A 57671-nucleotide genomic window follows, 5' to 3' on the forward strand; every position below is an offset into this window, starting at 1 on the left:
CTCGAGTGTCTAGGCGCTGGAGCTAGACAGATAATCGCCAAAATTTTATACTTTCGTTGCTCTTAAAAAAGAACTGAACAGCGCTGTTCAGTTCTTTTTAATAGGAGGCTAATTTCATCATTTCCCGGGAAATATCGACATTATTCCACTTCAAAAGAAAACTTCGTACGTTTTTTATATTCCGAGTTAGCTTCTAAAATTACGCCTGGAAAACCATCATGATGCAGGGAAGCTGGAGAACCTTGTGTTTCGAAACAAACACCAAGATATTTCCTTGAATCACTTTCACGTAATTCCAGATCTGTATGTAAACCGTTTCCTGTATACATCACCATTCCTGGTTGATCCGTTTCAATTGTTAGCATTCTACCCGAATCCCCATCTTTAACAACGACATGTCCTTCACTGTCAAAAACAAAATAATGATCATAGCCATTACCGGCAATCCCATGCTGCCCGGAGTCGTTTTTAAAGCCATCAGAAAGAACACGGCCATCACGAAAGTCAAAAGATGTATCAAAAACATCTGCTAGTTGACCAGTCGGAATAAGCTGTTCATCAAGCTCAACATACTTCGCACTATCCATGGTAACGTGATGGTTATGGACGGTATTCTTTAAATCCCCACTTAAATTAAAATAAGAATGATTCGTTAGAGCTATAGGTGTAGTCTGATCTGTAGTCGCATCGTAATCAATCATAAACTCATTATTATTATTCAGTGTATAGGTAACGGCAATATCCACATTACCTGGATATCCGCCATCACCGTCCGCACTAAAATGGGTGAGCTTTAACCCAATAGAATCTGGAGTTTGAAAAGGATCAACCTGCCAAATAACGTGATGAAAACTTCCATGAAGATGGTTATCTCCATCATTTGCTTCAAGGGAATACGTCTGCCTATCGAGTTCAAACGAAGCACCTTGAATTCTTCCTGCAACCCGTCCAATTAATGCCCCGAAAAAGGTTGGATTTATCTCATAATCAGCATAGTTTTTATACCCCAGGACGACATTTTCCACTTTGCCATCATGATCTGGTACCATAATCTTCGTAATAATTCCACCGTAATCGAGCACACTTACAGACATCCCGCGATTGTTTACCAGTGTATATTCCTGCCATTTATCCAAAATAGCGTTAGTTTCCATGTTCATGATCATCGCCACCTATTTGTTTAATGCATCAATAAATCGTTCAAATGCCATTTTCTCCTTGAAGACTCCGGCATCCTCAAGTACTCTCGCAAACTTCTTGCCTAATTCTTTTTGTAACACAACCTCAGCCTCTGCACCATCTGATAATAAACCATATTCCTTCATCAGTTCTGCTGCCCATTCCTGGTGGTAAGCAGCTACATCACTCGATTCACCAAGCAAAAACTTCTGGATTTCGCCAAGTTCACCTTTCAATCTTGCTGGTAAAACAGCGAGTCCCATAACTTCAATTAATCCGATATTTTCCTTTTTTATGTGATGGACATCAGCATGTGGATGAAAAATACCTAGCGGATGTACGTCGGATGTACGATTATTGCGTAACACAAGGTCAAGCTCATAAGCACCATCTCGTATTCTAGCAATTGGCGTTACTGTATTGTGTGGCGTATCACCTGAAAATGCTTTTACATCCGCAAGCTCATCCGAATAACCTTTCCACGTTTGTAAAATATGGTCAGCTGACTCAAGTAACACATCCTTATCAGCACTCTTAAGTCGAATTACTGATAATGGCCATTTCAAAATCGAGGCAGAAATACCCGCATATCCATTCAATTCAAATGAAACGGCATCACTAGCATTCGTCATCGCAAATTCATAGCGACCTGCCTGGTAATGGTCATGACTTAAAATGGACCCACCAACAATTGGTAAATCTGCATTGGAGCCAATAAAATAATGCGGGAATTTTTCGGTAAACGTAAGCAATCGTTCAAATGCCTGTTTATCAATCTTCATGTTGCGATGTTCTTCTGCAAGTAAAATACTGTGTTCGTTATAGTAAACGTATGGTGAATATTGCAGATACCAGTTTTCTTCGAGCAATGGAACACGAATGACGCGGTGATTGGCACGCGCTGGATAACCCGTTCTGCCCGCATACCCTTCATTTTCTACACATAAAAGACATTTAGGATAGTCTACTTTTTGTTTCATTTCACGTTCCCGTTTAATTTGCTCGGGGTCTTTTTCCGGTTTGGATAAGTTAATCGTAATGTCGAGTTCGCCATATTTGCTATTAGCCTTAAAATGGATGTTCCTGCTAATTCGATTGGTTTGGATGTAATTACTGTTTTTGCTTAAATTATAAAAGTAATCAGTCGCAGCTTCAGGTGAATCCGCATATTTTTCATTAAAAACAGCATTCACTGCAGAAGGGCGTTCCACAAAGCAATTCATAATATCTGCTGCAAGGATTTCTTTATCATCAAAGACATTCTCAATTATGTTATTCTCAACCGCATAAGCAATTACTTTTTCGAGTAAATTGGGTATAGAATCATCTGTTGCCGCATCAACCTTCTCAGGAAAAGATTCTAACTGAAGGAGATCGATGACTCTGTTTCTCGCATAGATTGTATCCCCGGGTTCAATTAGCTCGACGTCAATTGCCTTTTCAATCAGTCCTGAAACATGCTGAAAAATCATCGGTCATCGACTCCTTCTCCATAGCCATTTGGACGAGTAGTGTGCCAATTCCAGGCATCCTGCATGATCGTTGTAATGGAAGTTCGTGATGGCTCCCAGCCCAATACCCGCTTAGCTTTTTCAGAGCTAGCAATTAAAACACCAGGATCACCAGCGCGCCTTTCGCCAGATTCCACAGGGATTTCTTTTCCCGTAACGGTTCGTGCTGTTTCAATCATTTCTTTAACGGAAAAGCCTTGATTGCTTCCAAGGTTGAAAACGTCGCTCGTCCCGCTATTTTTTAAATAATCCAATGCTAGAAGATGTGCTTTAATAAGATCTTCCACATGAACATAGTCACGGATACACGTGCCGTCAGCCGTGTCATAATCTTCACCGAAAACGGAAATGTGCGAACGCTGTCCAATTGCTGCCTGTAAAATAATCGGAACAAGATGCGTTTCTGGACGATGGTCCTCACCAATTTCGGCAGATTCCCTAGCACCGGCTACATTGAAATAACGCAAGGAAACATACTTGATTCCGTGTGCCTGCTCGGTCCATTTCATTAGTTTTTCCATTGTCAGCTTTGTTTCCCCGTATGTGCTGGTTGGATTTGTTGGCATTGTCTCGGTAATCGGTACAGATTCAGGTTCACCATACGTTGCCGCTGTTGAAGAGAAGACGATGTTTGTCACATTGTTTTCGACCATCGCTTTCAGCAAAACCTGTGTGCCGTATACATTATTATCAAAGTATTTAAGTGGATCTTCCATTGACTCACCAACAAGCGAATTTGCTGCAAAATGAACGACTGCCTCAATCGATTCTCTTTTAAACACCTCACGCATGAAATCAATGGTACGAATATCCCCCTGGTAAAATGTAACATCAGGATGGACCGCGTCCCTGTGACCGGTCTCCAAATTATCAACAACTACCACTTCTTCGCCTCGATCAATTAACTGGTAAACTGCATGGGAGCCAATATAACCTGCTCCACCTAAAACTAATATGCTCATTTATAGCACTCCTTCCATAATTTCTTTCGCGCCATCGCCAATCATTGCAGTATAAAATGTTGCATCATAGCCGATTGCCTCCCGATAGATTGTGTTCACATTTTTCTTGAAAGGTTCTACCTGATCACGCTCAACAATTGCAATCGCGCATCCGCCAAATCCAGCTCCAGTCATACGCGCACCCATTACACCATCCTGATCCCAGGCTGCTTGAACAATCGTATCAAGTTCAACGCCTGTAACCTCATAATCATGCCGAAGTGACTGGTGCGATTCATTCATTAATTTTCCAAAACCTATCAAATTATCCTGACGCAGTTTCTCAAGTGCTTCCAGTGTTCGAACATTCTCATAGACAGCATGCTTTGCTCGCTTCACATTAATTTCATCTTTAATTAAATGTTTATGCTGGCCAAATTGTTCTTTTGATAATTCTCCAAGACTCGTAATCGGGAGCTCTGTCTGCAAATCAGCAAGTGCTTGCTCACATTGTTTGCGTCGCTCATTGTATTTGGAGCCAGCTAATGTTCGCTGCTTATTCGTATTAATAATCATAATGACATGATTCTTTAACACGATCGGTGCATATTCATGCTCCAATGTTTGGCAGTTTAATAGAATCGCATGGTCTTTCTTTCCCATGCCTATCGAAAATTGATCCATAATTCCACTGTTTACACCAATGTATTCGTTCTCTACCTGCTGACCAAGTTTTATCATCTTGATACGATCAATTTTTAAATGAAACAGTCCTTCCAATAGTACCCCAGTTGCCATTTCGATGGAAGCAGAAGAGGAGAGGCCAGCACCGTTTGGTATGTTGCCGTAAAATAAAATGTCTGCACCCGATTCAATAGCATGGCCTGACTCCAGAATGTAAGTAATCATTCCTTTCGGGTAGTTTGCCCAACTTTGAGCCTCATTATAGGAAAGGTCGGCTAGATCACATTCGATGATTCCAGTTTCTTGAAAATTCATCGAGTAAAAACGTAACTTTTGATCGGTGCGCTTTCTTCCGACTGCATATGTTCCAAAAGATATCGAAGCGGGGAAGACATGACCGCCGTTATAATCAGTGTGTTCGCCAATGAGATTGATTCGGCCTGGGGCGAAAAAGATAAGTGGCCTATGTTCTGTATGGAAGATGTTTTGGAACTCCTGTAATAAATTTGGTGTTTTAGTCATTGTTACCTCCTGAGTAAAATTTATTATTTTATTGCAATCACAAATGTGTTACCATTAAAATTAGATAATTAATTTAATTAATTAAGTCTAGTTTACTAATTTTCAACAACTTTGTAAACGCATTCTTTCCATTTATTTTAAAAGAAGAAAGGTTGAACGATATGAAAGGTAAAAAAATTAATAAAAAGATGATTTTTTTCTTTGGAGCATTAGGAGGACTCCTGTACGGCTATGACATGGGCGTAATTTCAGGAGCATTGTTGTTTATTAAAGATGATATTCCTTTAACCAGCTTTACGGAAGGATTGGTCGTTAGTTCGATGTTAGTAGGGGCAATTTTTGGAGCCGGTTTCAGTGGGCCACTTTCGGATAAATTTGGCCGGCGTAAATTAGTATTTATTATCGCAATCGTATTTGTAATTGGGTCACTTATATTAGCGCTAGCTCCTAATTTAGCGACACTTTTAATTGGCCGTTTAATCATTGGTTTAGCAGTCGGGGGCTCTACCGCGATTGTACCTGTTTACTTAGCAGAAATGGCGCCCACAGAATCACGTGGATCGCTTGGTTCGTTAAACCAATTAATGATTACGATTGGTATTCTTTCTTCTTATCTAGTGAACTATGCTTTCGCAGGGATTGAAGGATGGCGCTGGATGGTTGGACTTGCTGTTGTTCCATCATTGATTTTAATGATCGGTGTTATATACATGCCAGAAAGTCCAAGATGGCTACTTAAACATAAAAGTGAAGAGGCAGCCCGCCGTGTCCTCGGATTAACACGAAAGCCAGAACAAGTGGATACTGAAATTCACGACATGATTGAAATTAATCGTATTTCTGAAAGCACTTGGAAAGTCTTATCATCTTCTTGGCTACGTCCAACACTCATAATCGGCTGTATGTTTGCATTATTTCAACAGATCATTGGTATTAACGCCATTATCTATTATGCACCAACCATTTTTAATGAGGCTGGGTTAGGTGATGCAACTGCCATTCTTGGAACTGTAGGAATTGGCGCGGTGAATGTGATCGTTACGATTTTTGCACTGATGATAATAGATAAAATTGATCGTAAAAAATTGTTGATCATTGGAAATATTGGAATGGTCGCATCATTAATTATGTTGGCCGGGCTGATAGGTACATTAGGGCTAGATTCAAACTTCGGGGCATGGATTATTGTTGCTTGTCTGACTTTATTCATTGTCTTCTTCGCGTTCACGTGGGGGCCAGTACTATGGGTTATGCTTCCTGAGTTATTCCCAATGCGTGCACGTGGTGCCGCAACAGGAATTGCCGCGCTTGCCTTGTCCATCGGTAGTTTGTTAGTCGCACAATTCTTTCCAATGTTGTCAAGCGCACTCGGAATTGGACAGGTATTCTTGATATTTGCCGCAATCGGAATCGGCGCGTTAATCTTTGTTATTAAATTCTTACCGGAGACACGCGGCCGCAGTCTAGAGGAAATTGAAGCAGAATTAAGAGAGCGTACATCAGCCAAGGATGTAAAAGAGGCGTAGTTTATTGGAAGGAGCTTGACAGTTGTCGAGCTCCTTTTTTTGGTTGGAATGCGAGTTGATCGACAGCGGTAGAAAGTTGATCGTGAGGACGCGAGAGTCGAGCGACAGCGGTAGAAAGTTGATCGCCAGGGCGCGAAAGTCGATCGTCAGGGCGCGAAAGTTGAGCCACTGCGGCAGAGAGTTGATCGACAGCGGTAGAAAGTCGATCGCCAGCCCGCGAAAGTTGATCGACAGCGGCAGAAAGTTGATCGTGAGGGCGCGAGAGTTGAGCGACAGCGGTAGAAAGTCGATCGCCAGCCCGCGAAAGTCGATCCACAGCCGCAGTTATGTATAGGGGAGAACCATAAAAACGGAAATATTTTGTCCAACACTGGTCCTCAGGTATAATTATATATAATTCAGTAAATAGAGGAGGCACATTAATGACTAACGTACATTGGGGAATTCTAAGTACAGCCGGAATTGCGCAAAAGCAACTAATTCCAGCATTACAGCGGGCATCAAATGCAGTAGTAACGGCAATTGCAAGCAGTAGTGGGGTGGAAAAGGCAAAAACTGTTGCTGATAAATTTTCCATCGAAAAAACCCATGAAAACTATGAAAAGTTATTAGATGATCCGGAAATTGATGCTGTTTATATCCCGTTACCAAATCATTTGCATAGGGAGTGGGTCATTGCAGCAGCCAAAAAAGGGAAGCATATTCTTTGTGAAAAGCCAGCAGCGGTCAATACGGCTGAATTTGAAGAAATGAAATCGGCATGTGAGGAACACCAAGTAATTTTCATGGAAGCATTTATGTATCATTTCCATCCGCAACATGACCGTGTAAAACAAATCATTGATTCAGGTGAAATTGGTGACGTTTCCTATATGCGAGCCGCGCATTCCTTTTATATGAAAAACCGGGACAGCAATGTTCGCATGAAATATCAAGATGGTGGCGGGAGCCTGTATGATCTCGGTTGTTATGCCATCCACGCGATAAGAAATGTCCTTCAACAGGAACCGGAAACCGTGCAGGTTCATGCTGTAAAAAATAATGGGGTAGATACGGATGCATATGCCTATTTAACGTTTCCAAATGGCGTACATGCAACATTTGATTCAAGTTTTAACCTGACAGATCGTAATGAATATGAAGTGGTAGGTACAGAAGGACGAATCGTAATTCCGAGAGCATTCCGACCAGACAAAAATGGAGGTGATGGCTTAATTATCGTTGAAAAACAAGGCGTGACGCGGACGGAAACAGTAAACACCGATCAATACCGTGATCAAGTGGAACATATCTCCCAAGCAATTTTGAATGGGGATCATATACTTCATAATGATTTTGAAAACACCCTTAACAATTTGCGTGTAATTGATGCTTGTGTAGAATCGATGGAATCCGGAGAGCGAGTAAGGATAGGTTAAATAGAATAGTTTATTGTGTGAAGGAGCTTGATTTTTATCGGGCTTCTTTTTTGTGTTGTAAGGAAGTGTTCCGAGTTACGGACTTGTCGCACGGAAAGGAATGGTATAAAAACTTATGGAAATAGTCAAAAAATTAATAGACAAACAAAATATGCTGTGATAGGATAAAATTAATTAGTAAACATTTTAATGAATTTATTTACTAAATTTATTTATTTTTAATGTAAACGCAATCATAATTAGTTTATCAAGAAAGAGATAATGAGGTGACTTTTGGTGAAATATGGATTAGGTGTTGATGTCGGTGGTACAAAAATTGCTGCAGTTATTATTAACCACCATGGAGAAATTCTTGAGCGTGTGGAAGTTCCAAGTGTACCTGACGATAGAGAAAAGATGCTTGATCAAGTAATTTATAGTATTGAAAGTGTTTTAGTAAATTCCAATCTAGAGATATCAATGATAGAGGGAATGGGGGTAGGTGTTCCTGGAAAGGTAGACCGTGAAAACGGAATAGCGGTTTACCAAAATAACTTGCCATGGAACAATTTTCCTATAGTAAAACGATTGCAAGACTACTTTTCGTTGGAAAAGATCATTATTGACAACGATGTATATATGGCCGCTTATGCAGAATGGTTAGTATCTAAAATAAAGAAGCAAGACACATTTGTGTACATAACTGTTAGTACTGGAATATCCTGTTCGATTATACATGAAGGATCATTTATACGTGGGGCGGGTTTTGCTGGCGAGCTGGGTTTGTTCCCTGTTAAGTCAAAGTCTTCTTTAGGTGGAATTGGGAATCTGGAAAAGTCGGCTTCTGGCCCAGCAATTTTAAGGCTAGCAGAAACATCCTTAAATAAACCGGATATTACTTCTGATGAATTCTTTCATGAATACCTTGAGGGCAATGTTGTTGCGGTTGATGTTATGAATGAAGTGATAGAGTCGTTGGTACATGGTCTTTATTCAATTGTATGTTTATTAGATCCCCATAAAATAATCTTCGGGGGTGGAGTGATAAATCACCATCCATATATGTTGGATCTAGTGAAAAGTTCATTAAAAGATTATTTAATTCCTGAACAACAAGGTGTTTTACAAAGAATTGGAACAAGTCATTTTAATAAGAATGCAGGACTTGTTGGGGCAGGATTAAAAGGCATGAAAAACATGAGTGCTGTACCAAATCTCCATCAAGGGGGTGTTGGTTAATATCTCATTTAAATTACCTAGTACGATAGTTTTTTAAAGATAAAATTTAATAAAGAACAAAATGGATGGAGGGTGTTTGTATGTTTAGAAAGTATTTATTTATTCTCTGTGTTGTTATGTTGGTAATCGTAACTGGGTGCTCATCAGAAGAGGAAGCTTCTACAGATGGCAAAACTACTATAAGGTATGGATATTGGGATAAAAACCAACAGGATATGATGAAGGACTTAATAAAGGAGTTTAATAAAGAAAATCCTAATATTAACGTGAAACTGGAATTAACTCCTTATGATCAGTATTTTACAAAGTTAAACGCATCTGCCACAGGTAATAATTTACCTGATGTGTTTTGGATGAATGGTCCTAATTTTGTTAAATATGCATCGAACGATATGATTCAACCAATTGACGAAAACATTGCTGAGGATGATTTAGATTTATCACCATACCCTAAAGGTCTTCTTGGCCTTTACCAATATGATAAAACAACATATGCGTTACCTAAGGATTACGATTCGATCGGGCTATGGTATAACAAGAAGTTATTTGATGAAGCGGGGGTCTCATACCCAGACGAAACATGGGATTGGGACGATCTTGTTAATGCATCTAAACAGTTAACCGACAAGGATAATGGTGTATATGGAATTGCTGCGTTTATTCAAGACGCTCAAGCAACCTACTTTAATACAATTTTGGCTAATGGTGGATCCATTATTTCAAAAGATAAATCTGAAGCAGGTTTCGATGATCCAAATACAGTAGGAGGAATACAAAAATATCATGATTTAATTCATAAATATGAAGTATCTCCAACACATGCACAAATGGAAACTACTGATGCAACGAGTATGTTCGAATCCGGAAAGGTCGCTATGATGTTCCAAGCTTCCTATATGATTCCTGAATTCAAGTCTAACGAATATACAAATAAGAATGCAGATGTAGCTGTCCTACCTAAAATGAAAAAACGATCTAATGTTATACATGGTTTGGGAAATGTAATAGCTTCAGATTCTGAGCATAAAGAAGCCGCTTGGGAGCTTGTGAAGTTTCTAAGTTCAGAAGAAGCAGCTAAAATACAGGCAGAGGCAGGTATAATCCCTGCATATGAAGGCACTCAACAGGCATGGTTAGAATCAGCTCCAAACTTCAATTTACAAGCTTTCTTAGATATGGCTGAAGTCTCAGAACCTTATCCAGTATCAAAGGATACTTCTAAATGGTCCTCTATTGTCCAGGACAACATAGCTAAGGCATGGTCAGGGCAAATAACTGTTGAGGAAGCTAGTAAGATTATTGATAAAGAAGTGGAAAAAGTTTTGGCTGAGGAGTAAAGTTACTTAAAATTCAACTAGCACAAGTGGGCTCGCATTTCTATTAAACTAGCCCCTTGTGCCTTACATAAGCGGGGTGAGTCGTGATGGTACGTAAGGAAAATTCAATTAAAGCCACAAAACTGGGTAGTAGTGCTAAGCGAAAGGACATGTTTTGGGGATATTTATTTATTGCACCTACTTTAATAGGTCTACTTATCTTTTACATTATCCCAGTCTTTCAAACTTTCTTTTATAGTTTTACCGAATGGGGGGACTTCGGTTCCTATTCCTTGACTGGATTGGATAATTTTAAAGTTTTGTTAGAGGACCCGGATATATGGAAGTCTTTTAGAAATACATTAATTTATGCATTTACTATGGTACCAATTAGTATTGCATTCTCCATTTTTGTTGCTGTTTTATTGAATCAGAAAATAAAAGGACTTACTGTATACAGAACACTATTTTTTCTTCCGGTTGTCACTATGCCAGCAGCTATCGGGATGATTTGGAAATGGCTTTATAATTCCGAGTATGGCGTTATCAACCATGTGCTTAACTGGGTTTCTGTTTCAGGTCCAAATTGGTTGACCGATCCGGATTGGGTTTTAATTGCGATTATTATTGTCGGTGTATGGAGTGTAATTGGAACCAATATGGTCATTTTATTATCTGGCTTACAGGGAATACCTAAGTCTTATTATGAAGCAGCTTCTTTAGATGGTGCGAGTGTTACATATCAGTTTTTTAGAATAACACTTCCCTTATTATCACCAACTATATTCTTTGTTGCAGTTATCTCGTTTATTTCAGCATTTCAAGTATTTGATTATATATTTATGATGGTCAGTCCAACCAATCCAGCCATTGACAGTGCACAATCAGTTATTTACGTATTCTTCCAATATGCATTTGTTTTAGGTGATAAGGGTGTTGCAGCCGCAATGGCATTTGTTCTGTTTATGATCATATTAGTCTTAACAATTGCTCAATTTAGGCTTCAAAAAAGATGGGTACATTATGATTAAAAAGAAGGTGAGAAGATGGAAGTCAGTAAACAAAGGAAGTTATTGATACATGTAGCATTGATATTAGGAGCAGCTTTTATGGTTAGTCCATTCTTATGGATGATTCTTACGTCTCTCAAGTCATTAGCAGAGTCTGTTCAAATACCTCCAAAGATTTTCCCATCTGATTTTAAATGGAGTAACTATGCAGAGGTATTTCAATCATTTCCATTTCTCGGATTTTATTGGAATACCATTATAACAACAATTGCTAAAACTGTAGGGCAGTTGTTTTTATGTTCTTTAGCAGCCTATGCTTTTGCTAGAATTAAGTTTCCAGGTAGGAACTTCTTTTTTATATTATATTTATCAGTATTAATGATTCCACCGCAAGCATTTCTGATCCCACAGTATCAAATTATTGCAGACTTGGGATTATTGAATACATTAACGGCATTAGTTTTACCAGGATTATTTAGCGCTTTCGGTACATTTTTATTGAGACAGTTTTTTATGACGTTACCCGACGAATTAGAAGAAGCTGCTAAAATAGATGGATGTAATCATTTTCAAATCTATTGGAAGATTATGTTGCCACTTGCTAAGCCTGGATTAGTTGCTCTTGCAATATTCACGATTATTTGGTCTTGGAATGATTTTTTATGGCCATTGATCGTAAATAGTTCTCCGGAGAAGATGCCATTGTCAGCTGGACTATCTTCGCTACAAGGGCAATATAGTACGAACTATCCCATTTTAATGGCAGGGACTTTTTTAGCATCATGGCCACTAATTCTAATTTTTATCTTCTTCCAGAAATCTTTCGTTGAAGGGATAGCATTAAGTGGCAAAAAAGGTTAAGAAAATCTTCAGTTATACACGAAGGAGAATTTTATATGATAAAAGCAATACTGATAGGTGCTGGTGATAGAGGAGCGAAAGCATATGCTCCTTATTCCATTTCTTATCCACATGAATTAGAATTTGTAGCGGTTGCTGAGTTAAATTCTGAAAAAAGAAAGTTTTTCGCGGAAGCGCATAAACTTCCAAGTGATCGCTGCTTTTCGTCATGGGAAGAAATGTTGGATGAACAAATTGAAGCGGATGTTGCTTTTATTTGTACATTAGATCGCCAGCACTATAAACCAACGATAAAAGCAATTGAAGCAGGATATCATGTACTGTTGGAAAAACCGATGTCGCCTGATCCTGAGGAATGTATCTCAATGGTTGAAACAGCTAAGAAACATAATAGACTTTTAACGATATGCCATGTTCTCCGCTATACGCCATTTTGGAATACTATCAAAAAGATTATTGATGACGGCGATATTGGTGATATTGTATCTATTCAGTTAAATGAAAATGTAGAAATCATGCACATGTCACATAGCTTTGTTCGTGGGAATTGGAACAATAGCGACGATTCGAGTCCGATGATTTTACAAAAGTCTTGCCATGATATGGATATCCTAATGTACTTAATGGATCAAAAATGTAAACATGTAAGTTCATTTGGATCACTGATGCACTTTAACGAAGCGAACAAACCAGAAGGGGCACCACTACGATGCTTGGATGGATGTCCGGTTGAAAATGAATGTTCATTCCATGCTGGCAGATATTATTTAGGAGAAGGAAAAGGATGGGCGAAGAAATTCACCACTGACGATTCTCGAGAAGGAATCATTCACGCATTAAACACCACACCTTATGGTAAATGTGTCTATCAATCGGATAATAATGTTGTCGATCATCAGGTAGTAAATCTGGAGTTTGAAAATGGTGCGACAGCAACTTTTAGTATGTGTGGATTCACACGAGAACAAACACGGATTGTTCAAATTATGGGAACTAAAGGTGAAATCAGAGGAAAGATGGATGAAAACTCCATATCCGTATTCAATTTTCTAACGCAAAATGAAACGGTTATCAACCTCAATAAACCGCTTGGTGGCCATGGCGGTGGTGATGACGCGATTGTGAGAGATTTTTTGAAAGAGGTCAAAAACTATCGAGAGACAGATACACCATCTGCTGTTGTGTCACTTGAAAGTCATTTGTTAGCTTTTGCTGCTGAAGCTTCAAGGCTTGATAACGGCAAAGTTATTAATGTAGATCGTCATTTTAATAAAAGACTAGTGAATTAGTCGAGTTGCAGTTCATAATTTCCATACTTAATTTTCGATTTGATTTGCAAGCAGCATGGTTATGTAGCGCTCCGGAAGAAGTAGCGGCACAAATCTTGTTGCATAATAAGTGCTAGCATGGTGATAGAGTAAACCTACATTCTTTAGTAATGATTATGTTAATAGATAAGGGCAGCTATTATTTAATACTGCCTTTTTTTATATAGTGCTATTACTAGTTAAAAATGATATTATGAAACTAGTAATTATGGGATAGTACGATGGTTTGGAGAAGGTGATTTTATGGCAACAATCAAAGACATAGCACAAAAAGCTGGTGTTTCACCTGCGACTGTATCACGGGTACTTAATTATGATGCCAGCTTATCTGTCGCTGATGCAACAAAGAAAAAAGTATTTGAAGCAGCGGAAGAGCTTTCCTATCGGAAAAGACCAGGCAAACGATATACAGGCCAAAAAATTGCTGTAGTTCATTGGTATACAGAAAAAGAAGAGCTGAGTGACCTGTATTATTTATCGATTAGACTCGGAATCGAACAACGGTGTAAACAGCTTGAATTGGATCCTGATATTTACTTTTTTAATAACATAGATGATATAAATGCTGCTGAAATTGAAGGGATTATTGCTGTCGGGAAATTTAGTGACCAGCAGGTAAAAGAATTAATCGCTATTAACCCCGAAGTAGTTTTTGTTGACTACAGCCCTAATGAAGATAAATATGATGCAGTGGTCATTGATTTTGAAAAAGCTACAAAAAAAATAATTGATTACTTTATTTCAACGGATCATAAGGAAATTGGATTTGTTGGTGGTCGGGAGTTTTTAAAAGGCCAAACAGAACCTTTGGACGATTTACGTGAAAAGACGTTTAAAAATTACATGCAAGAAAAAGGCATCTTTGATGAGCGCTTTGTTTATGTTGGATCCTTTTCGGTGGATGATGGGTACAATTTAATGGCAAAAGCAATAGAGGAATTGGGAGAAGATTTACCAACTGCCTTTTTTACAAGTAGTGATGTTATGGCAATTGGAAGTTTACGAGCACTACATGAAGCCGGTGTTGCTGTCCCGGATCGCGTGAGTGTTATCGGTATTAATGACATGTCTATTTCAAAATATGTTTATCCATCATTAAGTACAATTAAAGTATATACAGAACTCATGGGTGAAACAGCAGTTGATACATTGATTGAGCGGCTGGAAGGCAGGAAGATAGCAAAAAAGGTTTTTATATCAACGAAACTCGTTGTGCGGAAGAGTGTCAGATCTTAATGGTCTGGCTCTTTTTTAAACTTGATCGGCAATGTCCAAAAGTTGATCCACTGTAGCAAAAAGTCGATCGTCAGCCCCAGGAAGTTGATCTACTATAGCGGAAAGTCGATCGTCAGCCCCAGAAAGTTGATCCACTGTAGCGGAAAGTCGATCGACAGCCTCAGAAAGTTGATCCACTGTAGCGAAAAGTTGATCGACAGCCCTAGAAAGTTGATCCACAGCCGCAAAAAGTCGATCGTCAGCCAGAAAGTTGATCCATTATAGCGGAAAGTCGATCGACAGCCCCAGGAAGTTGATCCATTGCAGCGGAAAGTCGATCGACAGCGCCAGAAAGTTGATCCACTGTAGCGAAAAGTCGATCGACAGCCCCAGAAAGTTGATCCACTGTAGCGAAAAGTCGATCGACAGCCCTAGGAAGTTGATCCACTGTAGCGAAAAGTCGATCGTCAGCGCCAGAAAGTTGATCCTAAAAAAGTCCCTAAAGTAAAGGACAAAACCAGTATCTAATCTGGTTTCGTTCTTTACTTTTCAATAGTTGTATTTTATACTTAACTCAACTGGTTATAACCACTATTGGAGGTGACATTTCAATCATTGGATAAAAAGAGTAAGGTGCCGTTGTATTTACAACTGATGGAGGATTTAATTAAGAAAATAAAGAATCAGGCATATCGTGAGAATGAAAAGTTGCCGTCCGAGCGTGAACTGTGTGAGATATATGATATGAGCAGGATAACGGTTAGGCAGGCGTTGCAAGAATTAGAACGTGAAGGATTTATTTATAAGTTGCATGGTAAGGGTACATTTGTAGCACCAAAATCCTATAATCAAAATCTAGTGAAGCTATACAGTTTTACAGAAGAAATGAAGCAAATAGGAAAGAAACCTACAACCAATGTCATGTCATTTAAGGAAATGGCTGTAGATGAACGATTGGCTGATAAAATGAATCTGGAACCATTGGATGAGGTTTTTCAGGTTGTTCGCCTCCGCCTTGCGGATGATGAACCGTTAATGTATGAAACGTCTTATTTGCCTAAAAAGATATTTCCGCACTTAACCAAAAGTGGTCTGGAGCAGAGGCCGATGTATGATGTTTTTTATGAGGAATATCAAGTGAATGTGACGAAAGCAATTGAACGATTTTCTGCGACGATGATTCGAAAAGAAGAAGCTGGCCACTTACATATGTTGCCTGAACAGCCGGCCATGTTAATTAAGCGTTATGCTTATCATAATGAGAAAGTAATTGAGTATACAATTAGTGTCGCTCGTGGTGACAAATTTGATTATACTGTTGAGCTGACATGATAACTCTATTAGGCACGTATTTGATGTTTAGTAGAGTTGTTTTAAAGGTTAACTGGTAATGACAACATAACCACTATAAGAGGTTTATTACAAAAAAATTGGAGGACATTAAATGTTTAATTTAACTGATGAAGAATTAGTATCAAAAAAAGCGGTTCATACTGCAAAAGAAATCCACCAACAGCCAGAGGTATGGCAGGAATTATTCTCGTTACTTGCTGAACAAAAAGATTCATTAAAAGGATTCATTACATCTATTTACGAAAAACATAGCCAGGTTCGCGTTATTTTTACTGGTGCGGGAACTTCTGCGTTTGCGGGTGATGCACTTGTTCCAGAATTGCGCAGGCAAAATAAAAAGAATGTACTTTTTGAAGCTATCGCGACGACGGATATCGTATCTAATCCAACAACATATCTAATCGCAGATGCGCCAACGATCATGGTGTCATTTGCACGATCAGGCAATAGTCCTGAAAGTGTTGCAGCGGTGTCGTTAGGTGAAAAAATGATTAACGACTTTTACCAGGTGGTCATTACATGTAACCAGGGTGGGCAGCTTGCTAAAAATACGCAGGATAACAACCGAAGCATGACCGTTTTAACCCCAGAAAAAGCCCATGACCAAGGATTTGCAATGACAAGCAGTTTTACAAGTATGATTATTGCAGCCTATACACTGTTTGCGGAAAATGAATTTACCAGTAGTGAAGCAGAACAATTAATTAAAAGTGCTACGAGATTAAGAGATACCGTGACGGGCACCGTTGATGATGTATTAAATTTTGATTTCAATCGAATTGTTTATTTGGGTTCTGGTTTGCTCAGTCAGCTTTCGCATGAAGCTGCTTTAAAAATGCTGGAGCTTTCTGCGGGGCAGGTCGCTGCGATTCATGAATCATCGCTCGGATTCCGCCATGGTCCGAAGTCCATCTTGAATGAAAAATCTGTGACGGTCTTATTCATGTCGCGAGATCCGCACACAAGGAAATATGACCTGGATATTTTACGCGAACTTGCGGATGATGATTCTGGGATGAAAGTAGTCGCTCTTACGGAGAAAAAGGATCAGGAAGTGGAAGAACTTGCAGACTTTACAATATCCGTAACCAACAATGAGGAAACGCTCGGTAATGATTTTCAGCTTGCATTATTATACATTATGTTTGCCCAAACATTAGCACTGAAAAAATCATTACAGCTAGGTAATACACCAGATAACCCTAGTCCAGATGGGCGAGTGAATCGTGTCGTGCAGGGTGTTACGATTTATGACTACGAATAAGTATTATCTAAAAGCAAATCGATTTTTACTTGAAAATGAAGAGAAAACGAGCGCATATTTACAGATTAGTAATGGTAGATTCGGAGAGTTTGTAGACATCGTTCCATCGGGCGCAGAAATCGTTGACTGGAGTGGATTCACGATAGCGCCCGGTCTAGTTGATACGCACATTCATGGGATTAATGGCCATGACATCATGGATGGTACGACTGAAGCGGTTCACGGAATCTCTGAAGCATTACCAGCAATAGGTGTTACCCGATTTTTGCCTACAACATTGACATCGTCGGAAGCGGATTTAAATAATTCCATTCGTGCAGTAGTTGAAGCAGTTAAATCTGGCCTATCAGGTGCTAAATCGGAAGGGATTTTTTTAGAAGGTCCCTATTTCACTGAAAAACATAAGGGTGCGCAAAACCCAGGGTATTTTCGTAACCCTGATTATGACGAATTTAAACAATGGCAGGAGCTATCTGAAAATACAATTGTAAAAATCGCCCTTGCCCCTGAACGAAATGGAGCAATTGATTTTATTCGAAAAATTAGTGATGAGGGTGTTCTTGCGAGTATTGCACATACTGATGCTAGCTATGATTGCTGCACGGATGCATTGGATGCTGGCGCAGGTAACTTTGTTCATTTATTTAATGGTATGTCGGGATTGCACCACCGGGAACCAGGTGTTGTTGGGGCGGCGTTGACCGACACGGATGCTTTTGCTGAGTTAATTTGTGATGGTCACCATGTTCATCCAGATATTGCTTCAATGGTGGTAAGAATAAAAGGAGATAAAACAGTTTTGATTACGGATTGTATGCGAGCTGGATTGTTGCCAGATGGAAACTATCATTTGGGTGAATTCCCTGTCGTATTAAAAGATGGGGTGGCCCGAACTGAAACTGGATCATTAGCTGGCAGTACATTGCGGTTAATGGATGGTGTGAAAAATTTGCAAGCATGGAGCGGTCGTTCATTGAGGGAAATCTGGCATCTAGCATCTCTTTCTCCAGCAAAAAGTATCGGACGGAATTTAGAGTTTGGTAGCATTCAACCTGGTAAGCTGGCTGATTATGTTGTCTTAGATAACGGTTTGAACGTCCAAGCTACAGCGGTTGAAGGAAAAATTAACTATCAAGTGGAGAGGTGAACCAAATGATTTTAACTGTTACATTGAACCCCGCTGTTGATATTAGTTATAAGCTTGACCGGTTTTCTCTTGATACGGTTAATCGTGTGAGCGATATTTCTAAAACAGCTGGGGGGAAAGGCTTGAATGTTACGAGGATCCTCCAACAGCTAGGAGAAGACGTTAGTGCTACAGGTTTCTTGGGTGGTAGTTTGGGAGATTTTATTCGGGATAATCTTACTAGTGTCACGGATTACTTTGTGAATATACAGGGTGATACACGCAACTGTATTGCAGTGATCCACGAAGGTAGACAGACGGAAATTTTAGAGAGTGGACCAGTTATCACAAAGGGTGAGGCTGCATTATTCTTAGAAAGATTCTCTGAGCTGATGCGTGATGTAGATATCGTTACGATCTCTGGAAGCTTGCCGATGGGTTTAATAGACGACTTTTATGAAAAATGTATTACGATTGCCAGTTCTCATGGTGTTCCAGTTTTGCTCGATACGAAGGGTGAGCTATTGAAAAAGACGCTTAAAAGCAAACCTTTTTTAATAAAACCAAATCTGGATGAGTTGGGAGATTTACTTGGTAAGAAAGTTGATGAGGAAACCGGGATTGTTGAAGCATTGAAGATGAGCTTGTTAAATGATATCCCGTGGATTGTTGTCACAAATGGGGCAAAAGGTGCCTTTGTGAAACATGGACCGAATATATACCGGGTTCGTGCACCTAAAGTCAATGCTGTTAATCCAGTGGGATCTGGTGATTCTGTGATTGCAGGATTTGCAGCGGGGCTATCTCGTGGTTTGGCTGAAATGGAACTAATTAAATTTGGCGTAACGATGGGTGTATTAAATGCAATGGAAGAAAAAACCGGTCATGTTAATCTGGATTATTTAGATTGGTGTACAAGGCAAATTAGTATGGAGAAGGTTTAATAAAACAAACAAAGGAGGATAAAGCAATGAAATTATCACCAGGCAAGCAACGTGGATTAGAATTAATTTCGGATGAAAATAATATGATTTTTGCGACTGCAATGGATCAACGGGGTTCTTTAGGTAAGATGATCCAATCTTTGAATGAAACTATTACATATGAGGAAGGGTTAAGTAAATTTAAAGAGGGAGTTAGTGAGGTACTTGGAAATCAATCTTCCTCTTTACTGCTTGATCCAGAATACGGTTGGGACGCTGCTAAGAAACTAAATGAAGATGTTGGTTTGATCATGGCATACGAAAAAACTGGTTATGACGCAACTGAAAAAGGCCGGCTTCCTAATTTAGTTGACGATTATGCGGTGCAGGATCTTGTAAAAGAAGGAGCTAGCGCACTTAAATTACTCGTTTACTATGATCATAAAGAAGACGCGAAATATAATAAAATTAAAAATGCCCTCATTAAACGAGTCGGCGATGAATGTAAACAAAATGACATGCTGTATATATTAGAGCCGGTTTCCTATAGTGCAGAAGGTCTTTCAGGTAAGAGTGCAGAATTCGCTAAAGCAAAACCGGAAATCGTTGAATTCTTTATGGAGGAATTCTCTAAAAAAGAATATGGCGTTGATTTATTGAAAGTGGAAGTACCTGTATCTGTTTTTCATATTGAAGGCTACGACCAATACGATAACTATGACCCTGTTTATACTCAGGAAGAAGCGGCTCAGTATTATCGCACCTGTTCAGAAAAAAGCGGTGTGCCATTTATCTATCTAAGTGGCGGTGTGACAAATGAACAATTCGTCGATACGCTTCACTTTGCAAAAGAAGCTAAATCCAAGTTTAGTGGCGTTCTTTGTGGGCGAGCAACATGGAAAGATGGTGTGAACGCATTTGCTGAAGATGGCAAGGAAGCCTATTATAAGTGGCTTGAAACAAAGGGAACGGATAATCTGAATAAGGTTAAAACGGCTGTTAAGGAAACCGCGACACCTTGGAGTGAGTTTTAGGTAATTGTTTGTAAAACTATTTAGTCTGCGGGGATAGTAGTTTATCTCTGTAGGCTTTTTTTTGGTGGGAGTCGCGCATCAAACAGGATAGTCGCGCAGTAACGCTTCGGAATCGCGCACTTGCTAATTAAATTCGTGCGATAACCTGTGCGCTGCACGATTTGAAAGTAGTGTCGCGCGAATCTGTCGTGATATCGCTCGTATTCACAATGTTATCGCCCGATTGTAGTCTCAGTCCGCGCGATTTCCGATGTACAGCGTTTTCTGCTTTAGCAGAAAACCTTCTATTATAATTACTATCGTCACCAATTAAAAAATGGTGGCGTTTTTTTTATTTTTAAATTCATGCCACCTTTCCCGCCATTCGTTCGATTGTAATGGTGAAAGGAGGTGAGGCACATGGCTATAGCAAATATGACGAATTCGACGCTTCGTTTAGTTTTCAACGAAGGAGTTGACCCAATCTCAGGGAAGGAAGTTTTTAAAACAAAAAGCTTCAGTAATGTCAAAACGGTAGCAACAGCGGATCAGTTATATGCAATCTCAATCTTACTTGAGCCATTGCAGCAGCGTTCACTTTTCAAAATTGAACGTACTGACAGTTCCGAATTGCGTCAGGCGTAACGATACGTAAATCTAAAAGAAAGGAGGGATTCTGATGGCGAAAAAACTAGAATTGAAATTTGAAAACCAAGACGGAAAAGTGGTAACGTACACACTTGATAATCCGGTTGAACCAGTTGATGCGGTTGCAGTGGAAGCTGCGATGGATGAAATCATCACCCAAAACGCATTCACTTCATCCGGCGGCAATATTGTAGCTAAAAAGAGTGCTCGCATTGTAGAGCGTAATGTACTAGATATTGAATTAGCTTAATAAATGGACCAGCGACAAGAATAGTATTCTGGCGCTGGTCTTTACTGAGTAAGTTTCATTAACTTTTCATTTCCTTTATTATAAGCTAGTTCCTTTAATCAAGAATAATCTACTCAACAGGTATTAATTTAACTTTTCCAGACGTTTCGATTACATCACCGTCTTCTGCGAAAAAGACGTAATCGCCACTACCAAAATCATCACCTAATATTGTGTTAACTTTTAAGTCACCATTCGCAGTATATACGACAAAATTGGAGCCAGGACCAATGTTTGTAGCCTGATAACGACTCGCTGTAAAATCATTCCCCACAATGTACTTACCTGATAGTAATACAACCGGTTCATCTTTTTTCTTAGCCACGACACGTTCTATTTTTTCTAATTCGGTTTGTTTCGCTTTTATATCCTCGTTCACGGTGCCCAGTTCTGTTATCTTAGCATCCAAGTCTGACTGCAAAGCATCTATTTCATTTTTTGTATCATCTCTACTAGAGACTAAAGAAAGGGCTTCATCTAGTTCTTCGGTTTTTTCCATAAGTAAACTTTCTTTTTCTTTTACATCGACTTCGATGTCCTTTAAATCTTGTTTTTTATCACCTATGTTTGATTTCAGGTCATCTAATTTTTCAGACAGTTCACTATGGGTAAGAGCAGTTCCCTCAAATGCAAATTTCGATTCACTTTTACCTACACTGTAAGCTATACATACCAACACAAGCACACCAATAATAACCCAAATCTTTTTGTTTTTTGCAAAGCCTTTGATTTTCTCCAATAGTAGTTCCCCCTTATCATGATTTCTAAAATTATGAATTATCCAATAAATATTGACGCAAATCACCTTTGTTCTCAAAAATAGGTGGCAAATAAGGAGAGCAGGCATCACAATTTTTCAAACAAACATTTGATCTAGGTGCAAATGAAGCGAGTTGGGTAACTAAGGGTAGTAGACACTTTAATTCTGATCATTGTCGTTTACCTAAACAAAAAGGAGTAACCGCTCCGACTAAGGCCAGCGATTACTTCTTTTGTTTACACATTTGCACTCTGGTCAACCGCTCATTATGCGATCATTCGTAGTTGCTGGCAACGAGTAGTTAATGCTATTCGTTACCTTAACTTAAGTATATTATAAATCCCTATTAATTATACTCCCAATGTGTTTGTTTATTTTAAATAGGGACGATTATTCTAATTAGGATGACGACATTTGGAGCATTAAGTTTGGTAGCGCAATTTGGTTTAGTCCAGATAGCTACTTTTACTCTAATTGTAACTTTTGTCGTTTACCTAAACCAAAAGAAGTAACCGCCCAAACCAGGTCGCTGTTACTTCTTTTAGTCAAGTCACAATTACTGTACTTAATGCGGTTTGTAGTTGCTAGTATCCAGGTAGTTAAAGCTACTCGAGTTCATGTATGATAGCTAACACCACAAGAGCTATTACAAATTTAGCCCAGTACGGTTCAAAATGCGAATGATCGATTCGTTTGATTTGTTGAGAACTTCGTCTAAATTCATCGTACGTAATTGGCGGTCTTTCATTAATACACGTCCGTCTACCATCGTCATTACAACATCTGAGGCTATTGCTGAATAGACAATCCTTGTATAGATGTTTTCTTTTGAGTTCACTTGTGGCTCATTTGGCCAAGTGTGTGGTTCTCGTAAATCAAGGATAACGATATCAGCTTTTTTTCCAACTTCAATGCTTCCGATTTCCTCCTCCAGACCAAGTGCACGGGCACCACCTAGAGTTGACATTTCGAAGGCTTGCTCTGCGCTTGGTGGAATGAGTGGATCCTGGTGAAGTCCCTTTTGAATATACGCAGCTAGCCGCATCTCATGAAGGTTGGAGAGGTTATTGTTGTCTGATCCGTCTGGTCCGATACTAACATTGACACCAGTTTCCAGCATCTTAGGAATTGGTGCGATTCCGGAGGCGAGATATAAGTTCGCTGAAGGACAGTGAGAAACATGGCACCCTCGTTCAGCCATAATTTTAATTTCCCTATCATTTAAATGAACACAATGAGCTAAGATCGTTCTAGGATTAATCAATCCAATGGAATCATAATATTCTACTTCTCTCATACCAGTACGATCAATAATGATACGTTCTTCCTCTTCAGTTTCAGCTGAATGCGTGTGAACATGGGCACCATACCGCTTGGAAAAGTCAGCAGTTAACTCTAAAAGCCTCCTTGTACAAGTAGGAGCATACCTTGGTGCGAAACAGTACCGAATTCTCCCATCATCGACTCCATCCCACTTGTTGAACAATTCTACACTTTCACCAAAAGCGACATCAGTAGGCTGAATCATAGCTGCTGGCACATCTACGCTTGGTTGCTCCATATCGATCATCGCTTTGCCTGCAAAACCCCGAATGCCTGTCTGTGCCATAGCCCAGAAACAACTATCCGTATGATAGGTTGTCTCCATGTCGTAAATGGCTGTCGTACCGTTAAGCAATAACTCAGAAATTCCTAACATGCTCGACCAGTAATTCGATTCGCTATCATGGGCTATTTCCAACCTCATCGTTACATCTAGCCATTGCTCTAACGTTTTGTCCGCTACGAGATTCCGTTGAAGGGTTTGGGTAAGATGAAGATGAGTCTGGATTAGCCCTGGTATAACATGCTTACCTTCTGCATGTATAAATTCGTCCACTTGATTATAATACATTCTCAAGTCACCGATAGCAGCAATGCGTTTCCCGACAACGAGAATATCCTGATTATATAAGACATCCCTATTCCGATTCATCGTGATAATCGTACCACCATGAATCAAGGTCCGCTTTTCTTGTTCCATGAAGATCCCTCTTTTCTGTAAACTATCCAAATTTGATACAGGTTTCGTCAACCTAACAAGTAGCTGTTAGGTTGGTATGCTTTGCTGAAAGTTGAACACATTTTCAGGATCATACTTTCGCTTTACGTCTATCAATCTATTTATATTGCCTCCATAGTAAGCGATTAAATAATCTTGAATGTTCGTATCAGGATTTCCTACATAATCACCTGTTGTATAAGCAAGCATCCGTTGACGAAGAACTTCAAGCTCCCGTATCCGTTCAAGTGCACTACTCTCTTCCACCCATTGATTATAATATTGGATAAATAACTTAGCGCCTCGATAAAAGAATGCTGTTTCTTTAGGTGTTTTGTCTTGATATGCACCACCTAAGGAATAAATGAGAACATTTAATAACGGTGATGATGTATGCTCTAGCGTCTGTCGTATAGTTGAAATAGCTTCTGGTGTCAGAAGCTTCATGGCATATGCACCCGACGACTTGTACTTAGGTTTTTCCGTAACAAATATTTCATTCGAAATCTCAAAAAGTTTGATGGCCCTGTTCCAATCAACTAATTCAATGGTTTGATCACCGGGACTTCCCATGTTTAGTAAAGGACTTAGTTCTTGTCTGGCTTCTTCAGGTGTACCCCAAAATACTCCCATTACTTTTAAGGGGTATTTTTTAAAGTGTTCCATTGGGAATGCTTTTGACCAGAGATCCAGATGTGAAAACCATCTCCTATCTGCTGATGAAAAGAATCTTTGCCATGTATCAATTATCTGTTCAACTGGTTGATCCCAGTCCCACCCGATATTGAACCAAGTCACGGGAGTCGCAGGGTAGACCCTTAATGTGACAGCTGTTACAATGCCAAAGTTTCCTCCCCCGCCTCCACACGTGGCCCAGAATAGGTCACTGTGCTCGTTGTGCTCCGTCGCATAGATGATCGTTCCATTTGCATCTACCATTTCAAGACTAACCAGACTATCGCAAGTAAGTCCATATCTCCGTAAGAGTGGTCCCATCCCACCGCTTAGGACTAATCCAGAAATCCCAACATCTGAACAAGTTCCCCCAACTTGGGTTAGCCCTTCCTCATATAGTCTCCGGTAAAGCTCAGAACCCGTTACCCCAGCCTGAACAGTTGCAATTCCTACTTCCTTTTCAACAGAAAGCTGTTTCATTTCGCTAACATCAATCACAATGACTCCGGTTCCTGTTGAGAAAGCCTCGTGATTATGTCCGCCACTTCTTATTCGAATAGGTACTTTGTTAAAACGTGCCCATCTTACAGCATTCTGTACATCGTTCGTATTTTGACAATAGACGATAACATGAGGGAATTTATTTTTAGAGGCAAAGTAGTTCCAAACGAGGCGGCTTTCATTGTAACCTGGCTCTCCAGGAATAATGATTCGGCCTGAAAGATCGGGACAAGACCCCCAATTTCTATTCATCAAGACACCTCCATTCGTAAATATACTCCTAGTCAATTAATGCGTAGAAGCGCCTATGCGTGCAAGTACAACTTTCTATGGGGGTATCCATTTAGAGGATATGTAAAAAATATAATAGGGGACTGGATACTTAATAGAAGAAAGTAAAATAAAGGACTAAATTAATAAATGCAGTTTATAAAAGTCCTAAGTGCAAAGTGAATGTGCGGAAGTTGATCGTCACAAGCAGAAAGTTGATCCACATAACCAGAAAGTCGATCGGAAATCAGACAAAGTCAATCGACAGAACTAGATAGTCGATCGCCACACCCAAATAGTTGATCATCAACCACAAAAAGTCGACACTCCACCACACACCAAAAAGAGGGTTTTCTGCGTCAGCAGAAAACCCTCTAAATCTATCTGGCTCTTAATTAACCTAAAAAATTCTAGTAAAAACGCTTATAACTATCAAAATGCTTGCCCCAATAGTACTTACCATGAACAGGGCTTATCTCTACGCCACTTGAACCTGCATGGATAAACTCCCCATTGCCAAGATAGATTCCCATATGTGAGATCCCAGCTTTGTATGTACCTTCAAAGAATACAAGATCGCCAACTTGTGGGTTGTTCACGTAGTATGAACGGTTAAAGTAACCTTCACTGGAAGTACGAGGAATGTCCTTGCCAGCTTTACTGTAAACATAATCGATGAATCCACTGCAATCAAATCCAGCTGGTGTTGATCCGCCCCAAGCGTAGTCAACGCCTAACATGCTTTTAGCGATGCTAACGACTTTGCTGGCATTATAGTCAACGTCAGCGCTTGGCTCTTCAGCAGGTTCAACAGTTCCACCACCTGATGTTGATTTCCCGCCAATGCTTAACTTCTGGCCAACTAGTATCAAACTTGATGATAATCCGTTCCATTTCTTCAATGCTGATACCGTTACATTCTGACTGTATGCGATCCCACTCAAGGTATCGCCAGAACGTACCACGTAAACAGATGATGATGCAACCTGCTCGTCCTTATTTTCCTCAACGCTTGGTTCCGGAGCCGGTGCAGAAGCATTTCCACTCTTAGATACGACAAATTTGTCGCCAGGATGGATTAAAGAAGAATTTAAGTCATTCCAGTTCATTAAATTAGATAAAGATATGTTATGTCTAGATGCGATTCCACTTAATGTGTCACCGCTTTTTACTGTATATGTAGAAGTTGTATTAGTAGATGTAGTTGGTTTTTCTTCCGCTTGTTCACTACTAGCCCCGTCTGTCTCTAACACCTGGTTCGGAAAGATGAGACTACTAGATAAACCGTTAATAGATTTTAGTTGCGCGACGCTGGTGTTATATTCATGTGCTATAGCCCATAATGAATCACCGCTTTTCACCTTATACGATGCTGCTTCTGCCTCCGTTGCTGCAAAAGCTGAAGCTATAAATGCACTTGCTGTAACCGACATAATAATTTTCTTATTTGCCAATGTTGATATTCCCCTCTCACAAATAAACTATCTTTTTAAATTTCTAGATTAGTATAGCATGATTATGGTAGATTTGTGACAATTGTGACAAAATATAGCGTAATAGTTACCTTCCTGTAATATTATCGTAATAATACGCACTTTTTGTAATAGATAGAGACAAACTAATTAAAAAATATAAACCATTCACCATAAATGTGTTATAATTTCGATTGTGTTGTCGATATAGTAAATGAATTATAGAGAAAAATAGATGAATACTCATCAATGAGAAAGTTAAATGGAGGTCTATACACTATGGAAGAAACAATCTCCCTCAAGGAAATATTTGGGGTTATTAAAAAGCGTCTTTTACTAATCATTTCATTAGTAGTCGGCGCAGCATTGATAGCGGCAGTGGTCAGCTATTTCGTTTTGACGCCTACCTATCAAGCTAGTACACAATTTATTGTAAGCCAGGAAAAACAAGATCCAGCAGTTGAATATGGTGTAAATGATATTCAGACAAACATCCAACTTATCAATACGTATAATATTATTATTAAGAGTCCTGCAATCTTAGGAGATGTTGTCGAAGAATTAAATCTATCATCCTCGGCTGATGAATTAAAATCAAAAGTACAAGTTGCCAGTGAAGAATCCTCACAGGTTGTTACCGTAACAGCAACAGATACTGATCCGAAACAGGCAGTAGATATTGCAAACACTACAGTAGAAACATTTCAGGAAAAAATTCCGGATATCATGAGTGTCGATAATGTAAGTATTCTAGCAGAAGCGGAACTTTCGGAGAACCCAAGTCAAGTTAGTCCAAATCCTTTATTAAACATTGCAATCGCAATTGTACTTGGGGCAATGGTTGGCGTTGGTCTGGCATTTCTATTGGAGTATCTGGATAACACGATTACGACAGAAGAAGATGTGGAAAAAGTTCTTGAAATACCGATATTAGGTGTTATCACGCATATCAATGACAGTGATGTTCGCGGAGAACATATGGAGATACAATCAAAGCAAGTGAAGCGAGGTGGCTATAATGGCGCGCAAAAAAAATCCGTCTAGAACAAGCAAAATAAGACATCTAATTACAAAACTAAATCCCCGCTCACCGATTTCTGAGCAGTATCGCACGATTCGAACCAATTTGCAGTTTGCCTCGGTTGATGATGAGCTTAGAACAATGCTTGTGACCTCACCAGGACCTGGCGCAGGTAAATCAATTACAACAGCTAACCTAGCAGTTGTTTACGCACAGCAAGGGAAGAAAGTTTTACTCGTTGATGCCGATATGCGTAAACCTACCGTACATTACACCTTTCGTTTAGATAACCTACACGGGTTAAGTAACATCTTAGTAGGGGAGGCCAGTTTAGAAGAGTCAACATCTACAACTGATGTCGATAATCTGGACATTATCCCATGTGGACCAATTCCACCGAATCCTTCTGAATTGTTAGGATCGAGAAAAATGCGTACGTTGATACACGAAGCAAGCCTTTTATATGACCTTATCATTTTCGATACACCACCAGTACTTGCGGTTACGGATGCACAAATACTAGCCAACATTGTTGACGGATCGTTAGTGGTCGTTCGAAGCAATAATACAGAGAATGAAGCTGCACTCAAGGCCAAGGAAGCATTAGAGCCCGCTAAAGCAAAGCTGCTAGGTGCTATCTTAAATGACCGAGAGAAGAAAGCATCCAATTACTATTATTATTATGGTGTAAATTAACAAATCTGCTCCTTACCCCATCAGGTAGGGAGTTTTTTAATGAAAAAACAAGATATGACTTTTTTGTCGTTAATATGACTATTTTATGATAGTAATTGCACTGCCAGTTTGATATAGTAAGTGAATGAGTCCTTTTACCTATGGAATATAGTAGGAGAGATACATGTCGAAATGGACTATTAATATACGTCGTATTCTGCTATAATTCTAGAAATATTATGTAATCTGAAACAAACAAGGATGTGACAATCATGATTGATATTCATTGCCATATATTGCCCGGTATTGACGATGGCGCTGTAACAGAGGCTGATAGTTTAGCGATGGCGCGTGAGGCGGTACAACAAGGCATTCATACAATAATTGCAACACCACATCATAAGAATGGCAAATACGACAACACGAAAGGTAGTATTATAAAAAGTGTGGAAGTATTAAGTGAACTTCTTGTGAATGAAGACATACCTTTAACGTTATTAGCCGGTCAGGAGATCCGGATTAATGGTGATATGATCGAGGATATAGAAAAAAATGAGCTTTTATCACTAAACGCTACTAAATATATGTTTATCGAATTTCCATCTGGTAGTGTTCCTCGTTATGCAAAGCAGATGCTGTTTGACTTACAAGTTTCTGGTTACACACCGGTTATCGTCCACCCCGAGCGGAACTCAGAACTGATTCAAAATCCAGCAAAACTTTATGATTTTGTACGTAAAGGTGCATTAACTCAGGTTACTGCTGCTAGTTTAATAGGCAAGTTTGGGAAAAATATTCAAAAATTCTCGAAGCAATTAGTGGAGGCAAACCTAACTCATTTCATTGCTTCTGATGCACATAACACAACAACACGCGGTTTTTGCATGAACGATGCGTATCAAGAGCTACGTAATGAATTTGGTAACGACATGTTCTATATGTTTATGGAAAACTGCCAACTGCTTGCAGATAACCAAAACGTAAACAAAATGGAACCTTCTATGGTTAAAAAGAAAAAATTCATGGGACTCTTTTAGAAGAAGTCCAATAGGTATGACTTCCATTGACCCTTCTTTATCTGATTATTCACGTGATAAATGGAGGGTATACATAAATCCGCCTAGGCTTTTAGATAGAATAAAAATTGTGAAACAGGTAATGGTTCCTGACTGCTATCAATGGAATCATTCCGTTACAGGTGGGTAAACTATTTCCATAAACTTTCAAAGGGAGTTATGGCTATGATCAATGTGTTGTTAATTGAGGATCAACGTTTATTTAGTGAAGGTATACAAGCCGTTATTAATCGTGAAGAAGATATACGGGTAACAGCTGTTGCCGCAAACCACAAAGATGCTATACACAAAATAAACGAACAAAGCATTGATGTTGTTTTAATTGATGTCCACTTGCGTTATAAAGAAGGCATCAAGATGACGCTTGGAATCAAAGGAAGCCACCCAACGATCAAAGTGATTCTATTAACTACCACAGTAGATGAGGACCTAGTCGTAAATGGGTTGAATGTAGGAGCAGATGGATTCCTATTAATAAGCCTCTTTGCAGAAAATTTAATTCGTGCTGTACGTGATGCTTATAATGGGCAAGTTGTGTTATCAGGCGATGTAGCTAAAATCCTAGCGAAGAAAGTACAAGACCTGCAATTTAATAAAAAGCAAATACTGGCCCAGCAGTTAGAACATCGGAACATACAGTTGTCACACCGAGAAATTGATATCGCCTATCTGTTAATGGAAGGTTATAGCAACAAGGTAATTGCAGAGAAGCTATACCTGAGTATGGGAACGGTCAAGAATTACATTAGTGATATCTACAGTAAGCTGGATATGCGTAACAGAGTAGAAGTCATTGAGTATCTAGATAGATTATTAAATATGAATAGCTAGTTATTATTTTATGTCGAATGTTGTAAAATATACGTAAAAAGACTTACAAATTGTAATAAAGTATGTAAAAATATAAATAGACAATTTCAATGAACTAAAATACTAGTGAATGAGTAATTAATAGTATGTAGGTACTCATTCACTAGTGTTTAAGTTTGCATGTAACTATATAAGAAAGGGGTTGAAATCGTGACATATCGTATGCGTCTAACATTACTTGTCCTAATGGACTCCATCATAGTTAGTACAGCTATATTTATTGCTTCCTGGATTGTATATCCATATACACCAGTCTTCAATATGCCGGCACTTATCATTAGTTCTATTGCACTACTTGTATTCCATCATCTTTTTGCTACTGTTTACAATCTATATAACAAGGTTTGGTCATATGCCAGTGTAGGTGAACTAACAGCTATTGTTAAAGCTATTACACTTTCTATTATTGCTGCAGGAATTGTTCAATACCTCGTAAATGATTTTGCCATATATAAACGTGCACTTGTTGTTACATGGATGTTACATATTATCTTAATTGGAGGATCGCGCTTTATTTGGCGTGTCTATCGGGATCAAATTATGAATAATGCTGAAAACAAAAAACGGACATTGATTGTTGGTGCTGGTTCAGCTGGTGCAATGATCGTTAGGCAATTGAAAAATCAAAACAATTCTGAGCTATTACCAGTAGCGTTTATTGATGATGATCTTTCCAAACAAAAAATGCAATTATATAATCTACCAGTACTCGGCCAAGCGAAGGACATCGAAACAGTCGTGAAAAACCATAACATTGAACATATCGTTATCGCGATTCCATCATTACGTAACGGGGCCCTAAATAAACTTGTCGTAGAATGTAATAAAACAAAAGCAAAAACGCAAATGATCCCGAAAATTGAGGATCTAATGACTGGAAAAGTATCAGTAAGTCAGTTGAAGAATGTCGAAGTAGAAGACTTACTTGGACGTGAACCTGTGGAACTTGATATTAATACCATTTCCGAATATGTCACAGGTAATACAGTAATGGTAACCGGTGCAGGTGGCTCAATTGGATCAGAATTATGCCGCCAACTGATGCGTTTCACACCAAGTGAAATTGTTTTGGTAGGACACGGCGAATTTAGTATTTATACGATTGATATGGAACTCAAAGAGAAATATGGTGACATGAATATAGAAATCGTTCCTGTTATTGGAGATGTGCAGGATCGTGAGCGCATGTTTGATGTTGTCGAAAAATATAAACCAACAATTATCTATCATGCTGCAGCGCATAAGCATGTACCATTAATGGAATATAATCCACACGAAGCGGTAAAGAACAATATTATTGGTACAAAAAATGTAGCAGAAGCAGCGGATACATTTGGTGTGGATACATTTGTCCTTGTTTCATCTGATAAAGCAGTTAACCCAACAAACGTGATGGGTGCAACGAAACGTGTTGCAGAAATGGTTATCCAAGACTTAAACCCACGAAGTAAGACGAATTTTGTTGCTGTACGATTTGGTAATGTCCTTGGAAGCCGAGGCAGTGTTATACCGTTGTTTAAGAAACAAATTGAGCGCGGTGGTCCGATTACGATTACAGATCCAGCCATGACTCGGTACTTTATGACAATTCCAGAAGCTTCTAGACTAGTTATCCAAGCTGGGACTCTTGCAAAGGGTGGAGAAATATTCGTGCTCGATATGGGCGAACCGGTTAAAATTGTCGACTTGGCCAAGAACCTTATTAATCTATCTGGTTATACGGAGAATGAGATTCCGATTAAATTTTCTGGTATTAGACCTGGGGAGAAGATGTTTGAGGAATTATTAGGCGCGGATGAGGTTCATCCAAATCAAGTATATGAGAAGATTTATGTTGGGAAGACGAGTCAAGTGGAAGGAGAAGTTCTGTTAGATTTGATTGGGAGATTTGATAGGTATTCCTCTAGCGACTTGAAAGATAAGTTGATGGCAATTGTCTTTATGGAGAAAACCTTGTTGGCGGTGAAGGGCTAGATTAATAATTGCGTTAAAAGCAATTATATTGATGCCTTCAAAATTCATAAAAGGTAGGGTATATAAATGAGGGTTTGTGTTATAAGGAATGCTGACATTGAACTTAATGCAGGGTTATCAAGAATAGTTGATGCAATTAGCGAGGCGAATTCTATATTTTTAATTACCAGAAACCGCAAGAAAAGTTGTGAAAAGAAAATAAACGTGAAAACATTACATTACAAAAATAAAGAGTTTAAACATATTGAGATTAATCTAAGAGGGGAAAGTGGGAAGGGTTATAAAAATTTATGGAACTTAATGGTTTATCAAAGCATTCTTTTTTATATTCTTTTAAAATACAGAAAAGAATTTGATATTATTCATGACTTTGATTTAGATACTGGAATAGCGGCTAGTCTATTATATAGAATATTAAAAGTCAGATATGTATACCATATCGCTGACTTCTATGTTGATAGCAGAGGGGGAATTCCAATATATTTAAGAAATACGATTAAAAAGATTGAATTTAATGTAATTAAGTATGCTGAAGCAACAATTATTTGTACAGAAGATAGATCAGTTCAAATAAAAGGTTCTAATCCTAATCGGCTTGTGGTAATACACAATACACCAGTATTTAACTCTGGAGATTGTATTTCAAACAAAGGTAATAATGATAAAATTATAAATATCTGTTATATAGGTACATTAATCGAGACCAGATTTATTAAAGAATTGATTGAAGTAGTTAAAAACAATAATAAATTAACTCTTACAATTGGAGGGCTTGGGCCGCTTGAAGGTTGGGTAGAAGAACAGAGCTACAAATATAAGAACATAACTTATTTAGGGGAAGTACAGTATTCTGAAACCTTCAACCATTACTCGAAGTGCGATATAATGGTTGCTATTTACAACCCCAAAGTTCCTAATCATAGGTATTCTGCACCCAATAAAGTTTATGAAGCAATGATATTAGGTAAACCAATAGTTGTTGCAAAAAACACTGGACTAGAAAATATTGTTGGCAACAATGAAATAGGTTATTTAATCGATTATTCTCAAAAAGAGTTCTCATCTTTAATCAATTATTTGTTTGAAAATAAAAATGAATTGAAAACAAAGGGTGAAAATTCGAAAAGAAATTATAAACATTACTCATGGATTGTAATGAAGGATCGATTAGAAAAGCTTTACGTATCGATAAAAGATAGGTGATTTAATGAATGTACAGATAAAAAAAATTTTAATTATTACTGTAGGTATAATAGTGTTTAGAGCTTTCATCGATTTAATTTTAGTAAATTATTTATCAATCAAATGGAATTATACAGGATTTTTCGTTGACTTCAATATTTATAAAACTGTAATTTCGTATACTTGCCTATTGTTATTTTCTTATTTAATATCTTTTTATAAAAGACGTATTTCTCACTTTTTTTACGTAATTCTTTTTTTTGTTGTCTATATACCGTTTAGCTCTATATTTTCAATAATGAATCAGAGTAGTATATTTTACTTTTATACTACGATTGCATTTTTAATATTATGTTTTTTTATAGTTTTTATTGATGTTGGGAAAGAAAGTAATATTAGTATAAAAAGAAATTATATTGGTAACTATTTTAAGTATTTTATTTTTGTTATTTCATTGTATACAGCTATAATTATGACATTATTAAATATAAATAATATAAATATATTTCAAGTCTTTGATTTATCAAAAGTTTATAGCATAAGAGAAAATGTAAATTATAGTTTAGGTATGAATTATTTATTCAGTTGGCAGTCGAAGGTTATTAATCCTTTTATTATAGCTATTGCGTTAACTAATAAAAAACTGGGAATAGTGTTAGTGTTTACAGCATTTCAAATATGGCTTTATATTTTAACAGGAAATAAGATGGTGCTGTTTAATACTATGATAATATATGCCATTATCTTTTTAAGAAAACTGTATATCGAGAGGGATGTGATATTATATTTTATAAATTCCCTTCTTTTTTTATCAATGGTTTCTATTTTAGAAATTTTTTTTGTTGCTAACTCGGTTGTTATTGATATATTTATTAGACGTGTATTCTATTTACCAGCTTTAATAAGTTTTTATTACTTTGATTATTTTAGCACACATGACTTTAGATATTGGTTAGATTCAATGCTAGGAAGAGCTTTCAATGTAGAGCCTGACCTCCTTCCATCATTACTTATAGGGAAGTTGTACTTTGGTAACCAGGGTACTAATGCTGTTACAGGCTTTATCGGTTCTGAATATGCAAATGCTGGGTTTCTAGGGATTTTAATTGCGATAATAATTATAATAATTCTATTTAAGACAATAGACTATTATACTTACAAGGTAGATGGCAGTGTTATTTTAATAACTTTAATTTCTCCGATATATACATTGTGGAACAGTGCAATATTGACTTCTTTATTAACAGGTGGATTACTATTGTCAATTTTATTAATTAGTCAAACTAAGGAAGTCAAGGTTGGTAATATTAATAGGGAAAACATATGAAGATATTTTTCCGTAAAATAAAAAAATTTCTATATTTATTTGCAACCAAGGTATTAGGTCAATTATTCAAATTCCTGATAATGATAATTGTGAGTAGTCAAATATTAAATCCAGAGGATTTTGGGGTATTTAGTTTATATTTTGTAATATTGAATATCACATATTTAATAGTTGGATTTGGTGTTTTGGATTCAGCAATGATTATATTAAATAGTGAGGAAAATAAACAAAAGGTTAAGTCTATAATTGGTACAGTTCTATTATTAATTGTTTTTGTTAGCATTTTATTCGGAATAATAAGTAGCATTATTTTTCAGTTATATGATTTCCCACTACCAATTCTGCTTTCTTTAATTTCAATAGGATATGTATTACAACAATTAGTTAAAAAAGTAAGTGTTCCCTTATTAGATTACTTTTCGATGTATTATTTCGATCTATTTATAAATTTAGTAACTTTATTATTAATCTTTTTATTTGGTCAAAACTTAACAAACATTTTATTCATTTATGCAAGTACAACAATGGTATTTAGCCTATTATTTATTTTCAGATTGAAGCCATCTTTTGTTAATGTTAAGAAAAATTTAGTTTATATTATAAAAACTATAAGGAATTATGGAGTGAAAGTACATATCTCCCAAGTAGTCGCCATGGGAACGTATGATATGGATAAATTCATACTTCAGTTCGTCTATGGTTTTGGAAGTGTAGGAATATATACCTTAGCTTTAAATTTTATTATACCCGTTAAATTATTCAGTGTGTCAATATCAGAACTTATGTTCAAAAAGTTTTCGCAACAATCCTATATACCTAAACAGCTATTATATATAAACGCTGCTTTAAGTTTAATTTTAGGTATAATCTTATCTTTAATAGGTTCTTTTATAATAATAAATTATTATAATTCAAGTTACCATGTTATATTAAATTTTATATACTTATTACCTATCATTGCTTTGTTAAATTCTTCTTTCACACCAATAAACTATTATTTTTCTGCCAAGGGCTTGTCGAATCAAAAATTAATAAATGCTATAGTTTTAGCTATATCTAACTTAGTATTAAACTTTATTTTTGTTCCTATTTATGGAGTTTTAGGTGCAATTATAGCCACTATACTAGCACTTTTAATAAATAATATACTTTTTATATTTCAATATTTAAGGTATATCAAGAAAAGGTGATGTGCATATATGATAAAGAAACTCATTTTATCTGAAAAGCCAATGGTAGAAAAAGGTACAATAATATATAATCGATTTTTGAAAAATATTTATAAAACCACTTCTAAGTTAAAATCATTTGAAAATGATATTGAAATAAGTGACGTATCGAATATGAATTCATTTTTTATTATTTATAATAAATTCCATAAGCAGAATACCAATGTTGTACTACAAGAGGCAGATTTGTTAGTTGATAATATTTATCAGTCGATTAACTCTGAAAAAATAGTATCGGAAAATGAAATAAATTGGAATTATGATTATATAAATAGATTTCAATGGGAAAATAAGCATTTTAGTAAACTTGAAATAAAAGATGAAAATAGTGATTCTGATATTAAAAACGTTTGGGAACTTTCTCGATTTTACCATTTAACAGTTTTGGCGCATGCCTTTTTAATAACAAAAGATAATAAATATGTTATAAAGTTAAAGCGTGATTTGAAGGAATGGATAGAACAGAATCCTTTTAATTATTCAGTAAATTGGGCTGTAGGGATGGAGGTTTCAATTAGAGTAGTAAATCTAATTGAGTCTATATTATTATTGAAAAAGTATTCATTGTTTTCTGCTGATGAAATTATTGTAATAAATAAACTTATATACAAACATTATATTTATCTTAAAAATAATCTAGAAAAAGGATTGAATTCTAATAACCATTACATATCTAATCTGGTTGGATTACTATGGATATTAATTTATTTTCAAAATTTGAATGGTTTTCCTCATAAAAAGAGAATGAAAAAACACTTGTCTGTTGTACTAAAACAATTTGAATATGAACTTAGCTATCAAATATACCCCGACGGTTTTAGCTATGAAGATTCAATTTCATACCATTGCCTTAATTTAGAAATGTTACTTTCCTCTTTAATTATTTTAAAAGAAAATAATATTATTGTTCCTAATAGTATAGAAAAAACTACATTTAAAATGTTAATTTCTCTAAGAGAAGTAATGTTTGATAATAAAATACCCATAATTGGGGATATGGATAATGGTAGATTAATGAAGATTAATATTGAAGCTAATTTAACAAAAGACAATTTTTTATATCTGATAAAATTAGGACAGTTTTATTATCAAAAGGATATACCAATACGTAATAAATCGCCAATCGTTTTTAATGATATAGGTTTGTATCGAATATTTAATGATAAATTTGATGCTCTAATTAGATGTGGAAAGATCGGGCTAAATGGTATAGGAGGACATGCACATAATGACCAATTAAGTTTTGTATTGTCCGTAATGAATTATTCTGTGTTCGTTGACCCAGGAACAGGCGTTTATAGTGGAAATTATAAATTAAGAAGACTCCTTCGATCGACTTCTTCTCATAATACTTTAAGTATTGAAGGGGTTGAACAAAATGATATAGGTTTTGATCTTTTTAAAATGAAAGAATTTACTTATTCACAGGTTCAAGAAGTAAAGCCTGATATGTTTAAAGGAAAACATTATGGATATGTAAATAAGTATAATGTGATTTATGAAAGAAAAGTGAAGTTAAATCATAACAGTATAAAAATAACTGATACACTGTCTGAAAGTATAAGCACTAACGTTAAAATACATTTTGTATTAAATAAGGACTTTGATGTTAAAAGATTTGACAAATACATTTTAATTTACAATAAACATGTTACTTTAAAAATGACTACTAATGGAATATTCAATATTGAAAAACAGCTATTCTCAAGGTCGTATGGATCGGTAGAAAACACAAAAAAAGTAACTATACTCATGAAGGGTTCTGAAAATGAAACTAATATTGTAATTGTATAACAAGAATTATACTAGTAGAATTATATGAAGTTTATTATTTAATTTAAAAATGGAAAAGGTTGTGTAAATAATGACAAAAAAATTATGTGTAATTGGACTCGGCTATATTGGTTTACCAACATCAGTTGTATTTGCTGAAAATGGTTGGGAAGTAATTGGAGTTGATGTAAATTCGCTAGCAGTTGATGAATTAAATAAAGGAAGGGTCCATATTAAAGAAAACGGCTTAGATAAAGCAGTAGAAAAAGTGGTAGAAAATAAAACATTCACTGCAAAAATGTCACCGGTTGAAGCAGATGTATTTATAATTGCTGTTCCTACACCACATAACCAAGATTTAACTGCAAACCTTCGTTATGTAGAAAATGCAGTTAGATCAGTGTTGCCAGTATTAAAACAAGGTAATACAATAATTGTGGAGTCAACTATTCCGCCAAGAACTACTAGAGATGTTGTGGCACCTATTTTTGATGACGCAGGCTTTAAACCAGGGGAAGATATATATTTAGCACACTGTCCAGAGCGTGTATTGCCGGGCAGAATACTAATAGAACTGTATGAAAACAATAGAATAGTAGGAGGAATTAATTCCGTTTCTACAAAAAAAGCAGCAGGTGTGTATCGTACGTTTGTTAGAGGCAAAGTGTTAGAAACAACTGCTGAAAGTGCTGAGTTGTCAAAATTAATGGAGAATACCTATAGAGATGTTAACATAGCTTTAGCAAATGAATTAACTAAGATATCGGAGGGTTTAAAAATAGATGCATTGGAAGTTATATCTCTTGCAAATGAGCATCCGAGAGTTAATATACACCAGCCAGGACCCGGTGTGGGAGGACATTGTTTAGCAGTAGATCCATATTTTATTATTGAAAAGGATCCAGAGAATGCACAATTAATAAGTGATGCAAGAGCTATTAATAATTCAATGCCTAAGTTTGTTGTAAAACAATTGAAAAAGGTAACTAATCGTTCATCGAAAATTGCTGTATTTGGATTAGCATATAAGGGAAATATTGATGATATTCGAGAAAGCCCTGCACTTGAGATTGTAAGGCTATTAATTAATGAAGGTTATAATGTACATGTTTATGATCCATATGTTAAACAAGAACAAGTAGATTTCCAACTTTCTTCATATGACAATTCACTTAATGATGCGGACATTATGCTAATTCTTACTGATCATAATGAGTTTAAAAACCTTGATTGGGAAAATGTTAAGAATAGAATGAGGACAGCTAATATTTTAGATACTAAAAATTGCGTTAATACTCCAAAATCACAATTCAATTATTATAATTTTGGTAATCTCTTTGAGTTAGTAAATAGGGAAGAGTTGGTTGAAAGTAATTTATAGATATTAATATAAACATTTCCAGAATAATTTAAGGTGGACTTGTTGAAAGGTGTATTATACCAATGCAAAAAAAGATTCTTTTAATTTCTCAATACTTTCTTCCAGATATTAATGCTGCTTCATTCCGAATTAATGACCTATATAAAGCTTTAAAAAAGCAGAATTATGATGTAACTGTAGTAACAGCTTACCCACAAAAATCAGTTGTTGAAGAAATAAAACCTTCTGATTACATTCATAGAATAAGACTAGAAAAAGTTAATAAAAAGTCTTTTATTAACTATATAAAAAACTATTTTGGATTTATGATTAAATCAATATATCATTCTTTATTTCGTTTAAGTAAGAGGAAGTATGACTATGTGATAGTTACATCCCCCCCACTTTTTGTAGCTCTTGGAGGTCTCGTTGTATCTTTTTTTAAACGTACAAAATTAATTATTGATATAAGAGATGTTTGGCCAGATTCTGCAGTTTCTGCAGGGATGTTAAAGCCTAATGGAATATTATATAAAGTTACCAAAAGAATAGAAAGACTTCTTTATAAAAAAGCTGATATTATTACCTGTGTCTCTAAACCTATGAAAGATTATATCTATAAAGAATCAAAACATGGAAATATTCATATCTTATATAATGGGATTTCTCCTGCAAGTATTCAAGACGACTTACAACCAGTTACAAAACAAAATAAAGACAAAATAACAATTGGCTATGCCGGGAATATAGGGATAGTACAAAATATGGAAATTATATTGAAAACGTCTCAGTTCTTAGCAAATAGTGATTCGAATTTTGAGTTTGTAATTATCGGAGATGGCATAGAACGTAAAAGGTTAGAAGAGGATGCAAAAGAATTAAACATGAAAAATATAACATTTACAGGTACCTTACCTAAAAATGAAGTATTGAATAGACTTAATCAAGTAGATTTGTTATTCTTTAGTTTAATTGAAGATCCTATATTTGAAAAAACTATTCCATCTAAATTATTCGATTACTTGTTAAATAATAAACCTATTATTACTAGTATTAAAGGTGAAGGTAGAGATATCTTGGAGAAGCTTGGATGTGCTTTATTTTTTGATCCGAAAGACCCCGAAAGTTTAGCAAATGCATTAATAGAATATAAAGATGACAAAAAAGCTTATGAAAAAGCATCAATTAATAATAGAGAGTATGTTATAGAAAATTATAACCGGGAAGAAATGTTTGTGAAGTTTCTAGATCAATTACAAGAACAAAATTTATAAATTTATCAATGATTTTATTATAAGGAAATGATTATAATGAGTATTCAGGAAAGATTATTAAAGGAAATGGATTATTTAGTAGCCCATGCTAATACGGCTATTACAATTAGCACTACAGCAAAGCATGCAACAGATTTCATATTACTACCTAGAAGGTTTGCATTGAATACTGCAATATCTAGTTTCTTAATAAACGATGGTGAATTACTTGAAGATACTCTAAGTTTTTTCGATGGTAAAGTTGATACTATATATATTGATATAGAACAAAAACAAAAGATTAACTTATTTAAATTCGCTAAAGAAAAAGTTAATCGAACAAAATTAATAGCAGTAAAACCAAATGATACTACTCTTGAGTCCTGTGACACATTAATACGAAACCAGTTTAATGACGATTTGATTGATAAGAATGTATTAGTTATAGGTACAGGAAATTTAGCCAATAAAATTGCATTAAGACTAAGTGAAAGACAGGCAAATGTATATGTAAAGGGTAGGACAATAGCGAAAGAAAATGCTATTGTAAATGGTTTAAATAGTATTCTACCTAATTTTTCATCTTCAGTAAAAACATTTGATCAAATGGAAGAAACATCTCAAAAGTTAGATGTAATTATTTCGTTTCTTTCAGGTCAGTTTAAGGAAGAAGATATTTTGTTTCCTTATATTGTTAAAGGCACATTTATCATTGATGGTGGAATAAATAATTTTAGTAGTAATTTTGTTAAAAAAGTGATAAAACAAAATACAACAATTACAAGGTTAGATACACGAATTGCTTTACCTTACCAATTACTATCAACATTTGAGTATACAACTTCCTTTTTTGAGGATGTTTATGGGGAATCAGAAATTAATAATATATCTATTGTTTCAGGTGGGTTTATAGGATCAGAAGGAATGGTTATAGTTGATAATATAAAGCAACCAAAGCAAATTATTGGCATAGCAGACGGTAGTGGAGGGGTGAAATCAATTGAGCAGCTCACTGAATCAGATAGAAAGTCCATACAAGATATCGAAAAAGCCACTTCAATTAGTATTTAAACGATTATTTGATATTATATTTAGTTTAGTTATTATATTATTTTTATTACCCGTTTTTTTAGTTTTGGCGATATTTATTATTGTTGAAGATGGACGACCAGTATTTTTTAAACAAAAGCGAAGTGGGAAAGATGATATTGCTTTTGAAATGTACAAATTTCGTTCAATGAAAGTTAATCAATCTAAATCATCAAAGGGTAAGAGTAAAGGGACAATTTATAATTGGAAGAATGGTGTTCCTGATAACTTTGTGTTTAAAATAGGGTCAGTTGATAATCCGAATATAACTAGGATTGGTAAATTTATAAGAAAATATAGCTTGGATGAATTACCACAGTTTTATAACGTATTAAAGGGCAATATGAGTGTAATAGGACCAAGACCTGAACTAATGGAAATTACTAGATGCTATAGTAAAGAACAAAAAAGAAGGTTACATGGAAAACCAGGTATTACTGGCTGGGCACAAGCAAACGGTAGAAGTGATATGAATCATGGAGAGAAAATTAAACATGATTTGTATTATGTGAGAAACTTTAGTTTATGGTTGGATGTAAAAGTGTTTTTTAAGACGGTTGTGCAGGTTGTTTTGGGGAAAGGGTCAGTTTGATAAATAGATTATTGGAATGTCATATTATCTATTGCCTGATAATAGTTAATTAAAATATTATGGTTAAAGCCTTTTATCAGGATTAAATGTGATATAAGAAAGACAGGATATGGTATTAGATGGAATTAAGAGTTTTGTTAAAGAAGTAGTTAGAAATTAAGGAGTTTTCCCATGAAACGTTCTGAGCAAAATAAAAAGTCTAAAAAACTATGGCTTAAAATACCTTTGGCTATCCTATTTATCGTTCTAGTAGGAATAGGGATCTATGCTTATTCCTTATATGATAACGCTAAAAATACAGTAAATGAAAAAATGCATGAACCAGTAGAATCTATTGATCATACGTTAACAGCGAAAAAGATGAAGGCGACAGAACCGCTTAACATATTATTACTCGGTGTAGATGCAAGGGCGAATGACCAAGGGCGTTCGGATGCATTGATGGTCATGTCATTAGATCCTGAAAACAACAAAATGCAAATTGTCAGTATCCCTCGTGATACGAGAACGATGATGGCTGGTAAAGGCTTTAATGATAAAATAAATCATGCTTATGCATATGGTGGTGCAGATATGTCGGTTGCAACCGTAGAAAACTTCCTGGATATTGAACTTGATTATTTTGTCCGCATGAATATGCAGGGGTTAGATGCTTTGGTTGACCAATTAGGAACAATCACAGTAGATAATGAGATTGCATGGCAGGATGGAAAGTACACTTTTACAAAAGGACCAACAACAATGGATGGAGATAAAACAATGCATTTTGTTCGGATGCGAAAGCAGGATCCAGCAGGTGACTTTGGTCGTACAGCCCGTCAACGTCAAGTGATTCAGGGTATAGTTAATGAAGGGGCAAGTGTTGCTTCAGTAGGTAAAATTAATGGAGTTATTGATGTTCTAGGAAACAATATGACCACTAATTTAGAATTTGATGATATGAAAAATTTATTGAGCGGTTATAAAAGTACAAGAGAAAATGTTGTTAGCTATATGATGAAGGGCAATGGTACTAAGATTGACGGTACTTATTATCTCCAGGTGTCAGATAGTGAAGTTGAGAAAGTACATGGGATGATAGCGGAAGTGCAATCGTAAAAACTAAGATTAGCTTCCTAACTTAAAACGAAAGACGAAGGAATATTAGATCACCTGCTCCTTGATTACCGACCAATCCTGTTGATTGTCGTATTCAAAAAGACTAAATAAGCGACAAATAACCCTCGCAGTTAGAGATGAGGGTTATTTGTCGCCTAATTATGGATGCTGTCTTATACTACTTTAGCATTTATATCTTCACTAGCCTCACCAGGTTTAGTATCATATATCAGATTCTCAGATTTTGCAACAGCCAGTGTACACACCATATCTCCAGTAACATTTAGAGAAGTATGCCCCATGTCTATGACTCTATAGATTCCTGCTATTAATCCCATGATCTCAAGAGGTAGCCCCATCGTTGTCAATAACATGATTGTCATAACAATTCCTCCGCCCGGGATTCCTGGAGCCCCAACAGATATTAAGGTTGCAAGTAAAATTGTAGTTATTTGTTGAGTTATCGTAAGTTCTATTCCATAAATCTGGGCAACAAAAATTACAGCAATAGCAAAGTAGTTTACTGCACCGTCCATATTAATAGTTGCACCTAACGGTAATGAAAAACCCGTGAGACTCTTAGATACACCAAGGTCTTTCTCAACAACCTCCATCGTATAGGGTAATGTACCAGAGCTACTTGTTGTACTAGCTGTTATAGGCCAAATTTTTAAAGCGCTCTTATAAAAAATACCTAATTTCATTTTGACAATGAATTTAATTATTAGTGCATATAAACCAAAACAGATGAGCAATAAGCCTACATAATCTGCTATGATCAAAGCAGTAATTGATCCTAAAACCTTTGCTCCATACTCTCCTATTGTAGTAGCAATTAAAGCTGCAACACCAATAGGAGAAAATTTCATTACAATATCTGTTATTTTGTACATAACTTCTGCACCGTTATCAAAGAACTTCTTAAAAGTTTGTACCTTATCACCTAATAGAACCATAGAAATCCCTAGAAAAATTGAAAACACAATAACCTGCATTAGATTTCCTTCAACAAGTGAGTTAAATGGATTAGTAGGGAACATGGAAACTATGGTATCAATGACTGATGGTGTAGCTTCCTCTTCGAATTGCCCTGGTTTAACTTCAATTTCATCTAACGTAACACTAGATCCAGGTGAAATTAAATTGGCAACTATTAAACCGATAGTACCTGCACAAATAGTAGTAACTATATAAAATAATAATACCTTACCACCAATTCTTTTCAATTTTGTAAAGTTGTTCATAGAAGTTATACCACTTACTATTGAAAAGAATACTAAGGGAACAACAATCATTTTAATTAGGTTTAGAAATAGATCACCTAAAGGCTTAACTACTGTAGCTTTTTCTTTAAAGATAAGGGCGATTACTATCCCTAGTACAAAACCAATTAAGACTTTTGTGCTTAATGACATTTTTTTCATGGAAATCATTCCTCTCTAATTTATGATATTACGAGTGAAAGATACTAGGCCATGTGATGTACGCGCTTACATAATAGAATTAATAAAAACTCCTCCTTTTACCAGTGATGTAATCTACTCTAATTTATTTATCTAGCTATATTTTCGGTTGCTATTAAAAATTGGTCTATTTCCTTTAATGTGTGGCAATGCAGTGGAGAAATACGAACAATTTCCTTTAAGTTAACTGCATGCAATATTCTTTGTGAATAAAGACTTGTATCTAAGCGATCATAAACAAGAATGTTATGTTCTGTATATTTATTTACTGCTTCTGTACAAGTTAATTTATCAAAGGTGAGTGCAACAATTAAATCTTGTTTATCAACGGTTTGGTTAGTGAAATGCATGTTTACACCTTCTATATCTCTAAGTCCCCGTATTTCATCTATCCCAGAAATCATTCGTTTCAATAAAGCCTGCTCCTGTTGATGAATTCTGGTCATTCCTTCTACAATTAATTCTCTACGATCGTTAGAAGGATTGTAATATGATCCAATAGTAGATATATAGTCCATGATTTTGCTAAAGCTTGCAAAATGGGCTGGAGTAGGACTTCCTAATGTCCAGTTGTCTTCTTGCGTTGCAATTAAGCGATTGTGTGGTAAAGATGCTACACGTTCCGATACATAACCAAATGCCATTCCACGATTACCAAACATCTTATAGGGAGCGATATTTAATCCATCGACCTCTAAATGTGTTACATCAAGAACACTATGAGGAGCAGCCTGAACTGCATCTACTACTATGAAGATATCAGGATTAATTCGACGAGCTTCTTCGATAGTCTGTTCAATATCCAGAACAGCTCCAGTTAGATTTGATGTAAGAATCACTGATAAAAGTGTCGTATCCTTATCAATAAGTGAAACTATGTCTTCTACTTCAACTCCTCCTGTTTGCGGATTTGCTCGTGCGGCCCTAAGTTCTTTCTTCGTTTTTTTGGCATACATTGCGCAAGCATCATATGATGATGGGTGTTCGATTGATGTAGTAACTATATTATTTCCAGGAACATTTTCCGCGATAGTGCCTATTATTTCGAATATCACTTTTGAAGCAGTGGTGCTAGGAATAATACTCCCTTTTTTTGCATTTAAGAAAAGACGAATATCTTCCATTCCTTTTTCCAAAGTGTACCTTAGTAAATTAGCTGCCTGATGTGTTCGTTCAGGACAATCGGGGTATGCAGCAAATTTAGCGTCTTCCTCAACCACTTGTTTTAGACGTAGAGATCCACCTGAATTCTCAAAAAATAAACGGTTGTTTCCAAACATATCCTTTTCTAAGTAACAAAAAGATGAACGGACAAATTGAGAAACCTCGGTTGTAAAAGAATTGCTTACCAAATCAATCATGATTATAACCCTCCTATGTGAAATCCGATAATACACAATCCAAGTTAAAAAATGAGTTGCTTTAATTAATCTGTGTATTATTCAAATTATTATAAATATCCTATCATCAGTGGTATAATATTGTAAAATACAGTATTTTAATATTTAATACCGTAAAAACTAATATTTAAAAATGAGGTTATTGTATGAGGCCAACTGAAATAGAAGCTTTTTTGGAGATTGTTAAACATGGTAATGTAACAAAAGCATCAAGATCTCTCTTTATATCTCAGTCAACACTTAGTCAACGGCTAAAAGCACTGGAAAACGAATTGGAAGTTACATTAATAATAAGAAATAAAGGGAAAGATTATACCACGCTTACTTTAGCCGGTGAAAAGTTTCTTAAACTTGCTATGAAAATGGAAGGGATTATGATCGAAGCCAAAGATCTAAAAGGAATTCAAGAGGAAAATACATTAATAATTGGCGCTGTAGACAGTATACACAACTTCGTATTAAATCCTCTCTATCAAGAAATCCAGCGGCACTATCCAAAGACTAGGTTAATTTTAAAAACGCACCAATCCAATGAGATTTATTCCTTATTAGAACAGCAGGAAATAGATATAGGTTTCCCATTACAAGAGCGGGTGATTAAAAATTACCAAGTTAAAAAAATCTTTGATGAAAAAATGGTTATGATAAAGAAAAGAAATGATACAGAAATAAAAACTGTAATAAATTCACAGTTAAACTCAAAGGATGAGGTCTATGTTAATTGGGGTTTAAACTTTCGGGGTTGGCATGAAAAATGGTGGGGAATAGAAGGTACACGGGGAATTCAAGTTGATACTGGAGTACTATTACTCCAATTCATGAATCATCCAAGAAATTGGGCGATTGTGCCTGTATCTATGGCTATGGAATTTCAAAAAATGAAGGAAATTGATATATTTCCGCTTTCAGAAGACCCTCCTTCAAGAAGTTGTTTTTTAGTTTATAAGGATAATAGTGAAAAACAATCACTAATAAATGAGTGTATTTTAAAAAAGCAAAATGTGATTAATGATATTGTAAAAAATTTATAAGGATGCTTATTTAGTAGATGTCACCCAAAACAATTCAGAATTGTATCGGATGACAGGCAAGTAAAACTACTACATTCTCACTATCTAAACACTACTATTTAAAAAAACGGTCTGTTATAAAGTCCAGTCACTCCTTTTTCAACGCCCTGATGCAGTAGGGCGTTGTTTAAGTGATAGGAGAACCGTAACATACACATAGTCGTTCGTTGCATTTGTTTTTCTAATATGTGGCAGGACTCGCTCATGTCTAGTTGGTTTCCATTTTTAAAGGTTATAACGGATTGAATGGTCAGCTTTTCTACAGAGTGATTCGGTTGAATTCCCATCACGTGGTTGTAAAAGAGCCAACCACACTGGAAATGGGTTGGCGAGTGAGTTGGGAAGGTTTAGATCATCTTGCTGGGACTGATTGAAATTGGGACTTTTCGTTTGCAGCCTGTTTGATACATGACAGCAGTTCGTCTCCCATCGAGCATTTTAACCTAAAAAAGGAGCAACATTCTCAATGGAAAAAATCGTAACACACTATAATATAACGATAGTACAATGGCTTTGTTACCAGCGGCAAACATGGAATATGACACAGTGGATGTCCAAATCCAAACAAGCTAATTTGATTAGCTCGAATGGAGTTTTTTTAACAAACAACCGCTCCAAAAGAATAGCGTTAGGTTTCACACTAGAGCGCTTAGCGGGAGAAGCAAATCTGGATGATAAGAATCTAGGAAAGATTGAGCGGGGGAAGAAACTACCTAGTACAAGAACACTTTTCAAGCGAAATAAAGTTAGACTAGCCTAGATATAGCCACACCTTTGCCATTTACTATAATCATTTCCTAGGTTCAGAAGTGTTCATCCCAGGAAAGATTACGTTTCTTATACTGAAACGTAATCTTTCTCTAAGGAAAATGAAAAGTCTATTAGTGAAAATTCTATTTTGCAGGCGGGTTATGGACGTTTGGGGTGAATTGTTGGGTGGTACTATTTAATGCTCGAGCCATATTTGACCCATTACTGGACCAATTGCCGGACCCATTTAGGACCATACTTAAACAATAAATAAAACAAAAGAGAAGAAGAGAAGTAGAAAGGCGCGAGGGATTTCAAAACTTTTTTAACTATTTTTAATTTACATGCCACCAAATGGGGTGCTTTCTGCGATTATAGTAGTAAAAGAGTATTTAACTCGCTGGAGGAGAAAAAATGGATAAGAATAACCAATTTACGTTTGAAGCAATTTTTGAGCAAAATCAGCGGAGAATTCATTACCATATTCACAAGTTACGTATTAATGATCCACATCAAGAATTTTACCAGGAAGCCCTTTTTGCCATGTGGAATGCCTATAAAACGTATCAACCGGATAAAGGCGTCATGTCAACTTACTTCAACTATACGATCAAAAATCGTTTAATTGATTTAATGCGTAAAAAGTCAAGAGAACAACAGAACGAAGACGCATGCGTGCAAGAGATAGGAAACAGAACGTATAACAGTAATCGCATCCGTAAAAGCAATGCACTTATTCCTGATATTACGGACTTACCTATTGATGATTCGTCTACGGTGATGTGGGAGCAGGTAAAGTCATTATTAACAGAAGGTCAATGGAGCTGGGTGTATCACTACATTATTTTAAATATGTCACTGAAGGAAATTGCTGAACAAGAAGGTATGACGATTGAAGCCGTGAAGAGCCATGGGAAACGAGCGAGGAAGAAATTGAGAGAAGCGGGGTTGAGGGAGATGCTGGGAGAGTTGGGGTAGTGCCAGTCACTTCCCGTTAGTAGCAAATAATTATTTGCTTGAAATCTAAAGCGCCAAAAGTGGCGCTTTTTATATTGGTTGAGAGTAGTGGTAAGTAGCTTGTCCATCCCGAAAGATCCTTCCAAACAAACGCCACCTTCTGCGACGCTTAAACGATAATAGTAATAGACGATCGTACTTTTTATGAAAAGCCGGGCTTTGGGCAGGAGTTACAAATGATTGCAATTGGCGAAGAAGCATTTGAAACGTTTTTTAGGAAAAATGAGAAGCGCATTCATTATCACATCCATGATTTGAACATTAGGGACAGTTGTAATGAATTTTATGTGCAAGGTATTCATGCTCTATGGAAATGCTGGAAGGACTATCATTCTAGTGAAGGTTCGATAAAGATGGATATCGATACAATGATCCGTTTATTGCTAATTGGATTGCATGATAGAAAGCATGGGTGAGTGTTTTAGTGGAGAGCGCCTTTTTAAAGCAAAAAGGCGTTTTTGATTTTTTTATTTTAGATGCCACCTAACAGGGTACTTTCTACGATTATAGTATGAAGGACTATTTTATGATTAAGGGTGGAGAAATATGAATTACATAAAACAACTAAACGCTTTTCATTTAAAGATTGATTTAGAACCAATATCTGTAAACGCAAGGTCACTATGGTATACCTTGACAGACATCAATAACCGGCTTGGCTGGCGAGCGGAATTTACCGTTGCGGCATCCAAACTAAGGGAGAAAGCAGGGTTAACGGATAGTACGTTTAAACGTGCACGTAAGGAGCTAGAGGACAATGGGTTTATTCAGGTAACAACCAGAAATGGCAACCAATCGGCAGTCTATAAAATGGATTGTTTGTATAACGGAATGAATGGCAAAGTGGGGGATGCAGAAGGAATTGGCCTGCAACATGAGCAGAAGGTAGCCGACAATGTGAACTGCAGTTTGGACCACAAACTGACCCCATTAATTAAACCAAAACAAAAAGAAAAACAAAACAATACAACAACTACAAACGACGCGATTGCATTTTTTCAAGAAAATTTTGGTGCAATTACGCCATACGTTGCTAACGATATGATTAATTGGGTTAACGAATTAGGCGAGTCTTTAGTTTTGGATGCCATGAAACGCGCTTTGGAAAGAGGTAAAGGAAATTGGGGGTATGTTAAAGGCATTTTACAGGCTTGGGTAAAAAAGGGTATTACTAGTGTTGATCTGGCACAAGCGGAAGAAGTGGAATTTCGCCGGGAAAAGGTAGAACGGAAGGGCTCACGTTCGTTTGCTTCTAGGACTGCACCGGAGGAAATTGTTCCGGATTGGTTTACGGAGCAGAAGAGACAGGAGAAGTTGAAACGGGAGCAAAAAGAAGCGATGAATAAGCAGCAGGATCCTGTTGCGGATCAAGCTGAGAGGGCGAGGGTTTTGGCGAAACTTGAAAAGTGGAAGATTGCTGAGTGAGGGTAGGTTTGGGCTTGTTTGTATATGACAGACACGAAATCAGTTATTGGCTTTAATTTGTGTAGGGGCTTGTGATAGAAATTACAACTCTAGCATATGCCGCTGTATGTTTTGGTGATCTTATAAATATGAGAATGGCGTCTACCACAAATAGCTAGTGAATTATTTGTATAATTATTGTCAAATAAAGTATTGCCAACATAATGTTACTGCATCCGAATGGCTTCTCTTGCTAACCAATCCGCATGGTTATTACTCTTTTCAGGTATCCATTTGATAGAGAAGTATGGAAAGTTGTTTGCTTCTTCTCTGATTGCTTCAAGCAGTGGAAGAAAGGTTTGGTTTTTGGTGAGATCCATTTCAATCACATCTACTACTAGCTTTGAATCTGACCTAAATGACAGTATTTCACCTGGAATTTTCTCCTTGCAAATTTCCAATGCTTTCACAACAGCATGAAATTCAGCTTCATGGTTGGACATTTCACCTAATGGAAATACGTATTCATGTATTTTTCCACTTGCTTTTATATAAACCCCAGCACCACTAATTCCCGGGTTACCACTTGATGCCCCATCTGTGTATACTGCAATCAATGTTTTGTGCTCCTTTTTTTGAGGATATAGTACTAGGATTATAACAGTTTTGTGTTGGGTGTTATTAATACTGTTTATGGTAACACCACCAAAAACATATACAAGTGAAAGCCTACATCGATTCCAATATAGTCAACTATCATTCATCTTAATTAAAAATCGTAGAGTTAAGACACCATGAGGATTCTAGCATTTTCTGTTCACAATTCGCCCCTAGAGGTGGTATGAAAAAATAGGGAAGACACTATTGGCAGACGCCATATTAGACTGTATAGTACATGATTCTTACAGTAACCTAATTGATGGAAAAACGTCTATGAGAGAACGACATGGAATAGAAAATAGAGATCCAGGCCACTATTTTTAGGTAGTGGCTTTCTCTTTGTCTCAAGTGGCTTATTAACTTGAAAAATTGGTGGCTCAAAAAGGTGGCACAGCTGGTCCTTGTCAATGGCAATATTAATGTTTGCAAAAGTTGTGATTATAACTATATGTTTCTTAAATGGTATACCAAGTTAATCCTTAATTAAAAAAGCTAAGTGTGTGTGAAAGTATGTTTTAATAGGTTTTAATTGATTAAAATTATATTTTTAAAATATTTTTTTAATTCAAGTATTGAAAATTTTATACAAGTGGTATACAATAACAACACATTTAACAAAGAGGAGGAGTGGTGGAGATGAAAATTTGTAAACGCTTTAAAAGTATTTTTTTGCTTACACTAATTTTAATTTTAGCTGCGTGTTCATCATCAGCGAGTGGAGGAAATGGGGATTCAGAAAATCAAAACTCAGATGGTGTTAGTGAATTTCCAAAAGAGGAAATAAAAATAATTGTACATACGAGTCCAGGAGGCCCTACTGATACAATGGTTCGTATGTTAGCGAAAGAAACGGAGCCTATTCTAGGGCAGGAAATTATAGTAGAGAACAAAAAAGGTGGTGGTGGTGCAGCTCAAATGGCTGCTCTCCAAGCTGGTGATTCGGAAGGCTATACCTTGGCATCAATGACACCGACACATATTGGTGCATGGAACAGTAATTTAAAGGGGCAGTTTAGTCCAGAAGATTTTGCATTTGTCACACGTGTACAGTTAGACCCTTACATTCTCGCTGTCAATGCAGATAGTGAATTTAAAACTCTTAAAGATTTAGTTGATTACATGAAAGCGCATCCAGGGGAGATAAAGATAGGGGGATATGGAGCAGTAGGATCTGGCCATAATGTAGCGTGGAATATATTCGCTGATACCGCTGATGTTGAAGGTGCATGGACAAATTACGGGAGCACAAGTGACGCAGTAACTGCTTTGTTAGGTAATCATATTGATGTAGCAAACTCTAACCCAGGAAAGGTTGTACAATATGTTGAGTCTGGAGAATTAAGAGTACTAGGGGTTTTTAATAAAGAAAGACTAGAGTCGTTGCCTGACGCCCCAACGTATGAAGAGGCAGGTTTCGAAGTGAATGTTGATTGGGCTCAATTTAGGGGTATCTATACAAATGGTGATGTGCCAGAAGAGGTTTTACAAAAATTAAGTAATTCTTTTGAGGAAGCAATGAACACCGACAATTTCAAGAAGTTTTTAAAGGAGTCTAAAACAGAATATGGGTACATGGATCATAAGGAATTTACTGATTTTATAAATAAACAGATAAAAGTAAATAATGAATGGCTAAATAAACTTGGGATAAAGTAATTATTTATACGGGGGCTTAAAAGCCTCCTTTAAAAAGAGGTGAAAAAAATGCGAATGCAAAAGGCTGAAGCGATACTAGGAATAACTTCAATATTAGTTGCACTATGTTTTTTTATAATCGCACAAAAGTTTCCAGAGTCATTAAACAAAGCTGATGTTGGGCCTGCGGCCTTCCCTCAAGTTATTTCAATTCTTGTCATTATTTTTTCAATACCAATTGTATTAAATTCATTATTTAAAAAAACAAAGAACAGTAGGATTGTAGTTAAAAGGTTTAGTAGTATTCTTATTTCTATTGTATCTATCATAGCTTTTATAGCAGTAATTCCTGTTTTAGGTTTTTATCTTTCAACTGCTATCTTTTTTCCTATTTTACTAGTATCAGCCAGCGAAACAAATTGGAAATCGATTTTAGTGACCACATTAGTTTTTGAACTTTTCGCCTTTGGGATCTTTGATAAAATGCTAGGGGTACCATTACCGTAAAGGAGGAATATCAAATGTTAGAGGGGTTACTAGCTGGATTTTCACAGGTTTTTCAACTATCACACTTTCTTGGGCTTCTTATTGGTATTGCGATAGGTTACTTTATTGGATCAATGCCAGGGTTAACTCCAAGTATCGGGATCGCTTTAATTATTCCATTTACATTTACTATGGACCCAGTGATGGCGATGATAATAATCACAGCACTCTATATGTCTGCTGAATATGGGGGAGGTATAACCGCTATTCTATTAAATGCTCCTGGCACCCCTGCTGCTGCGGCTACAGCTTTTGATGGGTATGAACTCACGAAAAAGGGAGAAGCGGGACTAGCATTAACTGTTTCAATTATTGCCTCAGCTATCGGAGCTATAACTAGTTCAGTCTTACTTGTTTTTACTGCTGTGCCGATGGCAAGTTTCGCCTTAGAATTCGGTCCAACTGAGTATTTTGCTTTGGCAGTATTTGGCCTTAGTTTAGTGGCTTCTTTGAGTCAAGATTCTCTTTTAAAAGGGATACTAAGCATGTTACTGGGTCTTTTAATAGTCACAATTGGTTTAGATCCAGTTATGGGAACACCAAGATACGTATTTACAAATGGTTTGTTTGATGGAGTGCCATTTCTACCGGCATTAATTGGTCTATTCGCTCTTTCGGAAGTGTTCTACATGTTAGAAGATGTAAAGGAAAAGCCAGCTAGATCAGAAAAATTGAAGGGTATTGGGGCGCCATTTAGTGTATTTAAAAAAATGTGGCCAACACTAGTCAGATCTCCCCTTCTTGGTTATTTTATTGGGGTTATTCCCGGGGCAGGAACAACAATTGCTTCCCTTGTCAGTTATAATGAGGCAAAAAGGGTTTCTAAAACTAAGGATACATTTGGCAAAGGTAATCCTGAAGGAATAGCGGCCTCAGAAGCAGCGAATAATGCTGCCGTGTCAGGTGCGTTTGCACCTATGTTAGCATTGGGGATCCCAGGCTCTGCTAGTGCTGCTATTATTATTGGTGCTTTAACCATTCAAGGTATACAACCAGGCCCAATGTTATTTACAGAAAACCCTGAAATACCTTATTCAATATTTGCCGCACTATTTGTTGGTGTTCCAATTATGACTGTGGTTGGACTTGGTGGAGCACGTTTATGGGTGAAAGTTGTCCTTATTCCTAAAAGAATTCTTGCCGTTTTTGTAGCCGGTATCTGTATTATCGGTGCGTTCGCTTTCAGTAATACAATGTTCCCTGTATGGGTTATGGCTATTTTTGGAGTACTAGGTTATCTTTTAAGAAAATGTAATGTACCTACAACACCAATGGTTTTAGCTTTAGTGTTAGGATTTATGATGGAAACAAACTTCCGAAGATCAATGACGGTTAGCGGTGGAGATTATTCGTTTTTCTTCGAACGTCCTATTACTGTAATACTGCTAGTTGCTTCAGCTATAACGCTTGTTGTACCATTTATACAAAAGATTAGAAGTAACAAGATTGAGCGAAGTGGGCAATAGCTTCACGGGGGTGTGTTAAATGGAAAAGGATATTAAAACGGATAAAGTGTTCCAATATTTATATGACGGTATAAAGTCTGCTGAATTTCCTTCGGGTGTAATGCTAACCGAAAGGGGGATAGTCAAAAAGCTTGGTGTAAGTAGAACTCCTGTACGCGAGGCATTAAGACGGCTTGAAAAGTATGGATTAGTAGAGTCTGAACCACACAAAGGTGTCAGGGTAATCTCGATGACAATAGACCGAATTAAGCACTTGTATCAAGTCAGGGAAGTTCTTGAGGGTCTAGGTGCTAGATTGTTAGCTGAAAAAAAAGATGAAAAAGCTATTTCTGCGCTTAACGATCTTCTTGCTCGTGCGGGAGAGGCGGTTCGGATTGGAGATATAGAGTCGCTTTCGAATATTAATAGTAATTTTCATATGGAAATAGCAAAGACATCAGGCAACAGTTACTTGATAAGTGTTATGGCAACTTTACAATCACATATTCAACTTGTAATGGTAACTTCACTTTCGAACAAGGATCGACCGCCGCAGAATTTAAAAGAACATAGGATGATTGTGGATGCAATTGAGAGTTGGGATCCAGAATTAGCTGAAGCCTTAATTAAGTCACATGTGCGCAAATCATATAAAATTGCCTTACAAAAACTAGGTTTAGTTGAAGAATAAGAGAATGGAGAGGTTTTTATGGTGACAAGTACTTTAGTAAAAAACGTATTAAATACTACATATGAGGATATTCCTGCTTCTGTTGTGGAACATGCGAAAAAAAGCATTCAAAATTGGATGGGGGTTGCAATAGGAGCTGCCTATCACGAATCTGTAGACATGGTATTAGAGCTGAAAAAAGACTTAGATTCTGGTGGACAGGTTTCCGTGTTGGGTAGATCTGAAAAGGTGGATTTACTTCTAGCTTCGTTAACAAACGGTATGTCATCGCACATTTTTGACTTTGATGATACACATTTAGATACAATTCATCACCCTAGTGGTCCTGTTGCCCCAGTTGTGTTTGCACTAGGGGAGCATTATGACTTGGAACCAAAAGAGTTAATTAGAGCGTTTGTATTGGGGTGTGAAGTTGAACTAAGAATTAGTAATGCTGTGTATCCATCCCATTATGACTTAGGCTGGCATATTACAAGTACTGCAGGTGTGTTTGGGGCAGCAACGGCAGCGGGAGTGCTGTTGAAGTTTGATGAGGAACAGATGTTAAATGCCCTTGGTTTGGCAGGAACACAATCAAGTGGTTTAAGAGAAATGTTTGGTACAATGACAAAACCATTTCACCCAGGAAAGGCTGCTCAAAACGGATTGTTAGCTGCTCTATTAGCAAAAAAAGGTTTCACAAGTTCCAAGCAGGTATTAGAAGCAAAAAGGGGCTTTGCTTCTGTGTTAGCACCGGAATATAACCTTGACCGTGTCAATGAAAATTGGAGCACACAATGGGAATTACTTAAAAATGCGTTTAAACCATATGCATGTGGAATTGTTTTACATCCATCCATTGACGCTTGTATCAAGTTGAAGGAGTACGCAGGCACTGAGGATGTTGAAGAAATTAGACTAACTGTAAATCCATATGTTCTTGAGCTAACTGGAAAGCCTCAACCAAAGACAGGATTAGAAGGCAAATTTAGTATTTATCATTCAGCAGCAGTTGGATTTTTAGAAGGTGATGCAGGTGCGGATCAGTATAAAGACGAAATTGTATTGCGTCCAGATGTTGTTTCATTCCGTTCTAAAATAATACCAGTTGTTGATCCAGATATGCGAGAAGATGAAGCAACTGCTACAGTAAAGTTAACTAACGGGACAAGGCATACTGTGAAAATTGATTATGCAACAGGAAGTATTGAAAACCCAATGACACAAGAGCACTTAAATGCTAAATTCTATAAGCTTACACACCCAATTATTGGTGTTGAAAGTAGTAAGAAGGTTGTTGAAAAAGTAGGAAACTTTGAAAATTTGTCATCAATTAAGGAAGTTATTGGGCTATGTACAGGTAAAGACGTATTGGTTTAAGTTAATTATTTATTTAGGGTAAGAACCTTGATTTATCTCAAGGTTCTTATTTTCATATTTCTGGCAAGTGAAGAGTAAAACGGATGTAAATCGTCGTAATTTTTTTAAGGGTAAGGTGGCTTATGACAAATGTGATTGGGGACACAAAGCAACTAGTTAAATGGGTTATTATTTTTTTAGCAATACTATTAATTATTGTTGTGGTGACTGTTCCGAGTGATATTCTGCCAGATAAAAAAGAATGGACCACATTAGCAATTCTACTATTTGTCATTATTTTATGGTTTACAGAAGTGGTTCCAGCTACAGTAACAAGCATGGTTGTTATTGTGTTGTACCCGTTATTTCATGTGATAACTTTTGAAGAAGCAGCGCAAGGATTAGGCAATGAAATTATTTGGTTAGTCGTATCCATGCTTATAATGGCAACTGCAGTAAAAAAAACTAACTTAGATAAACGGATTGCCTTTTTTATACTTTCCTTTTCATATGGAAAAATAAAGTTGATTTTATTAAACTTTATCATTTTAGCATTTCTTCTCACCTTCATTATTCCAAATGCAATAGGTAGACTAAGCGTTCTACTACCAATTGGTCTTAGTTTTATTAAGGCGTTCGAAAAAGAGTTAGAGGGTAATTTCTCCAAAT

Annotated in this window: 54 protein-coding genes and 2 pseudogenes (1 of these 56 running past the window's edge); 42 read left to right on the plus strand and 14 right to left on the minus strand. The window is 36.6% G+C overall.

Translation table 11 applies throughout. The features are described from left to right. Positions 1–140: 140 nt before the first annotated feature. The 4 genes from AC3G7N_RS00005 to AC3G7N_RS00020 are packed head-to-tail and all read right to left on the minus strand — an operon-like array spanning position 141 to position 4837. On the minus strand, positions 141–1160 hold the full coding sequence (locus AC3G7N_RS00005) for an aldose epimerase family protein (RefSeq protein ID WP_489420077.1): 1020 nt from the start codon (positions 1158–1160) through the stop codon (positions 141–143). Between the two features lie 12 nt (positions 1161–1172). Continuing rightward, positions 1173–2651, minus strand: coding sequence for a UDP-glucose--hexose-1-phosphate uridylyltransferase (gene galT / locus AC3G7N_RS00010; RefSeq protein ID WP_489420078.1), 1479 nt, complete (start codon positions 2649–2651; stop codon positions 1173–1175). Continuing rightward, complete coding sequence (gene galE / locus AC3G7N_RS00015) at positions 2648–3652, minus strand: UDP-glucose 4-epimerase GalE (protein WP_489420079.1); 1005 nt, start codon at positions 3650–3652, stop codon at positions 2648–2650. Before galE ends, galT begins: the two co-directional genes overlap by 4 nt. Next, the gene (locus tag AC3G7N_RS00020) at positions 3653–4837 is read right to left on the minus strand and encodes a galactokinase (protein ID WP_489420080.1); all 1185 of its coding nucleotides are present in this window, start codon (positions 4835–4837) and stop codon (positions 3653–3655) included. Between the two features lie 161 nt (positions 4838–4998). On the opposite strand from AC3G7N_RS00020, the gene glcP reads away from it, so the two are divergent. The 8 genes from glcP to AC3G7N_RS00060 all read left to right on the plus strand — a co-directional run bounded on the left by glcP (position 4999) and on the right by AC3G7N_RS00060 (position 14750). Continuing rightward, on the plus strand, positions 4999–6363 hold the full coding sequence (gene glcP / locus AC3G7N_RS00025; protein WP_489420081.1) for a glucose transporter GlcP: 1365 nt from the start codon (positions 4999–5001) through the stop codon (positions 6361–6363). Positions 6364–6785: 422 nt separating this feature from the next. After that, positions 6786–7781: a Gfo/Idh/MocA family protein gene (locus tag AC3G7N_RS00030; RefSeq protein ID WP_489420082.1), complete on the plus strand. Its 996-nt coding sequence runs from the start codon at positions 6786–6788 to the stop codon at positions 7779–7781. Positions 7782–8057: 276 nt separating this feature from the next. Next, positions 8058–8999 carry an ROK family protein gene (locus tag AC3G7N_RS00035; RefSeq protein WP_489420083.1) on the plus strand — a complete coding sequence of 314 codons (942 nt, stop codon included), beginning with the start codon at positions 8058–8060 and terminating at the stop codon, positions 8997–8999. Between the two features lie 80 nt (positions 9000–9079). Further along, complete coding sequence (locus AC3G7N_RS00040; protein WP_489420084.1) at positions 9080–10336, plus strand: ABC transporter substrate-binding protein; 1257 nt, start codon at positions 9080–9082, stop codon at positions 10334–10336. Positions 10337–10422: 86 nt separating this feature from the next. Beyond that, on the plus strand, positions 10423–11346 hold the full coding sequence (locus tag AC3G7N_RS00045; protein WP_489420085.1) for a carbohydrate ABC transporter permease: 924 nt from the start codon (positions 10423–10425) through the stop codon (positions 11344–11346). A gap of 15 nt (positions 11347–11361) precedes the next feature. Further along, the gene (locus AC3G7N_RS00050) at positions 11362–12186 is read left to right on the plus strand and encodes a carbohydrate ABC transporter permease (RefSeq protein ID WP_489420086.1); all 825 of its coding nucleotides are present in this window, start codon (positions 11362–11364) and stop codon (positions 12184–12186) included. A 35-nt stretch (positions 12187–12221) separates the two neighbouring features. Next, positions 12222–13475 (plus strand): Gfo/Idh/MocA family protein, encoded by a 1254-nt coding sequence (locus tag AC3G7N_RS00055; RefSeq protein ID WP_489420087.1) that lies wholly within the window; start codon positions 12222–12224, stop codon positions 13473–13475. Positions 13476–13757: 282 nt separating this feature from the next. After that, a complete protein-coding gene (locus AC3G7N_RS00060) occupies positions 13758–14750 on the plus strand; it encodes a LacI family DNA-binding transcriptional regulator (RefSeq protein WP_489420088.1) in 993 nt (330 codons plus the stop codon). 15 nt (positions 14751–14765) lie between these two features. On the opposite strand, the gene AC3G7N_RS00065 is transcribed toward AC3G7N_RS00060, so the two are convergent. Together AC3G7N_RS00065 and AC3G7N_RS00070 are read right to left on the minus strand one after the other, a co-directional pair. Further along, the gene (locus tag AC3G7N_RS00065; RefSeq protein WP_489420089.1) at positions 14766–14969 is read right to left on the minus strand and encodes a hypothetical protein; all 204 of its coding nucleotides are present in this window, start codon (positions 14967–14969) and stop codon (positions 14766–14768) included. Between the two features lie 19 nt (positions 14970–14988). Further along, on the minus strand, positions 14989–15177 hold the full coding sequence (locus AC3G7N_RS00070; RefSeq protein WP_489420090.1) for a hypothetical protein: 189 nt from the start codon (positions 15175–15177) through the stop codon (positions 14989–14991). Between the two features lie 167 nt (positions 15178–15344). Between AC3G7N_RS00070 and AC3G7N_RS00075 the strand changes: the two genes are divergently transcribed. The 7 genes from AC3G7N_RS00075 to AC3G7N_RS00105 all read left to right on the plus strand — a co-directional run bounded on the left by AC3G7N_RS00075 (position 15345) and on the right by AC3G7N_RS00105 (position 21306). After that, positions 15345–16061: a GntR family transcriptional regulator gene (locus tag AC3G7N_RS00075; protein WP_489420091.1), complete on the plus strand. Its 717-nt coding sequence runs from the start codon at positions 15345–15347 to the stop codon at positions 16059–16061. A gap of 112 nt (positions 16062–16173) precedes the next feature. Continuing rightward, a complete protein-coding gene (locus AC3G7N_RS00080; RefSeq protein WP_489420092.1) occupies positions 16174–17346 on the plus strand; it encodes an SIS domain-containing protein in 1173 nt (390 codons plus the stop codon). Next, complete coding sequence (gene nagA / locus AC3G7N_RS00085; RefSeq protein WP_489420093.1) at positions 17333–18493, plus strand: N-acetylglucosamine-6-phosphate deacetylase; 1161 nt, start codon at positions 17333–17335, stop codon at positions 18491–18493. The genes AC3G7N_RS00080 and nagA overlap by 14 nt, the downstream gene beginning before the upstream one ends. 5 nt (positions 18494–18498) lie before the next feature. Then, positions 18499–19416, plus strand: a complete 918-nt coding sequence (locus tag AC3G7N_RS00090; RefSeq protein ID WP_489420094.1) for a hexose kinase — start codon at positions 18499–18501, stop codon at positions 19414–19416. Between the two features lie 26 nt (positions 19417–19442). Continuing rightward, a complete protein-coding gene (locus tag AC3G7N_RS00095) occupies positions 19443–20429 on the plus strand; it encodes a tagatose 1,6-diphosphate aldolase (RefSeq protein WP_489420095.1) in 987 nt (328 codons plus the stop codon). Positions 20430–20828: 399 nt separating this feature from the next. Further along, positions 20829–21053 carry a DUF1659 domain-containing protein gene (locus tag AC3G7N_RS00100; RefSeq protein WP_489420096.1) on the plus strand — a complete coding sequence of 75 codons (225 nt, stop codon included), beginning with the start codon at positions 20829–20831 and terminating at the stop codon, positions 21051–21053. Positions 21054–21087: 34 nt separating this feature from the next. After that, the gene (locus AC3G7N_RS00105) at positions 21088–21306 is read left to right on the plus strand and encodes a DUF2922 domain-containing protein (protein WP_489420097.1); all 219 of its coding nucleotides are present in this window, start codon (positions 21088–21090) and stop codon (positions 21304–21306) included. Between the two features lie 109 nt (positions 21307–21415). Here AC3G7N_RS00105 and AC3G7N_RS00110 read toward each other — a convergent pair whose 3' ends face one another. Then, positions 21416–22084 (minus strand): hypothetical protein, encoded by a 669-nt coding sequence (locus AC3G7N_RS00110; RefSeq protein ID WP_489420098.1) that lies wholly within the window; start codon positions 22082–22084, stop codon positions 21416–21418. Between the two features lie 425 nt (positions 22085–22509). Between AC3G7N_RS00110 and AC3G7N_RS00115 the strand changes: the two genes are divergently transcribed. After that, positions 22510–22617, plus strand: a complete 108-nt coding sequence (locus tag AC3G7N_RS00115; protein WP_489420099.1) for a putative holin-like toxin — start codon at positions 22510–22512, stop codon at positions 22615–22617. 134 nt (positions 22618–22751) lie between these two features. Here the strand turns inward: AC3G7N_RS00115 and AC3G7N_RS00120 are convergent, their stop codons facing one another. The 3 genes from AC3G7N_RS00120 to AC3G7N_RS00130 all read right to left on the minus strand — a co-directional run bounded on the left by AC3G7N_RS00120 (position 22752) and on the right by AC3G7N_RS00130 (position 27046). Next, positions 22752–24128, minus strand: coding sequence for an amidohydrolase family protein (locus AC3G7N_RS00120; RefSeq protein WP_489420100.1), 1377 nt, complete (start codon positions 24126–24128; stop codon positions 22752–22754). A gap of 66 nt (positions 24129–24194) precedes the next feature. Beyond that, positions 24195–25574, minus strand: coding sequence for an FAD-binding oxidoreductase (locus tag AC3G7N_RS00125; RefSeq protein ID WP_489420101.1), 1380 nt, complete (start codon positions 25572–25574; stop codon positions 24195–24197). A 428-nt stretch (positions 25575–26002) separates the two neighbouring features. After that, positions 26003–27046 carry a C40 family peptidase gene (locus AC3G7N_RS00130; protein ID WP_489420102.1) on the minus strand — a complete coding sequence of 348 codons (1044 nt, stop codon included), beginning with the start codon at positions 27044–27046 and terminating at the stop codon, positions 26003–26005. A gap of 297 nt (positions 27047–27343) precedes the next feature. Here AC3G7N_RS00130 and AC3G7N_RS00135 point away from each other — a divergent pair, with 297 nt between their 5' ends. From AC3G7N_RS00135 to AC3G7N_RS00200, 14 genes are all read left to right on the plus strand, one after another. Continuing rightward, positions 27344–28108 (plus strand): YveK family protein, encoded by a 765-nt coding sequence (locus AC3G7N_RS00135; RefSeq protein ID WP_489420103.1) that lies wholly within the window; start codon positions 27344–27346, stop codon positions 28106–28108. Then, positions 28083–28781 (plus strand): CpsD/CapB family tyrosine-protein kinase, encoded by a 699-nt coding sequence (locus AC3G7N_RS00140; RefSeq protein WP_489420104.1) that lies wholly within the window; start codon positions 28083–28085, stop codon positions 28779–28781. Before AC3G7N_RS00135 ends, AC3G7N_RS00140 begins: the two co-directional genes overlap by 26 nt. A 251-nt stretch (positions 28782–29032) precedes the next feature. Beyond that, complete coding sequence (locus AC3G7N_RS00145; protein ID WP_489420105.1) at positions 29033–29797, plus strand: tyrosine-protein phosphatase; 765 nt, start codon at positions 29033–29035, stop codon at positions 29795–29797. Between the two features lie 204 nt (positions 29798–30001). Then, positions 30002–30667: a response regulator gene (locus AC3G7N_RS00150; protein WP_489420106.1), complete on the plus strand. Its 666-nt coding sequence runs from the start codon at positions 30002–30004 to the stop codon at positions 30665–30667. 189 nt (positions 30668–30856) lie between these two features. Then, the gene (locus AC3G7N_RS00155) at positions 30857–32680 is read left to right on the plus strand and encodes a polysaccharide biosynthesis protein (RefSeq protein ID WP_489420107.1); all 1824 of its coding nucleotides are present in this window, start codon (positions 30857–30859) and stop codon (positions 32678–32680) included. Positions 32681–32746: 66 nt separating this feature from the next. After that, complete coding sequence (locus tag AC3G7N_RS00160; RefSeq protein WP_489420108.1) at positions 32747–33883, plus strand: glycosyltransferase; 1137 nt, start codon at positions 32747–32749, stop codon at positions 33881–33883. A gap of 451 nt (positions 33884–34334) precedes the next feature. Further along, positions 34335–35189 (plus strand): hypothetical protein, encoded by an 855-nt coding sequence (locus AC3G7N_RS00165; RefSeq protein ID WP_489420109.1) that lies wholly within the window; start codon positions 34335–34337, stop codon positions 35187–35189. Positions 35190–35269: 80 nt separating this feature from the next. After that, positions 35270–36379: an oligosaccharide flippase family protein gene (locus AC3G7N_RS00170; RefSeq protein ID WP_489420110.1), complete on the plus strand. Its 1110-nt coding sequence runs from the start codon at positions 35270–35272 to the stop codon at positions 36377–36379. Between the two features lie 9 nt (positions 36380–36388). After that, positions 36389–38212 carry a heparinase II/III family protein gene (locus tag AC3G7N_RS00175; RefSeq protein WP_489420111.1) on the plus strand — a complete coding sequence of 608 codons (1824 nt, stop codon included), beginning with the start codon at positions 36389–36391 and terminating at the stop codon, positions 38210–38212. A gap of 70 nt (positions 38213–38282) precedes the next feature. Further along, on the plus strand, positions 38283–39572 hold the full coding sequence (locus tag AC3G7N_RS00180; RefSeq protein ID WP_489420112.1) for a nucleotide sugar dehydrogenase: 1290 nt from the start codon (positions 38283–38285) through the stop codon (positions 39570–39572). Positions 39573–39634: 62 nt separating this feature from the next. Next, the gene (locus tag AC3G7N_RS00185) at positions 39635–40825 is read left to right on the plus strand and encodes a glycosyltransferase family 4 protein (protein ID WP_489420113.1); all 1191 of its coding nucleotides are present in this window, start codon (positions 39635–39637) and stop codon (positions 40823–40825) included. A 36-nt stretch (positions 40826–40861) separates the two neighbouring features. After that, on the plus strand, positions 40862–41875 hold the full coding sequence (locus AC3G7N_RS00190) for an NAD(P)-binding domain-containing protein (protein ID WP_489420114.1): 1014 nt from the start codon (positions 40862–40864) through the stop codon (positions 41873–41875). Then, complete coding sequence (locus AC3G7N_RS00195) at positions 41805–42485, plus strand: sugar transferase (RefSeq protein ID WP_489420115.1); 681 nt, start codon at positions 41805–41807, stop codon at positions 42483–42485. Before AC3G7N_RS00190 ends, AC3G7N_RS00195 begins: the two co-directional genes overlap by 71 nt. 171 nt (positions 42486–42656) lie before the next feature. Beyond that, positions 42657–43583, plus strand: a complete 927-nt coding sequence (locus AC3G7N_RS00200; RefSeq protein ID WP_489420116.1) for an LCP family glycopolymer transferase — start codon at positions 42657–42659, stop codon at positions 43581–43583. Positions 43584–43756: 173 nt separating this feature from the next. Here the strand turns inward: AC3G7N_RS00200 and AC3G7N_RS00205 are convergent, their stop codons facing one another. Both AC3G7N_RS00205 and AC3G7N_RS00210 read right to left on the minus strand, forming a co-directional pair. Then, the gene (locus AC3G7N_RS00205; protein WP_489420117.1) at positions 43757–45007 is read right to left on the minus strand and encodes a dicarboxylate/amino acid:cation symporter; all 1251 of its coding nucleotides are present in this window, start codon (positions 45005–45007) and stop codon (positions 43757–43759) included. Between the two features lie 128 nt (positions 45008–45135). Further along, on the minus strand, positions 45136–46407 hold the full coding sequence (locus AC3G7N_RS00210) for an aminotransferase class V-fold PLP-dependent enzyme (protein WP_489420118.1): 1272 nt from the start codon (positions 46405–46407) through the stop codon (positions 45136–45138). 185 nt (positions 46408–46592) lie between these two features. Between AC3G7N_RS00210 and AC3G7N_RS00215 the strand changes: the two genes are divergently transcribed. Next, positions 46593–47477, plus strand: a complete 885-nt coding sequence (locus tag AC3G7N_RS00215) for a LysR family transcriptional regulator (RefSeq protein WP_489420119.1) — start codon at positions 46593–46595, stop codon at positions 47475–47477. A 98-nt stretch (positions 47478–47575) separates the two neighbouring features. Here the strand turns inward: AC3G7N_RS00215 and AC3G7N_RS00220 are convergent. Further along, positions 47576–47848 (minus strand): annotated as a pseudogene (locus AC3G7N_RS00220) (competence protein ComK); the annotation flags it as partial. 134 nt (positions 47849–47982) lie between these two features. Between AC3G7N_RS00220 and AC3G7N_RS00225 the strand changes: the two are divergent. The 4 genes from AC3G7N_RS00225 to AC3G7N_RS00240 all read left to right on the plus strand — a co-directional run bounded on the left by AC3G7N_RS00225 (position 47983) and on the right by AC3G7N_RS00240 (position 50708). Next, positions 47983–48276, plus strand: coding sequence for a helix-turn-helix domain-containing protein (locus AC3G7N_RS00225; RefSeq protein WP_489420120.1), 294 nt, complete (start codon positions 47983–47985; stop codon positions 48274–48276). Between the two features lie 404 nt (positions 48277–48680). Further along, positions 48681–49244, plus strand: a complete 564-nt coding sequence (locus tag AC3G7N_RS00230; protein WP_489420121.1) for a sigma-70 family RNA polymerase sigma factor — start codon at positions 48681–48683, stop codon at positions 49242–49244. 215 nt (positions 49245–49459) lie between these two features. Then, positions 49460–49699 carry a hypothetical protein gene (locus AC3G7N_RS00235; protein WP_489420122.1) on the plus strand — a complete coding sequence of 80 codons (240 nt, stop codon included), beginning with the start codon at positions 49460–49462 and terminating at the stop codon, positions 49697–49699. A 130-nt stretch (positions 49700–49829) separates the two neighbouring features. Further along, positions 49830–50708 (plus strand): DnaD domain-containing protein, encoded by an 879-nt coding sequence (locus tag AC3G7N_RS00240; RefSeq protein WP_489420123.1) that lies wholly within the window; start codon positions 49830–49832, stop codon positions 50706–50708. A 206-nt stretch (positions 50709–50914) separates the two neighbouring features. Here AC3G7N_RS00240 and AC3G7N_RS00245 read toward each other — a convergent pair whose 3' ends face one another. Then, complete coding sequence (locus AC3G7N_RS00245; RefSeq protein WP_489420124.1) at positions 50915–51304, minus strand: reverse transcriptase-like protein; 390 nt, start codon at positions 51302–51304, stop codon at positions 50915–50917. Between the two features lie 152 nt (positions 51305–51456). On the opposite strand from AC3G7N_RS00245, the pseudogene AC3G7N_RS00250 reads away from it, so the two are divergent. The 7 genes and pseudogenes from AC3G7N_RS00250 to AC3G7N_RS00280 form a co-directional block, all read left to right on the plus strand. After that, a pseudogene (locus AC3G7N_RS00250) lies at positions 51457–51671 on the plus strand (AAA family ATPase); the annotation flags it as partial. Positions 51672–51983: 312 nt separating this feature from the next. After that, complete coding sequence (locus AC3G7N_RS00255) at positions 51984–53003, plus strand: tripartite tricarboxylate transporter substrate binding protein (RefSeq protein WP_489420125.1); 1020 nt, start codon at positions 51984–51986, stop codon at positions 53001–53003. A gap of 54 nt (positions 53004–53057) precedes the next feature. Continuing rightward, positions 53058–53489 carry a tripartite tricarboxylate transporter TctB family protein gene (locus AC3G7N_RS00260; RefSeq protein ID WP_489420126.1) on the plus strand — a complete coding sequence of 144 codons (432 nt, stop codon included), beginning with the start codon at positions 53058–53060 and terminating at the stop codon, positions 53487–53489. Between the two features lie 14 nt (positions 53490–53503). Further along, entirely contained in the window at positions 53504–54994 is a 1491-nt protein-coding gene (locus AC3G7N_RS00265) for a tripartite tricarboxylate transporter permease (protein ID WP_489420127.1), read from the plus strand. Between the two features lie 19 nt (positions 54995–55013). Beyond that, a complete protein-coding gene (locus AC3G7N_RS00270; protein ID WP_489420128.1) occupies positions 55014–55664 on the plus strand; it encodes a GntR family transcriptional regulator in 651 nt (216 codons plus the stop codon). A gap of 18 nt (positions 55665–55682) precedes the next feature. Beyond that, positions 55683–57023 carry an MmgE/PrpD family protein gene (locus AC3G7N_RS00275; RefSeq protein ID WP_489420129.1) on the plus strand — a complete coding sequence of 447 codons (1341 nt, stop codon included), beginning with the start codon at positions 55683–55685 and terminating at the stop codon, positions 57021–57023. 122 nt (positions 57024–57145) lie between these two features. After that, positions 57146–57671, plus strand: partial view of an SLC13 family permease gene (locus tag AC3G7N_RS00280; RefSeq protein ID WP_489420130.1) — the 5' portion only. 899 nt of this gene lie beyond the right edge of the window; only the first 526 of its 1425 coding nucleotides appear in the window; the start codon lies at positions 57146–57148; its stop codon lies off the right edge, out of view.

It is taken from the genome of Virgibacillus carmonensis, from assembly GCF_057836705.1.

Excerpts from the sequence above, each read along its gene's own strand:
- AC3G7N_RS00125 (WP_489420101.1), bottom strand. The coding sequence starts at position 25,574 with ATGAATAGAAATTGGGGGTCTTGTCCCGATCTTTCAGGCCGAATCATT.
- AC3G7N_RS00225 (WP_489420120.1), top strand. The coding sequence starts at position 47,983 with ATGGAAAAAATCGTAACACACTATAATATAACGATAGTACAATGGCTT.
- AC3G7N_RS00020 (WP_489420080.1), bottom strand. The coding sequence starts at position 4,837 with ATGACTAAAACACCAAATTTATTACAGGAGTTCCAAAACATCTTCCAT.
- AC3G7N_RS00230 (WP_489420121.1), top strand. The coding sequence starts at position 48,681 with ATGGATAAGAATAACCAATTTACGTTTGAAGCAATTTTTGAGCAAAAT.
- AC3G7N_RS00160 (WP_489420108.1), top strand. The coding sequence starts at position 32,747 with ATGAGGGTTTGTGTTATAAGGAATGCTGACATTGAACTTAATGCAGGG.
- AC3G7N_RS00105 (WP_489420097.1), top strand. The coding sequence starts at position 21,088 with ATGGCGAAAAAACTAGAATTGAAATTTGAAAACCAAGACGGAAAAGTG.
- AC3G7N_RS00100 (WP_489420096.1), top strand. The coding sequence starts at position 20,829 with ATGGCTATAGCAAATATGACGAATTCGACGCTTCGTTTAGTTTTCAAC.
- galT (WP_489420078.1), bottom strand. The coding sequence starts at position 2,651 with ATGATTTTTCAGCATGTTTCAGGACTGATTGAAAAGGCAATTGACGTC.
- AC3G7N_RS00090 (WP_489420094.1), top strand. The coding sequence starts at position 18,499 with ATGATTTTAACTGTTACATTGAACCCCGCTGTTGATATTAGTTATAAG.
- galE (WP_489420079.1), bottom strand. The coding sequence starts at position 3,652 with ATGAGCATATTAGTTTTAGGTGGAGCAGGTTATATTGGCTCCCATGCA.
- AC3G7N_RS00165 (WP_489420109.1), top strand. The coding sequence starts at position 34,335 with ATGACATTATTAAATATAAATAATATAAATATATTTCAAGTCTTTGAT.
- AC3G7N_RS00270 (WP_489420128.1), top strand. The coding sequence starts at position 55,014 with ATGGAAAAGGATATTAAAACGGATAAAGTGTTCCAATATTTATATGAC.
- AC3G7N_RS00170 (WP_489420110.1), top strand. The coding sequence starts at position 35,270 with ATGATAATTGTGAGTAGTCAAATATTAAATCCAGAGGATTTTGGGGTA.
- AC3G7N_RS00040 (WP_489420084.1), top strand. The coding sequence starts at position 9,080 with ATGTTTAGAAAGTATTTATTTATTCTCTGTGTTGTTATGTTGGTAATC.
- AC3G7N_RS00255 (WP_489420125.1), top strand. The coding sequence starts at position 51,984 with ATGAAAATTTGTAAACGCTTTAAAAGTATTTTTTTGCTTACACTAATT.
- AC3G7N_RS00190 (WP_489420114.1), top strand. The coding sequence starts at position 40,862 with ATGAGTATTCAGGAAAGATTATTAAAGGAAATGGATTATTTAGTAGCC.
- AC3G7N_RS00185 (WP_489420113.1), top strand. The coding sequence starts at position 39,635 with ATGCAAAAAAAGATTCTTTTAATTTCTCAATACTTTCTTCCAGATATT.
- AC3G7N_RS00095 (WP_489420095.1), top strand. The coding sequence starts at position 19,443 with ATGAAATTATCACCAGGCAAGCAACGTGGATTAGAATTAATTTCGGAT.
- AC3G7N_RS00055 (WP_489420087.1), top strand. The coding sequence starts at position 12,222 with ATGATAAAAGCAATACTGATAGGTGCTGGTGATAGAGGAGCGAAAGCA.
- AC3G7N_RS00150 (WP_489420106.1), top strand. The coding sequence starts at position 30,002 with ATGATCAATGTGTTGTTAATTGAGGATCAACGTTTATTTAGTGAAGGT.
- AC3G7N_RS00050 (WP_489420086.1), top strand. The coding sequence starts at position 11,362 with ATGGAAGTCAGTAAACAAAGGAAGTTATTGATACATGTAGCATTGATA.
- AC3G7N_RS00115 (WP_489420099.1), top strand. The coding sequence starts at position 22,510 with ATGACGACATTTGGAGCATTAAGTTTGGTAGCGCAATTTGGTTTAGTC.
- AC3G7N_RS00200 (WP_489420116.1), top strand. The coding sequence starts at position 42,657 with ATGAAACGTTCTGAGCAAAATAAAAAGTCTAAAAAACTATGGCTTAAA.
- AC3G7N_RS00030 (WP_489420082.1), top strand. The coding sequence starts at position 6,786 with ATGACTAACGTACATTGGGGAATTCTAAGTACAGCCGGAATTGCGCAA.
- AC3G7N_RS00145 (WP_489420105.1), top strand. The coding sequence starts at position 29,033 with ATGATTGATATTCATTGCCATATATTGCCCGGTATTGACGATGGCGCT.
- AC3G7N_RS00140 (WP_489420104.1), top strand. The coding sequence starts at position 28,083 with ATGGCGCGCAAAAAAAATCCGTCTAGAACAAGCAAAATAAGACATCTA.
- AC3G7N_RS00080 (WP_489420092.1), top strand. The coding sequence starts at position 16,174 with ATGTTTAATTTAACTGATGAAGAATTAGTATCAAAAAAAGCGGTTCAT.
- AC3G7N_RS00120 (WP_489420100.1), bottom strand. The coding sequence starts at position 24,128 with ATGGAACAAGAAAAGCGGACCTTGATTCATGGTGGTACGATTATCACG.
- AC3G7N_RS00060 (WP_489420088.1), top strand. The coding sequence starts at position 13,758 with ATGGCAACAATCAAAGACATAGCACAAAAAGCTGGTGTTTCACCTGCG.
- AC3G7N_RS00275 (WP_489420129.1), top strand. The coding sequence starts at position 55,683 with ATGGTGACAAGTACTTTAGTAAAAAACGTATTAAATACTACATATGAG.
- AC3G7N_RS00260 (WP_489420126.1), top strand. The coding sequence starts at position 53,058 with ATGCAAAAGGCTGAAGCGATACTAGGAATAACTTCAATATTAGTTGCA.
- AC3G7N_RS00235 (WP_489420122.1), top strand. The coding sequence starts at position 49,460 with ATGATTGCAATTGGCGAAGAAGCATTTGAAACGTTTTTTAGGAAAAAT.
- AC3G7N_RS00045 (WP_489420085.1), top strand. The coding sequence starts at position 10,423 with ATGGTACGTAAGGAAAATTCAATTAAAGCCACAAAACTGGGTAGTAGT.
- AC3G7N_RS00265 (WP_489420127.1), top strand. The coding sequence starts at position 53,504 with ATGTTAGAGGGGTTACTAGCTGGATTTTCACAGGTTTTTCAACTATCA.
- AC3G7N_RS00205 (WP_489420117.1), bottom strand. The coding sequence starts at position 45,007 with ATGAAAAAAATGTCATTAAGCACAAAAGTCTTAATTGGTTTTGTACTA.
- AC3G7N_RS00005 (WP_489420077.1), bottom strand. The coding sequence starts at position 1,160 with ATGAACATGGAAACTAACGCTATTTTGGATAAATGGCAGGAATATACA.
- AC3G7N_RS00215 (WP_489420119.1), top strand. The coding sequence starts at position 46,593 with ATGAGGCCAACTGAAATAGAAGCTTTTTTGGAGATTGTTAAACATGGT.
- AC3G7N_RS00135 (WP_489420103.1), top strand. The coding sequence starts at position 27,344 with ATGGAAGAAACAATCTCCCTCAAGGAAATATTTGGGGTTATTAAAAAG.
- AC3G7N_RS00175 (WP_489420111.1), top strand. The coding sequence starts at position 36,389 with ATGATAAAGAAACTCATTTTATCTGAAAAGCCAATGGTAGAAAAAGGT.
- nagA (WP_489420093.1), top strand. The coding sequence starts at position 17,333 with ATGACTACGAATAAGTATTATCTAAAAGCAAATCGATTTTTACTTGAA.
- AC3G7N_RS00240 (WP_489420123.1), top strand. The coding sequence starts at position 49,830 with ATGAATTACATAAAACAACTAAACGCTTTTCATTTAAAGATTGATTTA.
- glcP (WP_489420081.1), top strand. The coding sequence starts at position 4,999 with ATGAAAGGTAAAAAAATTAATAAAAAGATGATTTTTTTCTTTGGAGCA.
- AC3G7N_RS00180 (WP_489420112.1), top strand. The coding sequence starts at position 38,283 with ATGACAAAAAAATTATGTGTAATTGGACTCGGCTATATTGGTTTACCA.
- AC3G7N_RS00210 (WP_489420118.1), bottom strand. The coding sequence starts at position 46,407 with ATGATTGATTTGGTAAGCAATTCTTTTACAACCGAGGTTTCTCAATTT.